The organism is Mucilaginibacter sp. A5337 (assembly GCF_059690695.1).
In genome coordinates this window covers 343,887-401,557 of sequence record NZ_JCAWEC010000004.1, presented here as the reverse complement: position 1 = coordinate 401,557, position 57,671 = coordinate 343,887, and the positions used below count along the sequence as shown (strand labels likewise).

General features: G+C 42.2%; 51 protein-coding genes (2 of these 51 cut by a window edge). 21 read left to right on the top strand and 30 right to left on the bottom strand.

Annotated elements, in window-relative coordinates; genetic code table 11:
• From AC59JO_RS15620 to AC59JO_RS15605, 4 genes are all read left to right on the top strand, one after another.
• On the top strand, positions 1-1,747 hold the 3' portion of the coding sequence (locus AC59JO_RS15620; RefSeq protein ID WP_497306355.1) for a TonB-dependent receptor. 383 nt of this gene lie to the left of the window's left edge; 1,747 of the gene's 2,130 nt are visible here — the last part of the coding sequence; its start codon lies off the left edge, out of view; its stop codon occupies positions 1,745-1,747.
• Between the two features lie 32 nt (positions 1,748-1,779).
• Positions 1,780-3,219: an SDR family oxidoreductase gene (locus AC59JO_RS15615; protein ID WP_497306353.1), complete on the top strand. Its 1,440-nt coding sequence runs from the start codon at positions 1,780-1,782 to the stop codon at positions 3,217-3,219.
• A 144-nt stretch (positions 3,220-3,363) separates the two neighbouring features.
• A complete protein-coding gene (locus AC59JO_RS15610) occupies positions 3,364-4,269 on the top strand; it encodes a TIGR01777 family oxidoreductase (protein ID WP_497306351.1) in 906 nt (301 codons plus the stop codon).
• Positions 4,259-5,572, top strand: coding sequence for a cryptochrome/photolyase family protein (locus AC59JO_RS15605; protein ID WP_497306349.1), 1,314 nt, complete (start codon positions 4,259-4,261; stop codon positions 5,570-5,572). The genes AC59JO_RS15610 and AC59JO_RS15605 overlap by 11 nt, the downstream gene beginning before the upstream one ends.
• A 4-nt stretch (positions 5,573-5,576) precedes the next feature.
• On the opposite strand, the gene AC59JO_RS15600 is transcribed toward AC59JO_RS15605, so the two are convergent.
• From AC59JO_RS15600 to ggt, 4 genes are all read right to left on the bottom strand, one after another.
• A complete protein-coding gene (locus AC59JO_RS15600) occupies positions 5,577-6,503 on the bottom strand; it encodes an FKBP-type peptidyl-prolyl cis-trans isomerase (RefSeq protein ID WP_497306347.1) in 927 nt (308 codons plus the stop codon).
• A gap of 77 nt (positions 6,504-6,580) precedes the next feature.
• Positions 6,581-7,081 (bottom strand): FKBP-type peptidyl-prolyl cis-trans isomerase, encoded by a 501-nt coding sequence (locus tag AC59JO_RS15595; protein WP_413669792.1) that lies wholly within the window; start codon positions 7,079-7,081, stop codon positions 6,581-6,583.
• Between the two features lie 309 nt (positions 7,082-7,390).
• A complete protein-coding gene (locus AC59JO_RS15590; protein WP_413669793.1) occupies positions 7,391-7,834 on the bottom strand; it encodes a MarR family winged helix-turn-helix transcriptional regulator in 444 nt (147 codons plus the stop codon).
• Between the two features lie 157 nt (positions 7,835-7,991).
• Positions 7,992-9,713 (bottom strand): gamma-glutamyltransferase, encoded by a 1,722-nt coding sequence (gene ggt / locus AC59JO_RS15585; RefSeq protein ID WP_497306344.1) that lies wholly within the window; start codon positions 9,711-9,713, stop codon positions 7,992-7,994.
• Positions 9,714-9,957: 244 nt separating this feature from the next.
• Between ggt and AC59JO_RS15580 the strand changes: the two genes are divergently transcribed.
• Positions 9,958-10,452, top strand: a complete 495-nt coding sequence (locus AC59JO_RS15580; RefSeq protein ID WP_413669795.1) for a hypothetical protein — start codon at positions 9,958-9,960, stop codon at positions 10,450-10,452.
• Between the two features lie 26 nt (positions 10,453-10,478).
• Here AC59JO_RS15580 and AC59JO_RS15575 read toward each other — a convergent pair whose 3' ends face one another.
• Entirely contained in the window at positions 10,479-14,219 is a 3,741-nt protein-coding gene (locus tag AC59JO_RS15575) for a S8 family serine peptidase (protein ID WP_497306342.1), read from the bottom strand.
• 110 nt (positions 14,220-14,329) lie between these two features.
• A complete protein-coding gene (locus tag AC59JO_RS15570) occupies positions 14,330-15,979 on the bottom strand; it encodes an NAD+ synthase (protein ID WP_497306340.1) in 1,650 nt (549 codons plus the stop codon).
• Positions 15,980-16,115: 136 nt separating this feature from the next.
• Here AC59JO_RS15570 and gldB point away from each other — a divergent pair, with 136 nt between their 5' ends.
• Complete coding sequence (gldB, locus tag AC59JO_RS15565) at positions 16,116-17,153, top strand: gliding motility lipoprotein GldB (RefSeq protein ID WP_497306732.1); 1,038 nt, start codon at positions 16,116-16,118, stop codon at positions 17,151-17,153.
• 59 nt (positions 17,154-17,212) lie between these two features.
• On the opposite strand, the gene AC59JO_RS15560 is transcribed toward gldB, so the two are convergent.
• From AC59JO_RS15560 to AC59JO_RS15500, 13 genes are all read right to left on the bottom strand, one after another.
• A complete protein-coding gene (locus AC59JO_RS15560; protein ID WP_413669799.1) occupies positions 17,213-17,410 on the bottom strand; it encodes a hypothetical protein in 198 nt (65 codons plus the stop codon).
• A 61-nt stretch (positions 17,411-17,471) separates the two neighbouring features.
• Positions 17,472-18,362, bottom strand: a complete 891-nt coding sequence (locus AC59JO_RS15555) for a hypothetical protein (RefSeq protein ID WP_497306338.1) — start codon at positions 18,360-18,362, stop codon at positions 17,472-17,474.
• A gap of 193 nt (positions 18,363-18,555) precedes the next feature.
• A complete protein-coding gene (locus tag AC59JO_RS15550; RefSeq protein ID WP_497306336.1) occupies positions 18,556-19,161 on the bottom strand; it encodes an REP-associated tyrosine transposase in 606 nt (201 codons plus the stop codon).
• A gap of 74 nt (positions 19,162-19,235) precedes the next feature.
• The gene (locus tag AC59JO_RS15545) at positions 19,236-19,736 is read right to left on the bottom strand and encodes a hypothetical protein (RefSeq protein ID WP_497306334.1); all 501 of its coding nucleotides are present in this window, start codon (positions 19,734-19,736) and stop codon (positions 19,236-19,238) included.
• Positions 19,737-20,083: 347 nt separating this feature from the next.
• Positions 20,084-20,506, bottom strand: a complete 423-nt coding sequence (locus AC59JO_RS15540; protein ID WP_497306332.1) for a hypothetical protein — start codon at positions 20,504-20,506, stop codon at positions 20,084-20,086.
• A 394-nt stretch (positions 20,507-20,900) separates the two neighbouring features.
• On the bottom strand, positions 20,901-21,788 hold the full coding sequence (atpG, locus tag AC59JO_RS15535) for an ATP synthase F1 subunit gamma (RefSeq protein ID WP_090530320.1): 888 nt from the start codon (positions 21,786-21,788) through the stop codon (positions 20,901-20,903).
• A 145-nt stretch (positions 21,789-21,933) separates the two neighbouring features.
• Positions 21,934-23,508 (bottom strand): F0F1 ATP synthase subunit alpha, encoded by a 1,575-nt coding sequence (gene atpA / locus AC59JO_RS15530; RefSeq protein WP_497306330.1) that lies wholly within the window; start codon positions 23,506-23,508, stop codon positions 21,934-21,936.
• A 42-nt stretch (positions 23,509-23,550) separates the two neighbouring features.
• Positions 23,551-24,093: an ATP synthase F1 subunit delta gene (atpH, locus tag AC59JO_RS15525; protein ID WP_497306328.1), complete on the bottom strand. Its 543-nt coding sequence runs from the start codon at positions 24,091-24,093 to the stop codon at positions 23,551-23,553.
• Between the two features lie 122 nt (positions 24,094-24,215).
• A complete protein-coding gene (gene atpF / locus AC59JO_RS15520; RefSeq protein WP_413669804.1) occupies positions 24,216-24,710 on the bottom strand; it encodes a F0F1 ATP synthase subunit B in 495 nt (164 codons plus the stop codon).
• 99 nt (positions 24,711-24,809) lie between these two features.
• Positions 24,810-25,019: an ATP synthase F0 subunit C gene (gene atpE, locus AC59JO_RS15515; RefSeq protein WP_091171878.1), complete on the bottom strand. Its 210-nt coding sequence runs from the start codon at positions 25,017-25,019 to the stop codon at positions 24,810-24,812.
• A 45-nt stretch (positions 25,020-25,064) separates the two neighbouring features.
• Entirely contained in the window at positions 25,065-26,147 is a 1,083-nt protein-coding gene (atpB, locus tag AC59JO_RS15510) for a F0F1 ATP synthase subunit A (protein ID WP_497306325.1), read from the bottom strand.
• Between the two features lie 14 nt (positions 26,148-26,161).
• Positions 26,162-26,542: a hypothetical protein gene (locus AC59JO_RS15505; RefSeq protein WP_497306323.1), complete on the bottom strand. Its 381-nt coding sequence runs from the start codon at positions 26,540-26,542 to the stop codon at positions 26,162-26,164.
• Positions 26,543-26,547: 5 nt separating this feature from the next.
• A complete protein-coding gene (locus AC59JO_RS15500) occupies positions 26,548-26,778 on the bottom strand; it encodes an AtpZ/AtpI family protein (RefSeq protein WP_497306321.1) in 231 nt (76 codons plus the stop codon).
• A gap of 69 nt (positions 26,779-26,847) precedes the next feature.
• On the opposite strand from AC59JO_RS15500, the gene porW reads away from it, so the two are divergent.
• The 4 genes from porW (at position 26,848) to uvrC (ending at position 34,416) form a co-directional block, all read left to right on the top strand.
• Positions 26,848-29,814: a type IX secretion system periplasmic lipoprotein PorW/SprE gene (gene porW, locus AC59JO_RS15495; protein WP_497306319.1), complete on the top strand. Its 2,967-nt coding sequence runs from the start codon at positions 26,848-26,850 to the stop codon at positions 29,812-29,814.
• Between the two features lie 3 nt (positions 29,815-29,817).
• Complete coding sequence (locus AC59JO_RS15490; RefSeq protein ID WP_497306318.1) at positions 29,818-32,082, top strand: transglycosylase domain-containing protein; 2,265 nt, start codon at positions 29,818-29,820, stop codon at positions 32,080-32,082.
• A 51-nt stretch (positions 32,083-32,133) separates the two neighbouring features.
• On the top strand, positions 32,134-32,517 hold the full coding sequence (locus tag AC59JO_RS15485; RefSeq protein WP_497306316.1) for a four helix bundle protein: 384 nt from the start codon (positions 32,134-32,136) through the stop codon (positions 32,515-32,517).
• A 78-nt stretch (positions 32,518-32,595) separates the two neighbouring features.
• Entirely contained in the window at positions 32,596-34,416 is a 1,821-nt protein-coding gene (gene uvrC / locus AC59JO_RS15480; protein WP_413669811.1) for an excinuclease ABC subunit UvrC, read from the top strand.
• A gap of 77 nt (positions 34,417-34,493) precedes the next feature.
• Here the strand turns inward: uvrC and AC59JO_RS15475 are convergent, their stop codons facing one another.
• From AC59JO_RS15475 to AC59JO_RS15445, 7 genes are all read right to left on the bottom strand, one after another.
• Positions 34,494-34,889, bottom strand: a complete 396-nt coding sequence (locus AC59JO_RS15475) for a hypothetical protein (RefSeq protein ID WP_413669812.1) — start codon at positions 34,887-34,889, stop codon at positions 34,494-34,496.
• A 477-nt stretch (positions 34,890-35,366) separates the two neighbouring features.
• On the bottom strand, positions 35,367-36,341 hold the full coding sequence (gene porN / locus AC59JO_RS15470; RefSeq protein ID WP_413669813.1) for a type IX secretion system ring subunit PorN/GldN: 975 nt from the start codon (positions 36,339-36,341) through the stop codon (positions 35,367-35,369).
• Positions 36,342-36,347: 6 nt separating this feature from the next.
• Positions 36,348-37,868 (bottom strand): type IX secretion system motor protein PorM/GldM, encoded by a 1,521-nt coding sequence (gene porM / locus AC59JO_RS15465; protein WP_497306313.1) that lies wholly within the window; start codon positions 37,866-37,868, stop codon positions 36,348-36,350.
• Between the two features lie 42 nt (positions 37,869-37,910).
• Positions 37,911-38,714 (bottom strand): type IX secretion system motor protein PorL/GldL, encoded by an 804-nt coding sequence (gene porL / locus AC59JO_RS15460; protein ID WP_413669815.1) that lies wholly within the window; start codon positions 38,712-38,714, stop codon positions 37,911-37,913.
• 68 nt (positions 38,715-38,782) lie between these two features.
• Positions 38,783-40,099 carry a T9SS ring complex lipoprotein PorK/GldK gene (porK, locus tag AC59JO_RS15455; RefSeq protein WP_497306311.1) on the bottom strand — a complete coding sequence of 439 codons (1,317 nt, stop codon included), beginning with the start codon at positions 40,097-40,099 and terminating at the stop codon, positions 38,783-38,785.
• 253 nt (positions 40,100-40,352) lie between these two features.
• Entirely contained in the window at positions 40,353-41,111 is a 759-nt protein-coding gene (locus AC59JO_RS15450) for a uroporphyrinogen-III synthase (protein WP_119407058.1), read from the bottom strand.
• Between the two features lie 18 nt (positions 41,112-41,129).
• Positions 41,130-42,035 carry a DUF4271 domain-containing protein gene (locus AC59JO_RS15445; protein WP_413669817.1) on the bottom strand — a complete coding sequence of 302 codons (906 nt, stop codon included), beginning with the start codon at positions 42,033-42,035 and terminating at the stop codon, positions 41,130-41,132.
• Between the two features lie 461 nt (positions 42,036-42,496).
• On the opposite strand from AC59JO_RS15445, the gene AC59JO_RS15440 reads away from it, so the two are divergent.
• On the top strand, positions 42,497-44,374 hold the full coding sequence (locus AC59JO_RS15440) for a glycoside hydrolase family 97 protein (protein ID WP_497306308.1): 1,878 nt from the start codon (positions 42,497-42,499) through the stop codon (positions 44,372-44,374).
• Positions 44,375-44,496: 122 nt separating this feature from the next.
• Here the strand turns inward: AC59JO_RS15440 and AC59JO_RS15435 are convergent, their stop codons facing one another.
• Entirely contained in the window at positions 44,497-45,201 is a 705-nt protein-coding gene (locus AC59JO_RS15435) for a hypothetical protein (protein WP_497306306.1), read from the bottom strand.
• A 98-nt stretch (positions 45,202-45,299) separates the two neighbouring features.
• On the opposite strand from AC59JO_RS15435, the gene hemW reads away from it, so the two are divergent.
• From hemW to AC59JO_RS15415, 4 genes are all read left to right on the top strand, one after another.
• Positions 45,300-46,421, top strand: a complete 1,122-nt coding sequence (gene hemW / locus AC59JO_RS15430; protein ID WP_497306304.1) for a radical SAM family heme chaperone HemW — start codon at positions 45,300-45,302, stop codon at positions 46,419-46,421.
• A 113-nt stretch (positions 46,422-46,534) separates the two neighbouring features.
• Positions 46,535-47,080 (top strand): fasciclin domain-containing protein, encoded by a 546-nt coding sequence (locus AC59JO_RS15425; protein ID WP_413669821.1) that lies wholly within the window; start codon positions 46,535-46,537, stop codon positions 47,078-47,080.
• A gap of 207 nt (positions 47,081-47,287) precedes the next feature.
• Positions 47,288-48,166, top strand: coding sequence for a cupin-like domain-containing protein (locus tag AC59JO_RS15420; RefSeq protein ID WP_497306302.1), 879 nt, complete (start codon positions 47,288-47,290; stop codon positions 48,164-48,166).
• Positions 48,167-48,293: 127 nt separating this feature from the next.
• Positions 48,294-49,175 (top strand): cupin-like domain-containing protein, encoded by an 882-nt coding sequence (locus AC59JO_RS15415; protein ID WP_413669823.1) that lies wholly within the window; start codon positions 48,294-48,296, stop codon positions 49,173-49,175.
• A gap of 337 nt (positions 49,176-49,512) precedes the next feature.
• Here the strand turns inward: AC59JO_RS15415 and AC59JO_RS15410 are convergent, their stop codons facing one another.
• Both AC59JO_RS15410 and AC59JO_RS15405 read right to left on the bottom strand, forming a co-directional pair.
• A complete protein-coding gene (locus AC59JO_RS15410; protein ID WP_497306300.1) occupies positions 49,513-49,995 on the bottom strand; it encodes an adenylyltransferase/cytidyltransferase family protein in 483 nt (160 codons plus the stop codon).
• Between the two features lie 62 nt (positions 49,996-50,057).
• On the bottom strand, positions 50,058-50,477 hold the full coding sequence (locus AC59JO_RS15405; RefSeq protein ID WP_413669825.1) for a YybH family protein: 420 nt from the start codon (positions 50,475-50,477) through the stop codon (positions 50,058-50,060).
• 156 nt (positions 50,478-50,633) lie between these two features.
• Between AC59JO_RS15405 and AC59JO_RS15400 the strand changes: the two genes are divergently transcribed.
• From AC59JO_RS15400 to AC59JO_RS15375, 6 genes are all read left to right on the top strand, one after another.
• On the top strand, positions 50,634-51,512 hold the full coding sequence (locus AC59JO_RS15400; protein WP_413669826.1) for a carbohydrate kinase family protein: 879 nt from the start codon (positions 50,634-50,636) through the stop codon (positions 51,510-51,512).
• A gap of 191 nt (positions 51,513-51,703) precedes the next feature.
• Positions 51,704-52,801: a vWA domain-containing protein gene (locus tag AC59JO_RS15395; RefSeq protein ID WP_110585920.1), complete on the top strand. Its 1,098-nt coding sequence runs from the start codon at positions 51,704-51,706 to the stop codon at positions 52,799-52,801.
• A gap of 82 nt (positions 52,802-52,883) precedes the next feature.
• Positions 52,884-54,389 carry a sigma 54-interacting transcriptional regulator gene (locus AC59JO_RS15390; protein WP_413669827.1) on the top strand — a complete coding sequence of 502 codons (1,506 nt, stop codon included), beginning with the start codon at positions 52,884-52,886 and terminating at the stop codon, positions 54,387-54,389.
• Between the two features lie 15 nt (positions 54,390-54,404).
• Positions 54,405-55,694, top strand: a complete 1,290-nt coding sequence (locus tag AC59JO_RS15385; protein WP_413669828.1) for a metallophosphoesterase — start codon at positions 54,405-54,407, stop codon at positions 55,692-55,694.
• A gap of 32 nt (positions 55,695-55,726) precedes the next feature.
• Positions 55,727-56,617 (top strand): UbiA prenyltransferase family protein, encoded by an 891-nt coding sequence (locus tag AC59JO_RS15380; RefSeq protein ID WP_413669829.1) that lies wholly within the window; start codon positions 55,727-55,729, stop codon positions 56,615-56,617.
• Between the two features lie 3 nt (positions 56,618-56,620).
• Positions 56,621-57,244, top strand: a complete 624-nt coding sequence (locus tag AC59JO_RS15375) for a class I SAM-dependent methyltransferase (protein ID WP_497306296.1) — start codon at positions 56,621-56,623, stop codon at positions 57,242-57,244.
• 140 nt (positions 57,245-57,384) lie between these two features.
• Here AC59JO_RS15375 and AC59JO_RS15370 read toward each other — a convergent pair whose 3' ends face one another.
• A protein-coding gene (locus AC59JO_RS15370) for a response regulator transcription factor (protein ID WP_413669831.1) crosses the window boundary here: on the bottom strand, positions 57,385-57,671 show its final stretch. It continues 406 nt past the right edge of the window; the window shows 287 of its 693 coding nt (coding positions 407-693); the start codon falls outside the window, past its right edge; the stop codon is at positions 57,385-57,387.

The window sequence follows — 57,671 nt, the reverse complement described above, 5'->3', positions numbered from 1 at the left end:
ACCAGGCAAATCGGGCATTGAAGCGGCCGGGCAAACCAATCTGGTTAGCGCAAGGAACACTTCAAGCATCAATGAGCTTAAAAGCCCAACCAATGTTTATCATCAGTATTACTTATCGGGCTATAAAAATACAGATGTTGTTAGTGCCGGGATCTCCGCTACGTATTTAAGGGATGTTTCGCCAACTTTAACAAATCAGCAAATCAACATTAAAACACCGCTAAATTTTGACCGTTTTAAGTTTAATGGCTACGCCGATATTAAGCTGAGCTCAAACAATACGCTTAGTGCTACAGCAACATACGTACCACAGGTTACACGCTTTAATTATGATAACGCCAACTTGTATGGTACCAGCGACCCTAACTACCAAATCCAGACAAGTACAGCTGAACACACCAAACAAAATCTCTTTAACGGCGGCCTCAGGTTAAACTCACAACTGGTAAAAGGCCTTAAAAACAGCTTATCAGCTTCGTATAGTCATTATAACTACGACGAGGATAATAATTTCGAGGCTGCAGGGGCAGCTGTTGGCCCTGGCAATTTTCAACGTACCAATAGCATTTCTAAAAATGTTGATCACAAAAATGTTTTACTGCTTCGGGATAACTTAAGCTACCAGAAAACTATCGGCAATTTCAGCATTGAACCTGCCGTTGATTTCACCTACCGCTATACACGCGATTCAATTGCCAGCATTACCACATCAACCATCTATAACGGCACCGATCCGCTAAATATTAACCAGTTCGTTAATAACTCAACTACTACCAATCGCAACTATTACAAGCGTAAAGACTACTTATTAACACCATCACTAAGCCTGGCGTTCAAAAACAGCATTAATCTTCAAGGCGGCTTTGTAACGGTATTAGATTCAAAAAAAGCCCTGTCTGTAGCAAACGATGCCGACTTTAAACGGATTTTCCCTTATGCATCAGCATCTGTAAATGTTTCTTCACTTACCGGTATCAGTGCTGTTGGTATAAAACTATATGGTTCTTATTCAAAACAAAACCAGCTTTTGCAGAGCGACGGCGAACACCTTAACGGCTTAACCTTTGGTAATGCATTTAACAGCCCGTTTAACACCGAGTATTCCTACCTTACCAACTATTATTATCCTTCGGTATATTACAATATGCTAAAGGCTTTTAATGTTTACGCAGCTGGTGCTGATATTAACCTTTCGGCCCTGGTATCCGTTAATTATAATTTTGAACGCGGAGGCCTTGCGGTTCCTGTACTATATGATGTACCTTATGGCCCTAACGGTAGCATAACTATTTTAGGGTATGCTGATTCAAAATATACACGCAATCGCATTGGCGTAAACTTCAATATTATTAACAAAGCATCAACCCGCTTCATTACAGGACTTAACGCCTCCAATATTAAACAACGCATAAGCCCCGGTATCGGGGACATTGCACTGGGTGATAAAATATGGACAGGGGGCTGGGTTAACCGCCTCGAGATTGAACGTTTTTTTGCAGGCCTGGATATATTATACAAAACAGGTGAAGGCAACTATGCCAATCCTTACGAGGCTAACTCAAATGTACCGGGCTCAAACAAACAATCGTTTTCGTTACAGAATATTTACTTTGGTTATAACCTGAAAACCAAACAGTTTAAAAATCTTGAGATATTTGCCAACGGTCAAAATATATGGCAAAACAAAACTTCTAATATTACCGACAACCGCAAATTTTACGGTCTTGGATTTAAATTAGGATTGTAAAACAGGCTACGTTTTTTGTTGTTTCACTAAGCATGAAGGTTTTGCTTGCTGGTGCTAACGGCTACATAGGTACGCGGCTTATCCCGGTTTTACTGGAGAAAGGCCATGATGTGATTTGCCTGGTGCGGGATAAGCGCCGGTTTCATGAGCACAGCGATTTTAGCAGGCAGGTTACCTTAATAACAGGTGACCTGCTCAAAGAGTCAAATATCGAATCATTTCCTGAAGAAGTTGACGCGGCCTATTACCTGGTGCATTCTATGGCGCAAACGCAGGATTTTACCGCGCTCGAAGCACTTTCGGCCCATAACTTTGTACAGGCGCTTGATAAAACTAACTGCAAACAAACCATATTTTTAAGTGGGATCACCAATGATAACAACCTCTCCCGCCACCTCGAATCAAGGCGGCATGTTGAAGATGTATTGAAAGAAGGCAAAGCTGCATTAACCGTTTTACGGGCAGCTATTATCATAGGCTCGGGCAGCGCTTCGTTCGAGATCATCCGCGACCTTACCGAAAAACTCCCCGTTATGACAGTTCCCCGCTGGGTAAACACCAAATGCCAGCCCATTGGCATCCGCGATGTACTGGGTTACCTGGAGGGGGTAATGTTAAATGAAAAGTCGTACAACCGCACGTTTGATATAGGTGGCCCGGATATTCTTTCGTTCAGGCAAATGATGCTTACTTATGCCGAAGTTCGTAAGCTAAAAAGGTATATCGTTACTATACCTTTCCTTTCACCTAAAATATCGTCATACTGGCTGTATTTTGTTACCTCAACAAGCTTTACACTTGCCCAAAGCCTGGTGAACAGCATGAAGAACGAAACCGTTATGCATGATCATAGTATTGATAACGTCGTGCCACGTAAATGCCTTCCTTATAAAGAATGCCTTGAGCTGGCTTTTGTCAAAATAGAGCAAAACTCTATCGTATCAAGCTGGAAGGACGCTTTTAACCAGGGCTACCTTAATCCCGGTTTTATGGACCAGATCAAGGTACCACAAAACGGTACGCAGGAATACAAAGTAAAAATGCCCTTTGAACGCCCTGCCAACGAAGTTTTTAGCAACGTACTTGCTATAGGCGGCGACCGCGGCTGGTATTATTGGGACTGGATCTGGAACATCCGCGGTTTCCTGGATAAGGTTTTCGGAGGCGTTGGCTCACGCAGAGGGCGTACAAGTAATATCAATATTAGTCCGGGGGATGTGATTGATTTTTGGCGGGTTTTATTAGCCGACCGCGAAAATAAGCGCCTGCTTTTATACGCCGAAATGAAACTGCCCGGCGAAGCATGGCTTGAATTTAAAATAATTGAACGCCACGGTAAACAAAGTTTAAGTCAGGTAGCTACCTTTAGGCCCAACGGCCTTTGGGGCCGGTTATATTGGTATGCTATGTGGCCGTTTCATCTGTTTATATTTAACGGAATGGCAAGGGAGATTGTTAATTACCGGGAATGATGTTCATTGGTTCATTAGTTCAATTGTTCATTGGTGTAAGGCGCAACCTCTTGTTGTGTGGCTATTAAAACTTGCTAATGACACTTGTATAACAAACGGGCAAACTAATAACTAATGAACCAGTGAACTAATGAACTAACAAAAATGAAAAGTATATTATTAACCGGAGGATCGGGATTATTGGGCCACCATCTTACCAAAGCATTATTGGCTAAGGGCTATACTGTGAGCCATTTAAGCCGCAAAACAGGTAACGATCCGCAGGTAAAGACATTTGTATGGGATATCAACAAAGGCACTATTGATGAGCATTGTATCGATGGGGTTGATACCATAGTGCACCTGGCCGGATCGGGCATTGCTGACAAGCGCTGGACTGGCGCCCGCAAAAAAGACCTGATAGATAGCCGTGTAAAATCAATTGAATTACTGTACGATTTGATGAAACGCAAACAACATCAGGTTACTTCAGTAATCTCGGCATCCGGTATAGGGTATTATAGCAACCGTGGCGATGAACTGATGCATGAAACAAGTGTTCCTACCAATGATTTTATATCGCAATGCTGTGTGCTATGGGAAGCTGCCGTTGATGAGGGAGAAGAATTTGGTGCCCGGGTGTTAAAGTTCCGTACCGGGGTAGTGCTTGATAAAGATGGTGGAGCATTACCAACGCTTGCAAAACCTATAAAACTATATGTGGGCTCACCCATTGGTAGCGGCAAACAATGGGTACCCTGGATCCACTGGCAGGATGTGGTAGATATGTACCTGTTGGGCATCGAAAACACGGCGCTCAGCGGCGTTTACAATATGGTTGCCCCTTGCCCTGTTACCAATAAGCAACTCACTCAAGCGGTAGCCAAACACTTACACAAACCTTTATGGGCTCCTAATGTGCCTGGCTTTATTCTCAAACTTTTATTGGACGAGATGAGCAGCATTGTATTGGGCAGTACCAAAGTATCGGCACAAAAAATTGAGGATGCCGGGTTCAAGTTTAAATTTGCTGATTTAGATACAGCGCTAAGTGAAATTTATGGATCATAAAACTCCGGTTAGCATATTCTGGTTCCGCCGCGATTTACGGCTCGATGATAATGCAGGCCTTTATCATGCCCTTAAAAGCGGCAACCCGGTTTTACCAATATTCATTTTTGATAAAGAGATCCTTGACAAACTGGAAGATAAAGACGATGCCCGTGTTACGTTTATCTATCAAACTATTGAAAGCTTAAGTGATGAATTGCATAAGCATGGTGGCAGTCTGTTAGTGCTTTATGATAAAGCTACACACGCCTGGGATAAGCTCATCAAAGAGTACAACGTTGCCGAAGTATATACCAACCATGATTACGAGCCATACGCAACTAAACGCGATGATGAGGTACGCACCAAACTTACAAAACACAACATCCCGTTTAAAACCTATAAAGACCAGGTAATTTTTGAAAAAAATGAGGTAGTAAAGGACGATGGCAAGCCTTACACTGTTTACACCCCTTATCAGCGCAAATGGTATAGCACCTTAAAACCATTTTATTTAAAAGCTTATCCAACAAAAAAACACCTTAAAAATCTTCATCAAACCAAAGCGTTGTCTATCCCTTCGTTAAAAGAAATGGGCTTCGAAAAAAGCAATATGCCCCTCCCCGATAAAGGATATGAAAGTGTGATCAAAGATTATAAGGATCAGCGCGATTTTCCGGCTATTAAAGGCACTTCACACATCGGCATGCATTTACGTTTTGGCACTGTAAGCATCCGCGAACTGGCGCACACTGCCCACAGCTACCATGATAAAACCTGGCTCAATGAACTCATCTGGCGCGAATTTTATATGATGATACTTCACCATTTTCCGCATACTATGGATCATGCTTTCAGGCCTGAATATGACCGCATCCATTGGGTAAATGATGAAAAACAATTTGAGGCCTGGTGTAACGGTGAAACAGGCTTCCCGATTGTTGATGCGGGAATGCGTGAGTTAAATACAACCGGTTTTATGCATAATCGCGTGCGCATGATTGTGGCCAGTTTTTTAAGCAAAGACCTGCTTATCGATTGGCGCTGGGGCGAGCGATATTTTGCCCGCAAATTACTGGATTATGAAATGGCAAGCAACGTAGGCGGCTGGCAATGGGCGGCCGGCTCGGGTACTGATGCTGCACCCTACTTCAGAATTTTTAACCCCGATGCGCAAACCAAAAAGTTTGACCCTGAACTTAAATATGTAAAAAAATGGGTTCCGGAATATGCCGACTTCAGCAAATATCCAAAACCCATTGTTGATCATGCTGCCGCGCGCGACAGGTGTTTAGCAGCTTTTAAAAAAGCACTGGCTAAGTAAGTTTTTAATTGCTAACGGTGGCTACTGTAAAATCAAAATAAAGCACAACGTTTGCAGCAATAGAGGTACCGCTACCAGTGGTACCGTATCCAAACCTTGATGGTATTATCATGGAAACGGCCGAACCCGCGGTTTGTCCCTTTAAACCCTCCTGTACGCCTAATGCCAGGGCATTTACCGTAAACGATGAAGAGGTTGCGCCCTGGTTTGAGGTGCTGTCAAACACGTTATCGTTTAAAAATTTGCCCGAGTAAGTACAAGTTATATAAGAGTCTGTATTGATCTGATCTAAGCCGGTACCGGGTGTAGCTACTTTTATATAAACTCCATCTGCCGTTTTAGTAAATCCGGTAAGGCTTTTCGCTTTTATATAATTATTGATGATAGCATCATCATAAACTTCCTGGTTTGAAACCACATTAATATAGTAATCCAAACTTTGGTTACCGGCAATATGTGTATTGGCATTACTTGAACTTCCGGAGCCATAGCCATTAACACCATAAGCTAAATGCGATGGTACGATGACCCTTGCAGCAGTGCCTTTATATTTTATAAGGTTGTGGATAGCTATTTGCAACCCTTTAGGCAATGAATTGCTCACATGGCCTAAATAACCGCAAAAATGGTTTGTGTTAATTGAATCAACAGATACAAACTTACCATCGAGCGAACGGATGGTAAATACAAATGAGATCTGGTCTGAATAATCCATTGGTGTACCACGCCCTTGCGAAAGGATCTTGTAGTAAATGCCGGTTGTGTCACCATCTGTAGTATCACGCAGCATACCGGTAATGCCGTTTGCTGATATATAATTCTGGATCTGGGTTTGGTCATATTGCTTAATATCCGGATCGTTCCTGTCTTTCCGGCATGACATAAAGCCTATAGAGATAAGTACTAAGAGCGTAAAAATTGTTTGTTTCATTTATTATAATTTGTCTTTTTTTAACCGCCTAAAGCTTTTGCTTTACTGGCTTATATTCTCCGTTTTATCAGGCTTTGTTAATTGGTTACGTTATACAGTTGAATTTGAAAATCAAGCACCGAATTTGCCGGCAAATGTATCGAATCCTGTGCATACGGCCCGTAAGCATAACGCGACGGAATCAGCAACCTCACTTTACCCCCCGGTTTGATTTGCGGGATCCCCAACTGCCAGCCTTTTATCACATTTCCTAATACATAGGTAGGATGAAACTGATCTGTTTGAGCAAACACAAAACCAGATGTTAATATTTTGCCGGTAAAACCAACCGTAACCTGGGTTGAATTGGTGTAAAGCACGTTGCCGGTTCCTTCTTCTCCATCGTTCACTATATAATAAACCCCTGTTGTGTCCACCCGCTTAGCTTTTAATGAAGTGTTGGCAGCCAGGTAATCTTTAATGATGTTATCATCAATCTCTTTTTGTTTATTATATTGTACCATCGGGTCAACAGACGATTTAACACAACCGCCTGCAATAACGCCTAAGAGCAATAAAACTATCAGTATCCTGTTCATCAATTCAAAAGGCAAATTTATTCTTTTAAAATAGAAAAACGGCAGCTTAACACTTTTTAACAATTAATAAAAAGCGGGCACCGTTTAAAACACCCAACAAGGGAGATTTTGAAGGTAAAACGCTCGATTTTAAGTAAAAGTGTATACGGGTCATTTGCTGTGCTGTCATTTTGTTTCATGTCATTGAGCCATTGTCTTGCAGGCTGCTAATGATTAATGACACAGGATAAATGGCCTACCCAAAGTAAATGACTTAATGACCACGCAGTGTAATGAGACAAAGTGAATGACGCGAAGCTTAATGACCTGTCAGGGTTTATAGTTAACAGTAAGCTTGTTGAGTTTCTTGAGGGTTTCAATGAGGTGTTGCTTATCGGCATCGCTGATGTTGGCATCCAGATAATTATTAAACTGCCTTACAATTACGCGGGCCTGATGGCGTTTTTCTTTACCGAGCGTGGTAAGATAAATTTTAACCGAACGTTTATCCCCTTCGTTGCTTTCGCGATAGATAAGCCCGGTGGTTTCCAGTTGGCTAAGCATACGCGACAAGCTGGTTGATTTAAGCCCCAACAGGGCAGCCGCCTGTGATACAGTAGTACCTTCCTTTTCGTCGATGTTAATGAGCAGGTAGCCAATTGACTGGGTAAAGCCAAACTCCGTAACCAACTGGTTGTACCTGTTGGCCATAGTTTGCCATACTATTTTTATAAAATAGTCAATAGTTTCCTGGTGTTTTACATTATTATGCATGCATACCAAACGTAAGAAATGCTTATTGATTACGCAAGCGCTTTGTTCATTTGTTCATTAGTTCACTGGTTCATTAGTGCCATAAGTCGAAATAAACGTCGTTATGCATCGCCTCAAATACCAATGAACTAATGAACCAGTGAACTGATGAACCGCTTTACCACCCCATCTTCGTATCATCCCCCCTTGGGTCGGCACCTCCTTCATAGTAGCCCCATTGGGTTTTTAGGATGGCATCAACCCGACCGATGGATTGCCTGGTTATGACCTTATATGCTTTGCTTTGTAGTTTGTTTATGGTTACACTATCAACACCATCTTTTTCAATTGTTACCTCATCGGGCAGCCATTGGCTATGGAAACGTTTTGACGCAACAGCCCGCTGCATACTCTGATTAAATTCAATTACATTAAGTATGGTTTGAAAAACCGAGGTAATAATAGTTGAACCACCGGGAGTTCCTACTACCATAAACAGCTTACCGTTCTTTTCAACAATGGTAGGTGTCATGGATGATAACATCCGCTTGCCCGGCTGGATGCTGTTGGCTTTACCGCCGATGAGCCCATACATATTTGGTACGCCGGGCTTTGAACTAAAATCGTCCATTTCATTATTTAGCAAAAAGCCGGCCCCGTTTACAAAGATCCTCGAACCAAAACTATCATTCAATGTTGTGGTAATAGAAACAGCGTTTCCGAACCTGTCGACAATTGAATAATGCGTGGTTTGATCACTTTCATGACCGATAAATGTGCCCGGCTGGATACTTGTGCTTGGCGTAGCGGCCTCCCAACTGAAGGTTTTCATACGCGATGTGATGTAAGCAGGCTTAAGCAGGCTATCAACCGGTACTTTATAAAAATCAGGGTCGCCAAGGTATTTGGAGCGATCTGCATAAACCCGGCGTTCGGCCTCAACAATCAGCCTGATGGTAGAGTCCTGATTGTAGCCCCATCGCTTCAGCGGATAAGGCTCAACCGATTTCAGCAACTGTAGCAAAGCAATTCCCCCGCTTGAAGGCGGCGGCATGGTGATGATCTTATAATCTTTATAGTTACCAATAAGCGCGTCGCGCCAAACAGCATGGTAATTTTTCAAATCGGCTTTTGTGATCAGGCCATTACCCTGTTTCATTTCATCAACAATCAAATCTGCAACCGGACCATCATAGAAACCATCACGGCCTCTATCGCGAATCTGTTCGAATGTTTTGGCAAGGTCTTCCTGTACCAGCAAATCGTCTTCCTTCCATTCTCCGTCCTTTACCAGATAGTTTTTTCCCGGATTTAGCTTTTTAAATTGTTCGGCAGTATGATTAAGGTCATTGGCCAAATGTTTGGTTATTTTAAAACCATTACGGGCAAGTTTAATGGCAGGTTCAACAAGGTCGGCCCATTTCAGTTTACCATATTTACGATGAGCTTCAACCATGCCATCAACCGAGCCGGGAACGCCTGAGGCTTTGTGTGTATACAAACTCATATCAGGTATTACATTACCGGCCGAATCAAGGTACATATTAACATTAGCTGCAGCAGGGCCTTTCTCCCTAAAATCAAGCGTACTTGTTTTGCCGTCGCCGGCGCGGTAAACCATAAAACCGCCACCACCTATGTTCCCGGCTTCGGGTAAAGTGACGGTCAAAGCAAACTGAACCGCGACTGCGGCATCAACTGCATTGCCTCCTTTTTTCAATATATCAAGCCCCACCTTTGCTGCGTCGGGATAGGCACAAACTACCATTCCGTTGCGGTATTGGCCGCTATTGTTGAGTCCGAGCTGACCCGGAACGCATCCCGCCAAAACAAAAAATATTGCGGATAAAAACAGGAGCAGGTATTTCGGAGTATTTATTTTAAGGCAGTTCAAAGTCATTACAACATTTTAAATTCCCCTAATTTAACTTATTCTGCTATTTGATTTAACAACCCAAAACCATTATTTCATACTGAAAATCAATTTAATACAAATTAAAATATCATCTTTTCGGCACACGCACAGCATAAAAAGGCAATTCTGCCGTTTATTTGCATAAATAAAAAAGCTTTAAATTAAGCTAAACAAGCTGGTCACTTTTTTTGTTACAGCTACATTATTGTCAATCATTAAATTCATCTGCATGAAAAAACTAACGTACCTTTTATTTCTTTCCGTCTCCTTTTTATTTATCAGCAAAAACTCACAGGCCCAGGACTATAAAACTGCAGTAGGTTTAAAATTTGGCGCATACGAGGTTGGCCCCTCTGTTAAGTATTTTATGGATAAAGGCACCGCGCTTGAAGGCATTTTAGGCATCCGCGATCATGGTGCAGTATTAACCGGTTTATATGAATTGAACCAGCAAGCCTTTAATGTTGATAAACTGAGCTTTTACTACGGCTTTGGCGGCCACCTTGGTTCGGTCGGCAGCGGTTATTACAAACGCTTTGGCGGCGACGACGAATACTATAATGGCAAACACATCCTTATAGGTGCCGACGCTGTTATCGGTTTGGAATATGTTATCCCATCGGCGCCAATTGCTATCAGCCTTGACCTTAATCCACGATTAGAACTGGCAAGAGGGCCATTTTTTGACATCGCACCTGGCCTGGGATTAAAATATACCTTTTAAAAAAGAAAAGAGTTATCATCACCGGCTTAGCGGGTGATGATAATTTTCTGCGAATAGATCTTCTGACCAAGCAATACCTTCAGCACATAAACACCCGGCGTTTGTCTGCTTACATTAAGTATCGTGCTATAATTACCCTGATCAATATTTTGTTGGCCCCCCTGGTAAACAGTTTCACCTAAAGCATTAACCAACGATAGTTTCAGTGTTGTTGCCTCCTTGGCTGCAAATACCACATTCAAATCGGTACTTACCGGTACAGGGAATGCACTTAAGCCAATTTCACTTTTACTTCCGGTTACGCCTTCCCTGGCATAAAAATAATTATCTGATTGAGCCACACAACCATTGGCCAATGTAACCTGCACCTGGTATTTGCCGCTTTGTACCGGGTCATAAGTTGCAGCAGTAGCTCCGCTTATTACATTGCCGTTTAACAACCATTGGTTACCATCGGTAAAGTTTGAGTTAAGGGTATTATTTGTTTGCGTAACTACAGGTTTACTTAAAGTAACCGCTTTACGCGTAGCAGATGCACAACCCAGGCTCTGCACCTTCATATCATAAAAATAGTAATAGTAACCTTTATAAGCAGTAGTATCGCCATTGGTTGCCGTAGCACCATTGCCGGTGATACTAAATATACTGCCAATTTTAAATGGATAACCCGTTACTCCGCCGTTACTGCGATATATAGTAGCCTGATCTGCAAAGTCAACAGAAATCTGGTAAACTCCGGCAGCCGGTAACGACAGGTTTAAATCATAAACCTGCCCCTGATCATTAGGATCGTCGGGTTGCGCACCGGCCAAAGGCGTTGTACGGGTTGCTACAGCATTTATAGAAGTGGTTGATACTATCTGACCATTGCTATTGGCTACGTTAAATGTTATTTTTCCCGAATTACCAATATAAAGGCGGGCACTCTTTATTAATAACGGCACCTTGGTGTTCACAGTTACGTAAGGCGTAAACTGGTTATAGCCACCGGCTGTGAATACGCTTTTGGTGGCAGGGCCAATTGTTCCTTCAAAATCATTAATGCCTGCATAATAGGTATTGTTAACCGGTGCCTGGGTTGTTATCGCTTCGCTCCCGGCAGCTATGGGTAAAACATCAGTTGCATTTTGATACCATAGCAAGGTACCATCACCAGTTCCAAATAATTCATACTGTTTGGTAGTAGCACAGTAGTAAGCACTCAGATCGCCAATAGTCGCCGGCGAATTGATCACCACATTGGCTGTTACCGAGTTGTTACTGCTAACCGGATCGCCGGCAAGTTTGCTGGTGGCCGTGATGGTGTATGATGCACCGGCAATTGCATTAAACTGCTGACTAAAGGTAAAGTTATCTTCGGCCAGCGCCGGCAATGAGGCCTTATAAGTTTCATTGTAAGTAGTGGTAACGTTATTGGCATCGGTAATGGTAACCGTTACCGGAATATTATTGATAGCCGCATTGCCAAAGTTTTTAAGCCTCACCGTAACCGGCGTACTTGCCGAGCAGGAACCGCTGCTACCCGGACTAACAATAGCAATAACACCCGCATCGATACTGGTTTGCAAAAATTGAACCCGGTAATCCTGGGTTTCACCTTTATCATAGTTGCCACAAGCTTTAATGGTTGATGCATCGCCGGTTTCAGTAAGCACCACCCGCATCAGGCTGTAAGCGCCGGCAACTACCGTTCCCGGCACGGTTATGTTGGTATTATAAGTACCTGTGCCATTAATAATACCTGTGGTTGCAGCCAGCTCGTTATCTTCAAAAACACCATTGGCATTCCAGTCAATAAACACCTTTGCAGCTTTATTAAGGTTGTTACCGCAAGTGCCAAGTGTAATACTCAGTGGATATGTTTTGGCCTGCTCCAGTTGCACGGTAAGATTGGTATAGTCCGAATAGCTTGTGCAGCCTGCAACCGGGGTATTGTTAATATTAGCCAGTTTAAAGTTATCAATCCGTGAATCGGCGCTTGACAGCGGGGCCGAAGCACAATAGGCAGTTCCTCCAACCCCGGTAACAATAAGTGAGTAGGCCTGCGAACCTGATGATAAAGTTCCTTTATGTGATACCGTGATAGTATAAGCCCTGCCGGGAACCGAATTAGGAATGTATACCTGCTCGATATTATCCCTGATATTATCGCCTTTAGTTGCAGCAAATCCCGGCTTATCCGGATCAAGCACCCAGGGCGTAAAAGTTGTTGTACCATCGCTTACCCTGATATCAAGGTCGTTCACTAATTTAGGGGTACGGCTATTAATCACGCCTTCGGCAGTTGCTGTGCCTTGCGGATCGGTCCACGATATGGTTGCTGACAGTAAGCGGTTGCCGGAAGCAATTACATTATAAGTTTGTGTTTGTCCCTGCGTTAGTGTTTTTTCGCTCACTATACTTTTGCCGCCATTATTGGTTATCGCTTGTGCAGCTTCGGTCATGTTAAGTAATCCCCAACCATAAATGTAATCGGGCCCAATATTACCCGCGTCAAAAGCGGTATGGCAAACCAGCCCCTTCAAGGTAGCCGATCTCATAAATGCTCCCCCGTTTTGTTTGGCATAATACTCCTGTAGCAAATAAAGGGAACCTGTAATATTAGGAGCAGCCATTGAGGTGCCCGACAAAGTAAGGTATGAAGTGGTATTGTCAACCCCTACTGAAAGCACATTTACACCATCACCTACAATATCGGGTTTAATACGGCCATCATCCGTTGGCCCCCAACTGCTAAAGGGCGCTATGGCTACATCACTCCGGTTTTTAGGCCCGTACAAAAGCGGATAAACCGCCCCTACCGTAATTATATTTTTGGCATTGCCACTTGTGCTGATAATATCATAGCCGTCGTTATTACTAATGCCAGCCGGGCGGGCGCCCTTGCTTACAAAAGTCTGATCAGTTTTACTTTTGTAGCCGTAGTAGGTTTCACCTACTGCCGGGCCGTTACTTGAACGTTCATTACCGGCCGACTCTACAATGAGATAATACGGGGCATTGTAAGCTATCTTATCCCAGTTGGCTGTTTTTGAATCGTAGAAACCGAAGTTATAATCCACCGTATCTCCGGGTAAACCATTCCATTCCCAGCGGCCGGCCGAATCATTATAGTCCCAGCCTGCTACAACACCGTACGAGTGATTTGAAAGCAACAGGTTAGCTGCCGCGGCACTCATTTCGGTTTCGTCGTCATTAAAATCGTAGGATTGTAATGTAGTTGCCCCAAAAGACATTCCTTTGGCAGGCGCATAAACACCTTTGGCAATCATGGTACCCGCCACATGCGATGAATGATCATTCACCGAAGCATTATTTTTAAGCGTGATGGTTTTTCCCGTAAACTCCTGATGGGCCTTATATACTGAGCCGCCGTCCCATATAGCCAGTTTATTAGCCAAAAAATCTGATGAGCCTGATAAATTTAGGCCAAGTGAACCGCCGGGTTGTAAGGTGTTTGTGCCGGTGGTAGCTGCTGCAGTTGTGTTATTATGAGTTATGAGGTATATGGGAAAGCCAAGTTTATTAACTCCCTGCAAGGCAACAAAGTTACCATTTCTTGATCTGCGTGTTAATGTCCAGCCATGGGTTTGCGCTAACGATACCGCTTTATCATATGATGCTTTAAATGCGATACCTGACTGGTTAGAGAGTTTGGTCAATTCGGCTTTCCCTTTTTCACTTATTAAAGGCTGCTGGGCCATAGCATCGCCAGCTGCAAAAAGCAGCAAAAAGCAAAAAGAAATAATTGTGTAAAGTTTAATCATTGGTTTGAAAGATAGGCAATTTTAAGAAAAATCAACCTTAACTAAAACAAAACAACCAATGCTTTACAACATTCGTGAACTTGACAATTAAAGAGTGAAAAAATCAGCTGTTACGACAGGTATTTACCTACAATCGGCATCCTGCGCCCCATGCCAAATGCTTTTGGCGATACCCTTAAAATCGGCGGAGTTTGGTAACGCTTATGCTCTGCCGAATTGGTGAGCTTGATTACCCGCCGAACAGTTGCCTCATCATACCCCATCCGGATGATCTCGGCCGATGAGCAGCGGTTTTCGATATACTCGGCCAGGATCTTGTCGAGCACATCATATTCGGGCAGCGAGTCGGTATCTTTTTGATCGGGCCTTAGCTCGGCCGATGGGGGTTTAACGATTGAGTTAATCGGGATGATTTCCTTGTCGCGATTAATATATCGCGCAAGCTCAAAAACCTGTGTTTTGTACACATCGCCAATAACCGAGATACCGCCGCACATATCACCGTATAAAGTGCCATATCCTACAGCGGCCTCACTCTTGTTGCTGGTATTAAGTAAAATGTAACCGAACTTATTGCACATTGCCATTAACAAAACAGCCCTGCTGCGCGACTGGATGTTCTCTTCGGCGATGTTGAACGGCAAGCCATCAAACTGCGGGTTTAATGCGGTTTCAAAGGCTTCGGTAATGCTTTTGATAGGTACAATCTCATGCTTACAACCAAGGTTATCAACCAAATCCTGCGCATCTTTTAATGAATGATCTGTTGAAAAACGTGATGGTAGCAATACAGCCATTACATTTTGAGGTCCAAGAGCCTCTGCTGCCAAAGCACATACTACAGCCGAATCAATGCCACCTGATAAACCTAAGATTGCCTGTTTAAAACCCGACTTATAAAAATAGTCGCGAATACCAAGAATAACAGCCTGATGAATTTGTTCTATATCGCCCGGACGCTCAACTTTTATCGTCGTTGGATGATCAAAGCTTAACGTATTATCTTCATTTAAGGTATAGTAAGCCATGCTTTCCTCAAAATAAGGCATCTCATCAATCAGCTTACCTGTATTATCAAACACCAGCGAACCGCCATCAAATATCAGCTCCGTTTGGGCACCAACATGGTTAACATACAATAAAGGCAGTTTATAACGGCTGGCATTATCGCTTAAAATCTCTATCCGCTCCTCATCGTGGTTGTAAGCAAATGGCGACGCCGCTATATTGATCATTACATGCGGGTTCTGATGGATAAGCGTATCCATCGGGCGGGTAACATACAGCGGGTTTTCAATGGTATTCCACAGATCCTCGCAAATAGTGAGCGCTATGCGTTTACCTTTAAACTCGATACAGTTAAACTCGGTTGAAGGCTCAAAGTATCGATACTCATCAAATACATCATAATTAGGCAACAGCGCTTTATTTACCACTGCTTTCACCTGGCCATTCTCAATAAAATAGGCAGAATTGCTGAGGTCTTTACCCTCTGTTTTATGATTAGGGGTTGGTAAGCCAATGATACAAGCTATGTCAATGCATACTTCCGCTATCTTTTTAGCGGCATCATCGCACAGTCCTATAAATTCATCAAACTCTAAAAAATCGCGCGAAGGATAGCCGCAAACACATAGCTCGGCAAATACAACAAGGTCGGCCCCGTTATTTTTTGCCTTAATGATATGATCGATGATTTTATTAGTGTTCGATTCAAAATTACCTACGTGATAGTTGAGCTGAGCTAACGCGATTTTCATAGTATACGTATATTTAGTCTTAAGTCGAAAGCCTTTAGGCTGAAGTCAAAAAATACGACTTGCAACTTAGGGATATTGACTTAACAATAGTAGCAACATTATGCAAATAAAATTACTTTTGCCTCAAAGGATAAAGATGAACCCTACCCGGTATATAGCAAAGCAAATTTACTTAATTTTTTCCATCGGCCTGATATTAAGCGCCTGTACGCGCAACAAAAAAATTGATGTGAGCAATATCAATGTTGATGTTAAAATTGAGCGGTTTGATCATGATTTTGACGCCATGCGCAATAAGCCAATGGCGCTGCAGGCTGCATACCTGCAAAAACAATATGGCAGCTTTTATTCCGATTTTATTGAACGCATTTTACAGGTTGGCAGTACAAAGGATACAGCTTATTTTAAAGCCTTGCACGAGGTGTTTGCAGGCAAAGCCTATAATGACCTGAAGCACGATGCGGACGCCGCCTTCCCCAATATGGATCAGCAGAATGCCAGCCTTACTGAAGCTTTTAAATACATTAAATATTACTACCCTCAAAAACGCCTGCCACAGGTATATGCCTACATTTCGGGCTTCCAGGCGCAAACCACCGTTGGCGATGGCTATTTCGGCGTGGGTATCGATCTTTTCCTGGGTGCCGATTCGCGCTTTTACCCTTCGCTTACCAATGCCTTTCCGCATTATTTATCCAAATGGTTCACGCCGGATAATATTACGCCGCGCGTGATTGAAGGCATTGCACGTGAGGACATGTTCCCGGAAAATGACAATGATAAAGCCCTGCTTAATAAAATGATCTATAACGGCAAAATCATGTACTTTATGGACAGGGTATTGCCCGACGTGGCCGATAGCACAAAGATCCGATATACTACCGAACAGTTAAAATGGTGCAATGAATTTGAAGGTAAGATCTGGGGATACTTTTTAGAACAAAACCTGCTGTACGAAACCGATTACCAGAAAATTCAGAAATACCTTACCGAAGCCCCTTTCACCCCCGGTCTTGGCGAAAAGAATGAATCGGCACCAAAGCTTGCTGTTTGGACAGGCTGGCAAATAGTAAGAAAATATATGGATAAGCACCCTGATGTTACGCTACCTCAACTGATGGCCGATAAGGATGCCCAAAAGCTCCTGAACGAATCGGGATATCACCCCAAATAGCACAAAAAAAGCGCCTTCAAAATGAAAGCGCTTTTTATATCATTTCCCTGTTAGGGGAGTTACTTCATGATGGAAAAAACGCATTTCAAAGCAATCAGGACACCTATGATCAGGATAATGTTTGAAATAGAAGTATACATGAAGCCCGAATTGGCATCGCCGGCAAAACGCAGGTAAACACCTACTATACCGATAATAATAGCTACAGTTAATAATTTGTAGTGACCTTCTGCGTTAGCATTTTCCATTGATTCCATGGTACCGATTTTTAATGTTTGCGCAAAAATAGAAATGTTTACCGAAAAAGCGACAAAGTTTTTATGATTTTATGCCGCCGGCAAACCATGCCGGGTGTTCGCGTTTGTAATACCGATACATCGCCCACAAACTTATGCCTAAAATTATAAATACCCACAGATTAGCCAGGCCCAGGATCAGTTCAACAAAAAGTTGCCAGCCATTATTGAATGCTATAGCCAGGCGGTTAACAAAAGGCAACTGATAGGCAGAAGGGTCATCATTAGCTATCATTTCCTGGTTGATAAAATTGCTTTGGTAAAAGCTAAGGGTAACAATGCTGTATTTTACGGCTTCATCTGTGCGCATATTGCCAATTTCCTGATCAACCATATCATCTTTTAGCAACATCACATTCACCGGATTTTTGATAACCACTTTACCTTTCTTTTGCTGATCTACCAGGTCCTGGCGGTTTCTTAATTTCAGTTTTTCTGACAGGTAGTCAAGCGTTCTGTCTTCAATATCCATTTTCCGGAGCGTAACATACATCCCCATGTGGGCAACTTCGGTCATAAAGCTTTCAAGCTTCTCTGAAGGAAGTTTAACCGCCATGTCGGCGTTAGTTCTAAGGGCCGACACTCGTTTAACCGAGTCATTACTCACGCGAATATCTTCCGATCGTTCTACATCGGCCTGCATTTGATGATGCATCACCATGCCGCCATCACGAACGGTGAGTACCGCTATAGCATCGCCTGTTTGTTGAACATTTTTTACCTTGAAACGCATGTCGGCAGTTTTTACCAGTTTGGTGGGCGTTATTTCAATCTTGGTACTATCTGCGCTAACCGCCGCAGTATCGGCCGCCGAAGTTCTGTCTTCTCTTAAGGGTTCGTACTTTGAACTACGTCCACAAGCGCCCAGCAGCAACACGCCCGCCAGCAACGCCAGGAATAATTTTTTTTTCATAACTATTTAATTTTCTTTGGTATACATTGATACAAAAGAGTGGCAGGAGGTAACCCTGACCGCTGATTTTTGTTATGATTGCGTTGATTTCGCTGACTGGTCTTAACAGGGATTTGGGGGGAATTAATAGAATAGGCGTTCACTGGTCGAAGTTTAGCGATAGCGTAACTTCGTCCTAAAATGTGTTAAGCTTTCAGCTTAACTTAATAACCGGCAATAACCCATCCCTATCTAAATAATAGTCCTTGGCACTGCTATACAAATACTCAGGAGGATATTCTACAGCTCCAGATTCAACCGGGTTATTGTGTAAATAATCTAATCGTTGTATCAACATTTGATGGGTTGATAATTCTATTGGATGATTATTTTGCTGCCAAAACTGGTATTGTTCATTGTTTATGTTACGTTTCCCGGCCCGCTCGAACATCCACAATAACCATTCGCGCCTGCTTTCTTCTACATTTTCAGATATCGCTTTCAGAATTGTTTTAGATGTATGCCTTTTCAAATCACGCAAAATATCAGATAAATTCCCTTTCTCCGTACTAATGATCAAATGTACGTGGCTAGACATAATGCACCAAGCATACAACTCGAGCCCCTTGTTTTCGATGCAATATTTAAGACTATCAACTACGATATCACAATAAATTCGCCGAACAAAAACGTCTATCCAATTTACCGTGGCAAAGCTTACAAAATAAAGTTGATCGTGTTCGTGAAAAGTATATTTGCGGCCCATCGATACGAATATAGATTTAGGGTTTTGGTTTCGCACGCAGAATGCTTGCTTCATTTTAGGACGAAGTTACGCTATCGCTAAACTTCGACCAGCTATTAAATTTCAAGTTTCTATATGGTTGCCTTGAATTAATTATCTTCAAAAACTTCACAATGCATGTAAGCTATTGAATAGTATTTGACTCGCTTTTGTTGAAGCATTTTCCTAATCACATATTTTCTATTAATCTGGTTAATCCTTCGATTAATAAATTCTGAATTACTCTTTTCACCTTTATCGGAAAACGGCTTCCTATTATATATCACTGTTAAGAAGGCAGTTATCCTATCAATACACTTGTTAGATAGCAAAAAGTCAAAATTAGCATAATCATTTTTTGAAAAGCAAACAGGTATATAGCGAATCTTTACTTTCGTTTGATTATCTATACCTTCGATTACTTTGGCAAAAGTATCTTTTTTAAAAAACCAAGTCATCAATTCTTGTAGACTTTCAAAAACATAAATCTTCCAGCCAAAAAATCCATCTATTAATGAAGCATTCTTAAAAAAGGTATACCCATCTAACTCTTCCTTTTTTGATGCTTCTTTATAAAGTTTAATTCGCTTTTTCCTTAATTCTTCATTCATGTATATTATAAATTACAGGTTTGTTATAAACGAAGTTTAATAAATATAAAACAAAAAAACTTTACTGGTTGAAGTTTAGCGCAGCATAACTCCGGCCTAAACTGTATTAAGCTTTTAAATGATCCCTTCACTGATCGCAGTTCAGCGTAGCGTAACTTCGACCTAAAATGGTTTAAGCTTTCAGCTTAACTTTGGAAACAAACAAGTCTAAATTAGCTTAGATGGAAGTTCAATAATATAATACAAATATTCGCAAGCATCCTGCTTGCTTCATTTTAGGACGAAGTTACGCTATCGCTAAACTTCGACCAGCTATTTTTATTACTAAATTTAGATCGTTAGATATGCTATCGTTTATTCCCCATTGGTGTATATAGAACTCTAACTGATTTTGAAGCGTTTAATTTTTGCTTTTGAGAATATGATTTCGCTTTCGGTACGAAATTTCGTTTAGCTTTTTTTACGCTTCCGTATCCCATAATGTTTTTTAACTCCACCGGTAATTTTTCAATCAATTTAAAGAATTCCTTCTGCAATTTGCTACTTAAAACATCTTGTATCAGAATATCACATTTGCTTGTATAAGACAAATCTTCAACTTTATCCAACTTTGATTTAAAAATCTCTTTTGATAGATGTAATTGAATCTTCTCACTTATTTTTTTCAGCTTATTCTCATTCCACGTATCAAGTTCGTTATTGTTAATTCCCGGAACATTATACTTCTCAATTTGAGATAAAAGATATTTTTTCTTTTGTCTCAGTTGCATAACGTGCTTCTTTATTATGAGATTTGACATCTATAATTTAATTCTCCTATTAATTTATCTCTTCAGCATCACAAGCATTTTTAATAAATATAAAAAAAGACCATCATCTTTACTGAGTGAAATCTATAGTGTAGTATACTTCTTTCACTGGACAAAGTTATGCTATAGTTATACTTTGTCTTAAACCGTGTTAAGCTTCCAGCTTAACTTTATAGGCTACAACAACTGCAAGACCAATAGTCCTTAACCTAACTACAATAAATACTTTGCAAGCAGAATGCTTGCTATAGTTTAGGTCGAAGTTACGCTATCGCTAAACTTCAACCAGTCTCTTTTAAAACAAAAAAAGGCTCTCCTCCCGGAAAGCCTTTTCTTATATAAAAGTATTTTAAACTTAGTTGCCGCCTGAAAGGGCTGCCGCACCACTCACGATCTCGGTAAGCTCGGTAGTAATGGCTGCCTGACGCGCCTGGTTGTATGAAAGCTTTAATGATTTCAAAAGTTCGCCGGCATTTTCGGTTGCTTTATCCATCGCTGTCATACGTGCACCGTGTTCAGATGCGTTTGAATCCAATACAGCGCGGTAAAGTTGGATCTTGATATTTTTAGGGATCAATTGCTCAACAATTTCCTGTTGTGATGGTTCAAGGATGTAATCAACGTTAGCTGCCTTTACTTCCTCTTTCTTCTCGGCCTTTGGCACCGGTAATAACTGTTCAGTGATCAGGTATTGTACTGCAGCGTTACGGAAGTGGTTATACACCAGCTCCACACGGTCGTAATCGCCGTTAACAAAACCCTGCATGATAGCTTCGGTAATTTTTGAAGCATTCTCGAAGTTAAGGTCCGAGTACAGGTCATTGTTGTTACCAATTACGTTGTACTTACGCCTTTGATAAAACTCCTGTGCTTTTTTTCCGATAGCAACGATAGATACGTTACCGGCAGCAAGCTGCTTAGGATATTTTTCGGCAATAAGGTTATTGGCAGTTTTAATAACATTAGTGTTGAAAGCACCGGCCAAACCACGGTTTGATGATACCACAACTACCAATACACGTACCGGCTCACGCTCCTGAAGGTACGGAGAAGTGTTATCCTCCAAACTTGCAGATAAGTTAGCCAGCAGGTCTTTCAACTTACTTGCGTAAGGACGTAGCTGAATAATAGCGTTGGTAGCACGTTTCAACTTAGCAGCCGAAACCATTTTCATAGCCTTGGTGATCTGCTGGGTTGATGATACAGATTTGATCCTGTTTCTTACTTCTTTTAAATTAGCCATTCGTTATTGAGATGTGAGATTTGAGATATGAGATTTGAGATAAGCTCACATCTGCACCTTCAATCTGTTTATCTAATTTATAATGACGTCAGATGTGGGAAAGAGAAAAGTCTCAAATCTCACATCTAACATCTCATATCTAAAATTAATACCTTGCTGACAGTTCTTTAGCTACTGTTTCCAGTACGCCGGTAAGCTGATCATCAAATTTACCTGCTTTAAGGGCAGCTAAAACTTCAGGGTGACGAGCTTCTAACTGATCGGTAAATTCGGTTTCGAATTCCCTTACCTTGTTTACCGGTACGTTACGCATTAAGTTTTTAGTACCCAGGTAAATGATAGCAACTTGCTTTTCAACAGTTACCGGTGAGTATTGACCTTGTTTAAGGATCTCTACGTTACGGATACCTTTGTCCAACACGTTTTTGGTTGAAGCGTCAAGGTCAGAACCGAATTTTGAGAAAGCCTCAAGCTCACGGAACTGAGCCTGGTCAAGTTTCAAAGTACCGGCAACTTTCTTCATTGATTTGATCTGCGCGTTACCACCTACACGTGATACAGAGATACCTACGTTGATAGCCGGACGAACACCTGCGTTGAACAAGTTCGACTCCAGGAAGATCTGACCGTCAGTGATCGAAATTACGTTGGTTGGGATGTATGCAGATACGTCACCAGCCTGCGTTTCAATGATAGGTAATGCAGTTAATGAACCACCTCCTTTAACAATGCCTCTGATTGATTCAGGCAGGTCATTCATTTGCTGAGCGATAGAATCATTTGCGTTGATTTTAGCGGCACGCTCTAATAAACGGCTGTGCAGGTAAAACACGTCACCTGGGTAAGCCTCACGGCCCGGTGGACGACGTAACAACAATGAAACCTCACGGTAAGCAACAGCTTGTTTTGACAAGTCATCATAGATGATCAATGCAGGGCGACCAGTGTCACGGAAGTACTCCCCGATAGCGGCACCTGCAAATGGAGCAAAGAACTGCATGGTAGCAGAGTCTGATGCGTTAGCAGCAACTACGATAGAGTAAGGCATAGCGCCGTTCTCTTCAAGCGTACGAACGATGTTAGCAACAGTTGATGCTTTTTGTCCGCAAGCTACATATATACAGATTACAGGTTTACCTGCATCATAAAATTCTTTTTGGTTGATGATGGTATCGATACAAACCGCAGTTTTACCGGTTTGACGGTCACCGATAACCAACTCACGCTGGCCACGGCCGATAGGGATCATCGCGTCGATAGCTTTGATACCGGTTTGTAATGGCTCAGTTACCGGCTGACGATAGATTACACCCGGAGCTTTACGCTCAAGTGGCATCTCGTAAGTTTGACCTGTGATTGGGCCTTTACCATCAATAGGTGCACCCAAAGTATCAACAACACGGCCAAGCATGCCTTCGCCTACGTTGATTGATGCAATCCTGTTGGTACGTTTAACGGTATCACCTTCTTTAATATCGTCAGATTTACCTAACAATACCACACCCACGTTATCTTCTTCAAGGTTAAGTACGATGCCTTGCAATCCAGTGCCAAATTCAACCAACTCGCCCGACTGTACTTTAGTTAATCCATAAACGCGTGCGATACCGTCACCCACCTGGAGTACAGTACCCACTTCTTCTAATTCAGATTCTGACTTGAAGCCGGCCAACTGCTGACGCAAAATTGCTGATACTTCGTCTGGTCTTACCTCTACCATTGTTTAAAATTTATTTAGAGTTTTACTTTTAATACTTATTAATTATGCTTGAACAGCAAATTCCTTTTTCAATTTCTTCAGGCTTGCAGCAATGCTGGTATCAACCTGCCTGTCGCCAACGGTTAAAACAAAACCGCCTATCAATGACGGGTCAACCTTAGCATCTAATACAACGGTACCGCCAATGCTCTGCTGTAACTCTGCAATCAGGATTGCTTTATTAGCTACAGAAAGTTCCGTAGCCGATGTAACATTGGCTTTGGTGATGTGGTTTTTAACGTTGTACTGGTTAATGTACTCGCCGGCAGTAAAGTATAATACCTCGCCACGGCCTTTGTTAACCATCAGCTTAAAGAAAGCGAGTGTAGTTTTGTTAACCTTATTTAAAAATATCTCGTCAAGGATCTTAACCTTTTTTGAGTGAGATATAATAGGATTAGCCAATACTGCTACCAGTTCGGGGCTGCCCTTCAGGGTTTTTAAGAAAAGGTCCATATCGGCTTTGATCTCAGGGACAATTCCTTGTTCCTGTGCAAGATCAATGATCGATTTGGCGTACCTGGTTGCTACCGTTATTTCTGACATTTCTTTTTTATTTCGGATTTCGAATTTTCGATTTCGGAATTTTTATTTTGAATTTCGGCTTTATAAACTGATCAGCGAATACCCGGACTAAATCCAAGATTCCACATCCCAAATCCGAAATCTTATAACTTCACTTCTTTTAATAACTGGCTTACCAGTTCGTCTTGCTGCTGCTGATCTTCAAACTGCTTGCGAAGGATTTTCTCAGCAATCTCTAAAGATAAAGTAGCTACCTGGTTCTTAACATCGGCCAAAGCAATAGCTTTCTGGTTGTTAATTTCAACACGGGCAAGCTCAATCATACGTGCGCCTTCTTTGTGAGCAAGTTCTTTAGCATCAGATACGATTTGATCTTTGGCTTTACGGGCTTCAGATAATATCAGGTCGCGCTCGGCACGGGCTTGTTTAATCAATGATTCGTTTTCATTGGTTAAACGGCTCATTTCTTCTTTAGCGGCTTCAGCTTTCAATAAAGCATCTTCAATTGAACGTTCACGCTCGCCAATGGCGGCCATGATAGGTTTCCAGGCAAACTTAGCTAATATAAAAAACAGAAATGCGAAAGCTACTGTAGTCCAAACAACTAAGCCTAATTCCGGGGTAACTAATGGATTCATTTTATATTGATCTCTTTTTCTACTTTAATAAAACATTTTAATAAGAACCGCCCCGGCGCCAACCGCTCCGGCGGCGGTTCTTAATTTTCTTTGAGCTGATTAACGTAAGCCCAGGAATGATACTACCACACCGAACAGAGCAGCACCTTCGATAAGAGCTGCAGCAATGATCATGGCAGTTTGGATTTTTGAAGCAGCTTCTGGCTGACGTGATATACCTTCCATGGCTTTACCACCAACCTGACCGATACCGATACCAGCACCGATTACCGCTAAACCTGCACCTAATGCAGCAATACTTCCAATCATGATTTTAAATTTAAAATGTTAATATATGTTATAGTTATTTACTAATTAATGATGGTGCTCCTCAATGGCAGTACCAATAAACAGGGCGGTAAGCAGTGTAAAAATGAAAGCTTGCAGGCCTGCTACCAACAACTCAAGCACATCCATAAACACTACAAAAGGCACCGAAACCAGCGAAACGTAAGCGCTTTTGAAAACGAAGATCAGCGATATCAGGGCAAGCACAATGATGTGGCCTGCTGTAATGTTTGCGAACAAACGGATCATTAACGCGAATGGCTTTGAAAAGATACCCAGTAACTCCACAACCCACCATAACGGCCACAACCAAACCGGCACAGAGCTCGGCACAAAAATGTGCGCCCAATAGTGTTTGTTACCGTTAAGGTTAACTACCAATAAGGTAATTACTGATAACACCATGGTTACCGCGATATTACCGGTAAGGTTTGATCCACCAGGGAAGAACGGCACCAAGCCAATCAGGTTATTGATCAGGATGAAGAAGAACACGGTCAACAATAACGGCATAAAGCGCGCGTACTTGTAACCTATGTTTGGCAACGCGATGTCATCGCGAACAAACAAAATAACGGGCTCAAGGAACGATTGTAAACCTTTCGGCGCTTTGCCTACACGTTTTTTATAAGTTGATGCGATGCTCAGGAAAATCAACAGTAAAATAATCATTGACAATAACATCGAAGCTACGTTTTTAGTAATTGACAGATCAAAAACTGTAGCAGTAGTGTCAATTGTTTTATCTTCACCGGTTACTGCCTTTATTTTGTCATGAATAAGAGCATATTTATGGTATTTACCTTCATGGATTTTTTCGCCTTCTTCAAATACCGACGACATGAAAACTTCCAGGCCTTTATCAGTGTAAAGTATTACCGGAAGTGGCATAGCAAGTTTTCCACCCATGTGGAAATAATGTGAATCCGAAATGTGCTCCATGATGGTTTCAGTCGGATCAAATTTGGCTTCTTCCTTTGTTTCGGTGGCGGGCTCGGCAGGATTTTTTTCTTGTAAAGCGAGTGCTCTTACGGATACAAACAGCGAAAAAACGCTTAAAACGATACCTAAGGTGATTTTTTTTGAGTTCAAAACAGGCCTAAAATCCATTAGCAGAGAGTTTTTTACTTTAATTTTTGGTTGCGCAAGGTACACAACAAACCGTAAATTTCAAAGGCTATGTTTAAGAAATAAACGTAAAAAAAATTGGCCAGGAAAATCCCGTTGTTTGGTTTCACCTTCATCAGGAAAAACAGGGCGAAAAACATTGCTGCTAAAATCTTAACTGTGGTAGCAGCAAGGAAGGTTTGGGTGTACAGCGAGTAGTTGATCTTACCCACAAAATTCACCAGAAAAACGGTGATAAATGTAAGCATCGATATAAAAAAAAAGATGAGCCAAAAGCGCGGTACAAGCCAGTTGGCATGGCCGGTATAACTAAGCAAAACCGGAGGGATTGCTGTGATAATTACAAACAGGATAAAGGAAAAGATAACTCGCAGCAATGTTTTTATTTTTTTACAGATCGTATAACAAGGAATAATGCAATAAATACCCCGGCAAGCGAAAGCATGGCGGTAACCCACTGTACTTTATGCCCGGCACTTTCGTCAATTTTATAACCTGCGAAAGCACAAATACCGATGATCGCGATCATCTGGAACGCGACGCCGGTAAATTTAGCATAGTCACTAACTTGCTTACCTGCATCCTCCTCGTTATTTTGTTCATTTTTTGGCATGCGCAAATTTATTAAACCTATTGCATAATCTTTAGTATTTTAGCGAGGCTTTTAAACTATCATATTGCATTGAGGCTATTATCATCATCCTATAAACCAAACACCAGCATTTCTTTTCTGTTTGCAGTTATACTGATTACGGCCGGTTGCTCGCTTGAAAAACAAAGCGGCTTTAACCGTACTATGCAGAACCTGACTGCCCACTACAACATATTATTTAATGCTAATGAAATTTTAAGGCTCAAGCAGGAAAGCTATGCCTCCTCTTTCCCGGATGCTTACAGCGAAATTTTAAATGTATATCCTGATACCACGGTACAAACCGGTACGCCCGACAAGGACCTGGAGGAAGCCATTGTAAAAGCCAACAAGATTATCAGCATCAAAGAGCAAAGCCACTATTTGGGAGATGCCTATCTGGTGTTGGGAAAAGCACGGTATTTAGAAGCTAATTATTTTGATGCTGTTGAGTATTTTAATTATGTAACCCGCTCATTTGGCAAACAAGCCAATCTGAAACAGGAAGCTTTGGTATGGAAAACCCGCGGGCTCATGTACTTGAACCAGCTACCTTTGGCAAAACTGGTAATTGATTCGGCTGTGCAGGATATCAACCCCAAAAAAAATGTCACGGCCGATGTTTATGCTACCAAGCTTCAATATGATATCATAACCCAAAACTATGCCGAAGCAGAAGAGATGGCGAAGCTGGCTGTTAAATATAGCTATATCAGCAATCTCAAACTCCGCTGGACATTTATTCTGGGTCAACTTCAGGAGCTTAACTTAAAACCGGCCGATGCCTATGAAAGTTATACCCGGATAGTTAAAAGCAATGCCAGTTTTGAAATGGCCTTTAACGCCAACCTTAACCGGATCCGCATCCGCGACAATCAAAACGGTGTTAAGGCTAATAAGATCGATCTGTTGCGTGCCCTGCTTAAAAACAGCGATAATATTGATTTTTTCGACCAGATCTATTACCAGATAGGTGAACAGCAATTTAAAGCCGGCGAAATTGATAATGCCCTCAAGAGCTACAAAAAATCAGTACGGGTGAGCACCAAAAATCAAAATCAAAAAGGACTCTCGTACCTGCGCATTGCCGATATCAACTTTAAAAACAAAGCAGACTATGTAAGCGCCAGGCTTTATTACGATAGCACGCTCAATAATCTCTCGGTAAACTATCCGGGATATCAGCTCATCCGCAAAAAGGCTGATAACCTGCAGATCCTTACGCGGCTGCTTGAAACCATATCGCGCGAGGATACCCTGCAAATGCTTGCCGCTTTGGATGAAAAAGCGCGCGACGCCAAAATAGATGAAATGGTAGCCCGCAAAACACGTCAGCAGCAACAGGCTGCCCTGGAAGCAAGTGCCGGCGCAGCAGCCAATGCCAACAACGGTGCTATGTCAAATACTTTCGACAGGAATAATTCATCTTCTTCCAACAAAAACAGCGGCAGTACATTTTACTTTTACAACAACGGCGCCGTGAGCCAGGGCTATAACGACTTTAAGAGGTTATGGGGCAATCGTAAACTTGAGGACAACTGGCGCCGCAGCCGGCGTTCAAATACCGGCATACCAACTGCTGCAACGGGAATTGGTTCGCAGGTTAATGATCCGGACGCCCCTGTCGGCAGTGTCGCTTATAATAGCACCAATGTGTCTGCGGGTACTTTCAGGCAGGACCTGGTTAAAAACCTGCCCCTTACCCCTGCTCTCCTGCAGCAATCAAATTTCAGGATCTATAATGCCTATTTTGAAATGGCCAATTTTTATAGGGATGTATTGGAAGATAAGAAAGAAGCCATTGCCACTTATGAAACTTTGCTTTCCCGTTTCCCTCAAAGCAGCGATAAGCCTTCAATTTATTATAACCTGTACAGGCTTTATGCTGATATCGACGCGGCAAAATCAAATGACTATAAAAACAGATTGCTAAAAGAATATCCCGAAAGTATATTCGCAAAGGTTATTATCGATCCTGACTATGCCCGTAAAATGGCCGATGTTGATGCCGAATTTAACGGATTTTACAACCAGGTATACGATCTGTACTCGCAAAAGCAATATACGCAGGTGATTGAAAAGGCAAACGACCTGCTTAACAAATACCCCGACAACAGGTACGCAGCCCAACTATATTACCTCAAGACCATTGCCGCCGGGCATATGGAAAAACTGCTGCCATTTCAGGCCGATCTGCAACTGATCGCCGCAAAATATCCGCAGGATAAACTTATTGCTCCACTGGTTAACCAGCACCTGGCCTATATCGATTCAAACAAAACCGAAATAGCTGCCCGCCCGGTGGTATTATTTAATGACGACCCTAATGAAATTCCTTTTACCCCGCCGGTAGCCTACCAAAAGCAAACAGAGTATCGCCCGCCATATACGCCATCGGCTCAAAACGTGACTCCCCAGGAGCGGTTGCCCGAGCGGGATACCCGCGTAATTGCAGGAGCCAAAACATCGGCACCACAAATTCAGAAGGCTGCAATTCAACAGCCAAAACAACTTGCAGTAGGGCAGATCCCGTTGCCGCAGCATCAAATGCCGGATACTTCACGCGATATAGCTGCACAGCCTGTACCCAAACAAGTAGATACAGTGGCCGCGGTTCACCCGGCCGCCATTAATAATGCGCCAGCTGTTAACTATATATTCAGCAAGCGCGATAGCAGCAATTATTACTTTGTGATAAATGTTGCCAGTGGTACAACTAATCTGGCCTCAACGCGTTTTGGTGTAGGGCAGTTTAACCGTACACGATATACACGCAGCGAAGTTATCCACCACGTAAAAACCGTTGGCGATAATAACCAGCTGATATATGTTGGCCGCTTTTACAGCCTTGCCGATGCCAAGGATTATGCCCGCACCATTGTACCCCTGCTACCCGATATTATGAAGGTACCGAGGGATAAATACAGCTTTTTTATCATTACCAAAGAAAATCTGGATAAATTAGCAACCCAAAGTATATTGGATAGTTATTTTGACTACTACCAGAAATTTTATTAAAAAATGAGAACCACTAATACAAGGTTTAACTCGAAAAATCAACTTCAGCCTGCCGATATAAGAAGATACAACTGGTACATATGGCGTACAGTGATAGCCCTTTTTGCTTTTGTGATTATCATGATAACGCTTACCATTTTTGATGTATTTGGGCAGCTGCCTTCGTTCCGCGATTTGGAAAACCCCAAAAGCAACCAGGCTACAGAGATCATCTCATCTGATAAGCAGGTTTTAGGTACTTACTATATTCAAAACAGGTCAAACGTTACTTACCGCGAATTGTCGCCCAACGTGATTAATGCTTTGGTTGCTACTGAAGATAAACGCTTTTATGACCACTCGGGCATCGACTTTGGCCGGAGTTTTACCATTTTCGCGCATTTGCTCATCGGGCAAAAACAGGGCGGCAGTACTATAACCCAGCAATTGGCACTTAACCTTTTCTCCGAACGATCGGCCAATCCGTTTAAACGGATCATTCAAAAACTACAGGAATGGGTTACGGCTGTTAAGCTTGAACGTCATTATACCAAGGAAGAGATCCTGACCATGTACCTCAACACGGTTGATTTTGGCGCTTACAATACTTATGGCATTAAATCGGCAGCGCGTACCTATTTTAATACCACGCCCGATAAATTAACACCCGATCAGGCCGCTTTGTTAATAGGCATGGTTAATGGGCCGGGCATTTATTCCCCTATCCGCCACCCGGATAATGCACTTAAAAGACGTAACCTGGTATTAAACCGTATGGTTGAGCAAAGTTTTCTGAGCGAAGGCCAGGCCGAAGAATATAAACGCAAACCCCTTGGCCTTGATTTTCACCAGAATAATCACTTTGACGGCCTTGCCCCTTACTTCCGTTCGGTACTGAAGAAAGAAGTTCAAAAGATCTTCAAAGAGCAGAGCATTAACCACCCGGATGGCACTCCTTATGATCTTGACCGCGACGGTTTAAAAATATATACCACTATTGATGCCACCATGCAACAATATGCGGAGGATGCGCAGCGCGATTACATGAAGGACCTGCAGGCTCAATTCAATGATCACTGGCGCGGCCGTAACCTGTACAAAAGCATCCACAACTTTAAGTTTTTGCTTGATCAGGGTATGCAAAAATCCGACAGGTACAAGCAACTGAAACAACAGGAAAAATCTGACGAAGAAATTCAGGAAAACTTCCAGACCAAAACCATGCTTAACCTGTTTACCTGGCATGGCAATATCGATACCATGATGCGTCCTATCGACAGTATCATTTATAGTAAGATGTTATTGCGTAATGCGCTCATGAGTATGGACCCAACAACCGGCTATGTTAAAGCCTGGGTGGGCGGTACCAACTTTGAACACTTTAAGTATGACCAGGTGAAGAACGGCACACGCCAGGTAGGGTCAACAGCCAAACCGTTTACTTACGCCGTGGCTATTGATAATGGTTACTCTCCATGTATGAAAATCAATAACGTGCCTGATACCATCCGCGGTTATGGTGCGCCGTGGTGCCCGCGCTCCTCACCATCCGAAACATTACAGGGTTTCATTACTTTAAGGCAGGCTTTAGCACATTCGCAAAACTGGGTTACCGCCCACGTTATGGGCGAAGTTAAACCGGAGCCTGTTGTTGAGCTGATCAAAAAAATGGGCATCACAACTAATGTTCCGCCTTATCCTTCAATATGTTTGGGCACGTTTGATGCCTCAGTTTTTGAGATGACGGCTGCTTACTCAGCCTTCGCTAACCACGGTTTGTGGACAGAACCTACTTATATCTTACGCATCGAGGATAAAAATGGCAACGTATTGTATACGCATACTCCACGTGTGGTGCAAGCCATGAACCCGCAAACAGCTTATGTAATGACCTACATGCTTAAAGGTGTTATTGAAGATGGTACCGGCTCAAGGTTAGCCTACAAATACGGCTTGCGCAACCCGATCGGCGGCAAAACAGGAACAACCCAAAATAACTCCGACGGTTGGTTCATCGGCATAACCCCACAACTGGTTACCGGCTTGTGGACAGGTTGTGAAGATCGTGATATCGCCTTCCAGAGCACCCGCCTTGGGGAAGGAGCTAACAGCGCCCTGCCAATATTTGCCATGTACATGAAAAAGGTGTACGCTAACCAGGCATTGGGTATTAAAAAGAATGTTGATTTTGACGCCCCTGCAAACGGGGTTAGCATCATATTGGATTGCGGAGCCTATAACCAGCAGCAACAGGGAACTACTGATGTAGATAAGAAATTGGGATTTTGATAGTTCATTGGTTCACTTGTTCATTAGTTCATTGGTAAATAGTTCAATAGTATGAGTCATCACTCGCTCGAAGATTTAGAGGTATACAGATTGGCTGATAGTTTTAGTGATGAGATTTGGTTTATTGTAAGCTCATGGGACTATTTTACTAAGGACACTGTTGGAAAACAAATAGTCCGTTCAGCTGATTCTATCAGTGCAAATATCGCGGAAGGCTATGGAAGGTACCACTATAAAGAAAACCGCAATTTCTGTTACTTTAGCCGTGGTTCAATTTTGGAAACAAAAGGCTGGCTACAAAAGTCAAAGAAAAGAAATCTGATAACGGAGGAGCAATTCAACGATCTGTTTGAAAAGCTCCAGGTCATTCATCTCAAATTAAATGCGTACCTTAAATTCATTGGCAAGCGGAACGGAAATGACAAGGGAGAGTAATAAACGATAAACTGCATTTATTGGTAAAGCAGGGGACAATCACCAAGCAGACCAATGAACCAGTGAACTAATGAACTAATGAACCAATTCGATTATAGGGCAGCACTAAAAAATATCCCCCACAAACCCGGGGTATATCAATACTGGGATAGTGAGCAGGAGTTAATATATATTGGCAAGGCTAAAGACCTGCGCAACCGTGTTGGCTCATACTTTAACCAGGATATCCATATTAATGCCAAAACAAGGGTACTGGTATCCAAAATCCGTGCTATTACTTTTACCATAGTTGATACCGAGGTTGATGCCTGGCTGCTGGAAAACAGCATGATCAAAAAGCATCAGCCGCGTTACAACGTAATGCTTAAGGATGATAAAACCTACCCATGGATCATCATTAAGAACGAAAACTACCCACGCATTTTCTGGACCCGCCGTATCATAAAAGATGGCTCCAAATACCTTGGCCCCTATGCATCGGTTAGTATGATGCATAATATTTTAGGGCTTATTAAAGAAACTTATCCATTACGTACCTGCAACCTGCAGCTCACCCGCGAAAACATAGACAAAGGTAAGTTTAAGGTTTGTTTGGAATACCAGTTGGGTAACTGCAAAGGCCCCTGCCAAAACTATCAAACCGAAGAAGACTATGATAATAGCATCGAGGAAATTAAAGATATCCTTAATGGCAAAATAGGTGCGGTTCTTCGTCGTTTAAAAAATGAAATGGAAGCTGCTGCCATGGAGATGAACTTTGAACTGGCCCACCGGCTTAAACGCAAGTTTGAACTGCTTGAAAATTATCAGAGCAAATCAACCGTTGTTAACTCATCTATTACCGATGTGGATGTGTTCAGCATTGCATCTGAAGAGAAACTCGCTTTTGTAAACTTCCTCAAGGTGATGAATGGCACTATCATCCAAACGCAAACCATCGAGCTAAAAAAACGGCTTGATGAAAGCGATGAGGAATTGCTCACGCTGGCCATATCCGAGTTCAGGAGCCGTTACAGTAGCGACAGCAAGGAAATCATTGTTCCGTTTGATATCGACCTTGAAGACCATCCTAACATCAAATTCACGGTACCTAAACTCGGCGAAAAACGTAAGCTGCTTGATCTTTCGCAAAAGAATGTACAGTTCTTCAAAAAAGAAAAGATTGACCAATACGAAAAGCTGAACCCAGAGATTCGTACCGAGCGCTTACTTACGCAGATGATGAAAGACCTGCGCATGAACCAACTGCCACGCCATATTGAATGTTTTGATAACTCTAACTTCCAGGGCAAATACCCGGTATCGGCCATTGTGGTATTTAAAGATGGAAAACCATCTAAAAAGGATTACCGCCACTTCAATGTTAAAACCGTTGAAGGCCCTAACGATTTTGCCACTATGGAAGAAGCCGTACATCGTCGTTACCGCCGCATGCTGGATGAAGGGACGGAGTTACCACAGCTTATCGTAATTGACGGCGGCAAGGGGCAGTTATCATCGGCTATGCACAGTCTCAAATTATTGGGTATAGATAAAAAAGTAACTGTAATAGGCATCGCCAAACGTTTGGAAGAACTTTACTATCCTAATGACCAATATCCGTTATATCTCGACAAAAAATCAGAAACGCTTAAAGTGATCCAGCACCTGCGCGATGAGGCACACCGTTTTGGGATCACCTTCCATCGCAAAAAGCGGGACAAGGGCACACTGGTAACCGAGCTTGAACTGATAGAAGGCATAGGCAAAACTACCGCCGAAAAGCTGCTTAAGTACTTTAAATCGGTAAAGAAGATCAGGGAAGCTAATGAAGAAACATTGCTTGAAGTAGTGAATCTTAAACAGGCTAAAGCAATATTAATGTATTTTGGTGGCGGAGCAGAGATTGAACAAGGCTAATATCTGAGATTTTCTAAAAAACAAAGGCCCGGTTCAATCAACCGGGCCTTCTTTATATATTGAGGTAGTAATTTTTATTACTGAGCTATATAAAATGATTTTTGATCGCCATCCTGGTAAACATGGATTGATTTTTTAACCACCTGGTTATTAGTGTAGATTTCCATAGTGTATTCACCATCTGCTAAACCGTTTAACACATAGCCTTTGCTCACATCAGTTTTGCTGGGCACAATGTCTTTCAATAAAAGCTCATTATCTTTATTGTAAACCTTTACAACTGACTTTCCGCTTTCAGTTTTGGCGAAGTTCACTTTCAAGCCGCGATCGTGGTCAAGGGCTTTAAAGCTTACAACTTCTTTGGCTTTGGGAGTAATGTCGGCATTACCTTCGTCGGCTTTGGCTACTGTGGTAGCAAATACACCTGCAGTTAATAATACAAATAAGGCTGATAATTTTATTGAGGTTTTCATGGCTTTAAGGTTTTAATGTTTTAAAATATGTTGTGTTGTTGTTTTCAATGATCAAATGAACAACATATATTTTGACTGCTAAAAAGAGTTATACCAGCTGTTGATATAAATAGACAAAGCCCCGAAAGGGCTCGGCAAACGCTAAAAAGGCACTATTTACCCCACTTTCGGGAGTTGGTCGGATTTTTTGGGGAGTTGGTCGAAAGCTTTAAGTTATTGGTCAGGCGGGAGGTGAGAATGGCCTATTAAATCCATCGCAACGTCGTGCCGAACTTGTTTCGGCAACCCACCCCACAAGTAGCAGATTTGCTTAGCATAGTTGATTAGCGAGAGTCATGTTGAAACAAGTTCAACATGACTCTATATTTTTACTTTTAAGCCCCATGATAAACTCCAAAAGCAAAAGGCTCATAAAACAAAAACAGGCGATGAAAATTCATCGCCTGTTTTGTAAAATCTTGTTTAATCTTTACCCTGTTAGTACTGCCAAAGGTTAAGCTCCCAATCTAAAAGGGATTTTTTAATCCTTTCCGATTCGTAAAGCTTATCAATGCCCTGGGCATAATCTTTTATACGCTCATCCTTGTCGTTACTTTCTTTTACGATATAGCTGGTAAAGATGCGTTTGATAAATACGTCGTCGAAGCTTAAACCTGTGGCATCACTGCTGCGGCTAACTACCTCTTTAGTTGCAAGTACCGGGCGTGCTTCAGGGAAATATATCCAAAAAGCTGGTTGATAGTCTACATCAAGTGTACCGGTTCCTTTGGGTTTGATCATTGGAGCAATACCGATAATGCGGGGCTCAAACACCGAGCGCTGCTTGTCAAAGATCCAATCTTCCTTGATACGGAACTTAAGTATGCTATCCGGATTAAATTCGCCAGCAACAAGTGTTGATGATATAACGTTATTGTCCTTATCGCGTTTTTCAACTACACTGCTGTCAGATGCTAAACGGCCGCGGGCCTGGGCACCTGTTAAAGGAGTAGTAAAACCGTCGCCTCCCGGATCATCTTTTTTACCCGGAGTTGGATCGTAAGCTGTAAGCTCGCCCCTGGTGATAGCATCCAGCAACACGTCAATTAAACGACCTTTAGGTGAAGCCAGGTACTGGTTCATTTTTTCGCGTACATCAATTTCACGCCAAACACGTTTTGCAAACGCAACATCATTTTCGCGCAGGTTAGGGTAAGGTGTAACCTTGGCATTAATGATATTATTTTTCTTATAGTAACCATCAAGTGGCCTGTCAAAAGGTTTTGCGGCGATTTTACGTGCTGTATCAAGCGGCTGCTGGCTGGTTACGTTATCCGGTTGAACCTGTACAGGTTTCTGCGTTACTTGTCTGGCTGTGGTTGTTTTTTTTGCAGGCCTTTTTGTACGCTTTTTTTGCGCGTAGGCGCTTACGCATGCAAGGCACAGGATAACAACTAAAATTCTCTTTTTCATACGCGCTTAATTTGCGGATAATACAATCGGGTCAAGTGACCGTGGTGAATGGTCAGGGCCTACTGCAATGATATCTTTAAATATCACAGTAGTTCCTGGTGTAACCGTATTTAAAGCACTGTGCATAGCGCTGGTTAACTCACCGCCCGAGCCTGATAAAATAATGGCATCCTGGCGTGGTTTTACAACCAGCATAGTAAAGTGCGTTACGTTAAATTTAGCATCAAAGTCAAAGTTATCAAGCTGGGCAAAAAGCCTGTCCTGCGCTTTGATATTGGCCGAGCTGGTGTTACCACCGCTTTTACCGGCAAATTGTGGCTTAGGGTCAGGGATCCTTTTAATCCGGAACTCTGTTGAACCTAATACTGCTCCTTTTGCACCACTAACAGAAATAGTAGCCCTGCCTATGCTGCTTACTGTAGCCGTATAATGTCCAGCTGAACCGCTCAAAGAGCCGGCTCCGCTAAAATGCACGTTTAAGTCGCTTGCAGATACTCCCGGTGCAGATACAGAGATAGGGTTAGGGACACCTATATAAAGCACATTCATTTTATCAGGAGAAATAACCGCCGAGGGCCTTGCAACCGTATATTCCTGCTTAAAGGGATATGAATCATTTTTGCCGGTTGTATTATTTTTTACCGTGATAAAACCTTCCACGCTATGTTTTCCTTCACCGCTTGCGGTAATGGTATAATTACCTTTACCATCTGTTACAGAAACCCTGCTACCATTAACAGTAATATCAGGGTTTGATTTTGAATCGTAAGCAGTTAAAAAGATCTGGGCAGTATAAGGTTGTCCGGCTATAACATAGCTGCTTGGGGCTACCACTACAGCACTAAATTTATCAAGTGTAACCTGTGCCTGATCAATTTTTCCTAATAACTTCTTAACTACTTCGTTTTCGGCATTCTTATTATCAGCTTCTATTTTGGCTAAAGTAGTAAGCGCTGCACCTAACGGTATACCATCGCCAAAGTTAGCTTCCTGCCATGATTTTTTAACATCACCATGTGGCTTGGGCGCTATGGTATTCAGTGAAAACTGTACACCCGCGCTGTCTTTACCCAGGGCTTGAAGCAGTCTTTGACGGGTTTCGTCAATTTTAGCTTTCAGCTTTTCCCCATTTCTTTGGTTGATCATGATACGGGGCGAAATATCCAGATTATCCCGGGCGTTAACATCGTCAATCTCCGGGTTAATGCCGCCACCTTCTGCAATCAATTTGGCTTTTAACTGCTCAACGTAAGTATTTAGTTCTGCAGCTATAGCACTTGCCTGTTTAGCCTTATCATAAATAGGCTTAGCCCTTTCAGCTTGTTCTTTCAGTTTGGTAGCCTCAAAAGCGCTATATGTGGCCTGTAAACCAGTGTTAACGTTTTTGGTTGATGCATCCAAACTATTTGTAATATTCTTAAACGCGTCTAACAGGCTATCCGGTACGTTAAGGGCAATAAGGCCCAATAGTACCAGGTATAGTATACCTATCATTCGCTGTCTTGGGGTTTCCTTACCTCCGGCCATCTATTCTAATTCTTTTCTTGGTAATCAATCAATTAATTATAATTAAACACGTGGCTGGTTCATGGCAGTAAGCATGTTACCATAAATAGCGTTTAATGATGCCAGGTTTTTAGCCAAACGACCAACCTCTTCCTTAAACTGCCTTGAATCGTCCATTGATTCATTAAAGTTGTTCATGGTAAGCGCAAGGTTCTGATAAAATTTATTCATTGATTTTAAATGCGCGCTTGAATCTTGTAATTCCAGCTCGTACACAGCATTAAGTGCCGATAAGTTTTTAGCTAATTGGTTAACCTGATCATGATAAGCCTTTGAGTCGACATTTGAGTTAGCCATCTCATTTAAATTAGCCGATGCTTTTTCAAAAGAAACACTTAACTTTTCATAGCTTGCAGTTGCATCTTTAACCTTGCTTGTAAACGCAATAGTAGCTTCACCGGCATCGGTAACACGTGATATAGCTGCTACTTTATCACCAAATGAACGTAAACCATCGCCAAGGCTGCGCACCAGCTCGGGGCCGATTTTGGCATCTTCCATCATTTTATCCAAAGCAGCCGTTGTTGAAGGACCAGCATTAACGCCAGCGTTTCTAACAGTTGCTTTTGGAAGCTCGCCCTGAAAATCTTCGCTCAGCTCGGGGTATACGCGTACCCAATCAATTTCTTTGTCTTCTCTCTGAAAACCCAGTATAAAAAACAGTATAGCTTCAGTAATAAGCCCTCCTGCTATCCAGTAGGTGGCACCAGGCCAGTGCAAAATTTTAAACATTAACCCTATAATCACCACTGTAGCACCCCATGATACGATGTTACCTATTCCGTAAGGTTTTTTCTTTCCAGCCATAATAATAATTCAGAAGTAAACTTTGTTATTTTTTGATTTGATTGTTTGCTTGCTTTAACTAATTTGAATTAGCGTTTGTCTGTGATGTCGCGCCCTAAATAATGGGTTACACAACGGAAACCGATATATGATTTAGCGGTGTCCTGGTATTCGTAGGTCCGGGTTGAATTTTGAAGAAAATATCCTATATCTTTCCATGAACCACCGCGTACAACTTTACGTTTCAATATTTCGGGGTCGGTAGATTTAGCTTCGTAATTAAAGGTTGGTGCAAGGTCGTGCACAAATGTCGATGCCGATTCGTCAAAAGCAGATAATGTCCATTCGGCCACGTTACCTGCCATATTATATAAGCCGTAATCATTAGGGAAATATGAACGAACAGGAACCGTATATGCCCCGCCATCATCTGTATAATTACCACGGCCGGGTTTAAAGTTTGCCAGTAAGCAACCTTTAGCATTTTTAATATAAGGGCCACCCCATGGATAATCGGTACCAATCCTGCCGCCACGTGCTGCATACTCAAACTCAGCTTCTGTTGGCAAGCTATAAGGAGCGCGGTGAGGTAAACGGCGTTTATCTTTATAAGCATCATTATAACGTGTACGCCATACTGCGTAAGCACGTGCCTGCCTCCAGGTTACGCCTACAACAGGATAATTGCGGAAAGCCGGGTGTGAAAAATAGCTTTCAACCATTGGCTCGTTTGCAGCGTATGAAAAATCGCTTAACCAAACTAAGGTGTCAGGATATACAGGCACGGTATCGCGTACAATGAAATCAGAACGATGTTTTGATTTATCATTATGGTGATCTGCTGCATCGCGCAGGGTAAACAACGCATAGTTATATTTCAACAAACGTACGTCAACCTCATTACGGTCAAATACACGATCATCGCCCTGGTAATACATACCCTGCAATTTTTGGGCATTGCTTGCCTGGCCGTTCTTGCTGCTCCAGATAGGATTTTTCTTTACGTAATCCCAGTTAATGAACTTTTTGCCGCCATTGTTATTACCGGCTCCGGCTTTAGGCTGAATGAAATATTTATTATCGTTGATATAACTGCTAATTGCTATTGAATCGCGAACCCAGTTAACAAACATTTTATACTGACTGTTGCTGGTTTCGGTTTGATCCATAAAAAATGGTGAAACAGTAACCTGCTTGGTTTGCGCTATCTGGGCAAAAGTTACGTCCTGATCAGTTTGCCCCATAAGGAAGCTTCCACCCGGAATATAAACCATGCCGTAAGGAACTTCGGCCCTAAACGACCTTGCAGGAACCCCCACAACTTCACCCCGGTCGCCACCGCCGCGGCCACAACCACTTAATACACTACCTGCTAAAACTACTACTAAAAAGTATATCTGCTTCATTTTACAATTCAAAATCAGTTATATAACTATAACACAATGCGACGCCCGAATATATTACATTTTACTCAATGTAAGCTATAAAAAACGATATTTTGGCTTTATGAACCGATAAACTGTATACTTATCTTATCAATACAGCACAAAACGCCATATAATTAACAAACCGCTAACCAATTGTTAATATGACAATTAGTTAGCGGTTATACGGGTAAATACTATAAAAAGTTGCAGCCGGGTTAAATAAATTTATAATCTACTTATTCACAAGCTTTACATATTGCTCAATAGCCATGGTCATTGATGGCGCAACAGGGGTTGGAGCAGGTATATCCAAAATTAAACCAGCCTCAAGCACAGCCTTATGGGTAGTTGCCCCAAAGGCGGCAATGCGTGTATTATTTTGTTTAAAATCGGGAAAGTTTTTATACAGCGATTGTATACTTGACGGGCTAAAAAATGCTATAACATCGTAAAACACATCAGCCAAATCTGAAAGATCACTGCAAACAGTGCGGAAAAGCACAGCCGGGGTAAAGTTATACCCGTTCTCCAGCAAAAAGCGCTGGGTTTCTTCGGCAGCAACATCTGAGCACGGGTAAAGGAACTTTTCGGATGAGTGTTTCTTCAATACCTCTGCCAGGTCGGCAGCTGTTTGCTTGCCAAAAAAGATCTTGCGTTTGCGGTATTGAATATACTTTTGAAGATAAAGCGCGATGGTTTCTGAAAGACAAAAGTATTTCATTTCAACCGGCACCTCAAAACGCATCTCCTCGCATATGCGAAAAAAATGATCGGCCGAGTTACGACTGGTAAAGATCACCGCGCTAAAATCAGCCAGATTGATCTTCTCTTTTCTGAAATCCTTTGCAGGCACACCCTCAACATGAATAAATGATCTGAAATCAATTTTCAGGTTAAGCTTTTTAGCCAGCTCGGCGTAAGGATTTTTATCATTTTCGGGCTTAGGCAAAGTAACCAGTATGCTTTTAACCTTTTTCTTTCTATCTTCCAATTCAGTGCTTTTAATAACCTAAATTTTAATATTCAATGCCTTTATTAAAATCAAAACAGGGCAAATTTCGAGGGCACAAAGATACGTAAATAAATAAAACTTATGAAATCGAAAGGTAGAAATTATATTTACGCTGCTCCTGATATATTGCCATATAAAAATTACGATGATTATAACGAGTGTGGCTGTTAGTAATACCGGGATATATTGCGCCCCGAGCAGGCTGAAACAGATAACTACCGGTAAAAAAACAAACGATATGTTAAAATAGGTAAGATGCAGAATATTAAGATATTCGCTCACAAGCTTATTAATATCAAACACAAACCCTAAAAACCTGAGTATTAAAAACTTAAACGAGAACAATATAATAATCACAATGGTAAGGAAGGTAAACAGGCCGCTGCCTGCTATTTTATAATAAACGCCTTTGTACGCCGCCAGTTGATATAAAAACAAACCAAACGTAGCGCAAAACAGTAAAAATAAACCCAGGAAAGCCCAGGAGCTAACCGGACTCTCTTCTTTACCGGCTATTGAAAGCACGCGCTTGCTATAAAAAGAGGTAAATACATTACTTACATCTTTACTGAGGGCAAGATTAAGGATAGCTGTATATAGCAGCATGGCAATAATAATCACAATAACCCAGGGATCACGCGAGGGACGGTAGTGCCCTTCCATTACCCTGCTTTTTGACCTTGAATGAAGATCAAGAAAGCCATATCCATGATATAATTCGCGGGCAAAAACACTATCGGCGTATTCGGCGCGCATGGCAGCGTCGGGCACCCTGAGGTAACGCATAGCAACGGAATCGGCAATAAATTTATCCCTGTTTTGCATGGCGTTGGCCACCGAATCAAGTACCGAATTGCCGGGGCGAAAAGCACGTACAGGTGATTTTAAAGGTGTATCAGCCACCGTTGAATCCTGTTGCGCAAAAGCGGCAACGCCATTCAACAAAAAAAGCAGGCAACACCAAATAACCAAACGGATTCTCAAAGCTTAAAACAGGGCTTATTATTTTTTGCAAAAGTAGGGTAATTATCTGAACCAGAATTTTATCAATTAATATTTTTTTTGAATTTTATTTGAACGCTTAGTCCCTGCCCTCTATTAAAAAGTCGGATTCTTATAAAGAAAAGTCTAATTAATACAATCGGAGGAGAAATCGGCAAAATATATTTGTTGTTACATTAGCTGCGATAACTAACCTCCTAACGGATTAATGAGAAATTTAGGCTAAACCTAAAGATTATTAACAGCCTGATGGTCAAATAATCAGCGTGAGATCAAAACCAATAATTAAACAGTTAACCTAAATGCCGATCCGGAACATTTAAATTTTGCATATAATAATTTAAATGCCAAAAGTGTAAATTATGAAAATAAATATCCGATTATTATTATTAATCCTGTGTTTATCCTACAAAGGATATGCCCTGCAAAACACCGTTATAGTTAGCAGCCCCAATCGGCAAATTAATGTCAGCATATTCATTTCAAAAGGCAAATTGTTATATAAAGCAGCAGTTAATAATGCAATGCTGATAGCCCCGTCTCGCCTGGGTTTAACTGTTGATGGTACCGACCTGGGTGTTGAAACCAAATTTGCCGGTGCCCCTTCAAATAAAAAGATAAAAGAAACTTATATCATTAATGGGGCTCACAAATTGGCACATAATGAAGCCAACGAGATGATGATTCCGTTAATAACAGCCGGGAAGAAATTCAACTTGATAGTGCGCGCTTATAATGATGGTATAGCTGTACGCTACACATTACCTTATAATACCCAAAAAATCAATGCCGACTCAACCTCGTGGGCGTTTTCGGGAAAAGTAGAGCAGGTTGCCTGGTCGGATTATAGCGAAAGTTATGAAGGCTTAAGCCATGTAACCTCGTTGCCGTCTGTTCCTCAAAATACACCAATAATGGGTCCCTTAACTTTTAATGTAAACGGGCTTTTTGCATCTGTTTCCGAAGCAGATTGCGAAGACTTTTCAGACATGTCTTTTATACGCCATGAAAATTCCTTTAAAGCAAACTTCCCTTTTGCACCTAAGGGATGGGAAGTAAAACCGGACAGTAGTGCCGGACATGCTGTACTTAAAGGTATTTATGAAAAGCAAAAAGTGTCTCCATGGAGAGCAACCATCATAGCCCAAAATTTAACTGAACTTGTAAACTCAGACCTGCTCATGAATCTGTGCCCGGCACCGCAAAAAGGCAGCGACTTTAGTTGGGTAATGCCAGGCCGTTGTTTATGGCAATGGTGGAGCGTTGGTGCCCCCAGGTTCGCCGACCAAAAAAGTTGGTATGATGCGGCGGCTAAATTAAAATGGGAATATTATTTAGTGGATGACGGGTGGAGAAATTGGAGTGAGCCAGGTAAAGATCAATGGCAGCTTTTGGGAGATGTAATATCATACGGAAAAAGTGTTGGTGTAAAATCAATTGTTTGGGTTGATTCTAAAGAAATGCGATCGGCGGCGGCGCGCTATGCGTATCTAAAGCGAATCAAAGATTTGGGTGCGACAGGTATTAAAATCGATTTTATCCCTTACCCAACGTCCTCCATTATGCAATGGTACATGGGTACCATGCAAGATTGCGCAGACCTTAAACTGATGCTCAATTTTCATGGAAGTGTAAAACCAACAGGATTAACAAGAACCTATCCCATGGATATTACAAGGGAAGCCGTTAGGGGTAACGAATATCACATGACCCGGTATAAAAGAGTAGCGCCGTTTGAACATGAGGTATCTTTACCATTTACACGTTTTACTGCCGGTGCTGCAGATTTTACCCCGGTGATACTAAATCCGGAGCAACTTACATCGCAAAAATTCACCTGGGCCCATGAATTTGCTCAATCCATTGTATATCTTTCTCCTATCACGCATTTCGCAGACGAATATAAATTTTACCTGGAGAGCCCAATGTTTGATTTATTTCAGAAGATACCTACAACCTGGGATGAGACAAAAGTTTTAAGCTGTACCCAAATGGGGGAAGTTGTTGCTTATGCACGCAGAAAAGGAAACACCTGGTGGGTTGGCGTAATGAATGGTGCCGATGCACGCGAAATAAAGGTTCCGTTAAACTTTCTGCAACACTCAACGAAAGGCACATTGATATATGATGGGGCAGATACCAACGCATCTGTCCATCGCGAAGAAAGATTACTCAATCCAACAGATACGATTACTCTGAAGCTATCGCCGGGAGGCGGCTTTGTAGCTATGTTGCAATAAACAAGGCGTTATATGGCATGTGGCGTGTGTAGAGCATAGCCGCATGCCAGGCCATGCTCTATGCACTTCCTTTGCACAAGAATACGGTATTGGCACAAAAGACATCATCAATTAAAAGTACATTACTCCGTAATACCCGCAGCAGCCCAGAACACAAGGTATCCGGCTTTATCTTTACTTACAGCAACTTTTTTAAGAACCCGCCCGGGATCAGGATGAATATTCAATACATCAATATTATGATGATCATTTTCTGTCATCTTATTTCCCGGCCCCCATTTGGCCAGGTTATGTACAGCATAGCTTAAATTGGGGTCACTTTCTGGGAGATCATTATAATAGTCGGGAAGGAGAAAATCCGTGATTTCGCTGCCGTCGGTATAAGTTAACCTGATATGCAGCTGCGAAGAACCTTCAGAACTGGTAAGGCTTAGATATAAACCCGAATATTTTTTATGAGGTACATCAAAACTAAAACTATCCGCCCCAGCTATATTGCGGGTTTGATTGCCTTCCTTTCCGTTTTTATAGTGAAGTAATATTGCGGGATGAGATGAATTAGCCGGGATCAATGGATTATCCGGCAAAGCATGCGCGTTTTTATCGCCATTGAGTTTTGCTGCAGCCGCCGTAAGGTAACCATCTCCTTTACCGCCACCATCAATACCGGTTACCCAGGTTTGCAACTTACCACCAGTAATTGTTGTTACAGGGCGGGCATTTAACAGTTTACTGATATTAATTTGGATAGCTTTGTTACCTACCTGACTACTGGCCACAGTGCTGGATAACAGGACGATAAAAAATACAGCGTGTTTAAAGTTCATTTTTCAGGATAATTGGTAACTAAAGATAGCAGAAAGCGTAAACCCTTATTGCACAAATACCGGCTTTAGCCAAAAAATAATTGCATTACCTTTGCCGCATGGCAGGCATCTACATACACATTCCCTTTTGCAAGCAGGCTTGCCATTATTGCGATTTTCATTTCAGCACATCATTAAAGTACAAGGATGAAATGCTGCATGCTTTGATTAAAGAGATCAAACTGCAAAAAAGCTACCTGAACGGCGAAACTATCGAAACCATTTACTTTGGCGGGGGTACTCCTTCTGTTTTAAACGGCGATGAAATCAGCATCATCATCAATACCATTACCGAACTGCACACCGTATCATCTACAGCCGAAATAACTTTGGAGGCCAATCCCGATGATCTAAAACCGGACAAACTCAAAGCACTAAGACAAACACCGGTAAATCGCTTCAGTATAGGGATCCAGTCGTTTTTTGATGAGGATTTGGTTTGGATGAACCGCGTACACCGCGGGCAGGAAGCAGAATCATCTGTAAAGCGTGCCCAGGACGCCGGTTTTGAAAACATTACTGTCGACCTAATTTATGGCTACCCCATGCTCAGCGATAGCAAATGGAAACAAAACCTGGATAAGGTGTTTGAACTTAGCGTTCCGCATGTATCTACCTATTCCATGACCGTTGAACCGCAAACCGCGCTGGCGGCTTTCATCAACAAAAAAAAGCAGCCCCCCATGAATGAGCTCCAAAGTGCCGAACAATTTATGGTGCTAATGGATGCTATGCTGGCCCACGAGTTTGAACATTATGAGATATCCAATTTTTGCAAACCCGGTCAATACTCCCGTCACAACTCCAATTACTGGAAAGGTGTAAAATATTTAGGCATCGGCCCATCTGCGCATTCTTATAATGGCGATACCCGGCAGTGGAACATTGCCAATAACGCAAAATACATGCAGGCGCTTGAAACCGGGAAACTACCGGCCGAAACCGAGGAGCTCACTGAAGCTAACCGTCTGAATGAATATATCATGACTTCGCTACGCACTATCTGGGGACTTGAGTTAATCAAACTGAACCAGATAGCCAAAGGCGCGTCCGATGAATTGCTCAAAGCTGCAGCCGAGTTTCTCGACAGGGAATGGATTATACAAAAAGATAATGTTATTTATCTTAGTGCAACAGGTAAGTTATACGCTGATCATATTGCGGCGGGCTTATTCTTTTAAACCAATTTGCCTGGTAACAGTCAATACATTGTTACAAAGCAAAATGATGTTTAAATCTGTTTAGCTTTACTAATCGTATCTTTAAATGATACTTATCCTGACTATTATAAATTATGAAAAAACTAATCATCGCTACTTTTGCATTATTGGCTTTTGCCATTGCTCCAAAAGCTTACGCTCAGAAAACAGTTGGCGGCGCAGTTATGTCTCCGGCTAAAAACATTGTGCAAAACGCATCGGGTTCAAAAGATCATACTACACTTGTAAATGCAGTGAAAGCAGCGGGGCTTGCACCAACGCTATCAGCAGCAGGACCTTATACAGTATTTGCACCAACTAATGAAGCTTTTGCCAAATTACCGGCAGGCGCAGTTGATAACCTGATGAAACCAGCTAACAAAGCAGGCCTCATAAAAACTTTAACTTACCATGTAATACCCGGCAAGCTAAGTACTGCCGACTTGCTGACCAAAGTAAAAGAAGGTAAAGGCAGAACCGAATTAGGTACACTAAGCGGCGGCACCATAACGGTAATGTCGCAAGGGGCCAAATTATACCTTGTTGACGAAAAAGGAGGTAAATCATGGATCACCATTGCCGATGTTGCTCAAAGTAACGGCGTTATCCATGTGGTGAATGCGGTGCTGATGCCAAATTAAGTTTGGCAGTTGTAGTTGCAGTTAGCAAAAGAATTTTTGAAAAGAGTTGGCAGTTAATAACTATCAGCTCTTTTTGTTTTACTATACTACTTATAAAAACAGCTACTCGCTACTGAAAACCACTGTCATTAAAACTTCAAAATTGCCTCAAATTGTTTACATATTTTTTACAAAGAATTAATTTTGCTCGTTAATTAATTTGTAAAAATGAGTATAAAGCTTACACCTATTGACAGTGTAGACAATATAAGCAAAGAGGATTTTGTTAACAATTACTTAAATCCGCGCAAACCGCTTATAATCCGTAAAGCGACTGAAAGCTGGCCAGCCCTTCAAAAATGGACTTTCGAATATATTAAAGAAACCGTTGGCGATCAAATAGTTCCGCTGTATGATAGTTCAAAGGCCGATCCATCCAAAGCTATCAATGCATCTGCAACCGAAATGAAGTTTGGCGACTATATCGATCTCATTCAAAAACAACCTACCGACTTAAGGATCTTCCTTTTCGACCCCATAAAGCATGCTCCAAAACTGCTGGACGATTACCGTTCACCGTCAGATTTAATGGGCGGTTTCCTGGATAAATATCCCAACATGTTTTTCGGCGGTGCAGGCTCAGTAACATTTTTACACTACGATATCGACCTTGCCCATATATTCCACACGCATTTTAATGGCCGCAAACATGTAATGTTGTTTGACCAAAAATGGACAGAACGCCTGTATTGTATCCCGTTTGCAACCTACGCTCTTGAAGATTATGATATCGAAAACCCGGATTTTACCAAATTCCCTGCGCTTGATGGTGTTGAAGGGCAGGAGGCTATTTTAGAGCACGGCGACACCTTATTTATGCCTACCGGTTACTGGCACTGGATGAAATACCTTACGGGTTCATTCTCGATATCGCTTCGTGCCTGGGATAAATCATGGGCTATTAAAGCTAAAAGCCTGTATAACTTAACCATACAGCGCAAGTTTGACAACATAATGAAAGCCCGTTTCAAAAAGGAGTATATGGACTGGAAGGAGAACCTCGCTATAAAACGAGCTCATGATGCCCTTGCTACCGGCAGACCATAATATTGAGAATATGTTTATACTACTTTGGGGTTTATTTCGTTATTTTGAATGCTTATAAATAACTAAGGAACAATATTGTAACTTTAACTTAAAATTAGCATAACCCCCTAAAGTAATAAAACTATATATGTGCTTCATCCTTAACCCGATCGATACGGTTGAAAATATTTCTCCCGAAGACTTTAAGAAGAATTATTTAGACCCTCGTCGCCCGCTGGTTATCAAAGGGCTTACCAAAAGCTGGCCTGCCCGCGAAAAATGGACGCCCGAATATTTAAAACAGGTTGTTGGCAACAAAATAGTGCCGCTGTATGACAACTCAAAGGCCGATCCGTCGAAACCCATCAATTCATCGGCAACTGAAATGCCTTTTGATGAGTACATAGATCTCATTCGCAGCAAACCAACCGAATTAAGGATTTTTTTCTTCAACATCTTCAAACAGGCTCCGCAGCTTTTAGATGACATTGTATTACCTAAAGATTTGATGGGCGGTTTTTTAGAGAGTATGCCTGCCATGTTCTTCGGCGGTTCAAACTCGGTTACGTTTTTACATTATGATATTGATCTTCCGCATATTTTCCATACTCACTTTGGCGGTCGCAAACATGTGATCCTGTTTGAAAACAAATGGAAACGCCGCCTGTACTGTATCCCTAATGCTACCTATGCTTTGGAGGATTATGATGTGCTAAACCCCGATGTTAAAAAATTCCCGGCGCTTGACGGCGTGGAAGGCATTGAGGTATTTCTTGAACATGGCGATACCCTGTTTATGCCTACAGGCTACTGGCACTGGATGAAATATGTTGATGGTTCATACTCGCTAAGTCTTCGTGCCTGGGATGCAAGCATAAGCCGTAAAGCAGCAAGCTTGTATAACCTAGCCGTTAAAGGAGGTGTAGACAGCGCCCTGAAAATGGTATTCAAAGGTAAGTATGCTAAATACCGTGAAGGCCTGGCTGTTAAATGGGCTAATAGGGAGCTGGCAGCAGGAAAGCCTTTTTAAAGTCGGAAGTATTAAGTTTTTAGCATTAAGCCAATCATAAACAAAAAAAGGCTGTATCATAAATCAAATTGCCCACCCTTACTGTTGCGTTACCTATGAATTGAAGGTTAGCCGATAATATTTATTACAAAATGGGGGGTTTACACTTTTTTTGGCAAAAAAACACTCAATTAACTGATTGTTAGCTACATAAGTAAATGTTAACCCTAAATTGTGTTAACCCTGTTAACCCCCCTTTGTTAGTAGAGTCAATCCAACCCCAAATGATATTGCTTGAGCATCCGAATAAGAACAAAACAGGCTGATCATGATGTATGATACAGCCTGTTTTTGTTTATTAAGCCTGTTTTTTATAATATTCCTTAACAGCCTCAGGTAAAAGATGCAGGTATAAATTAGGCTCTTCCCTGATCCTTGCAGCCGCGACGGGCACAACTTTGCAGGGCTCTTCGTAAATAACACTTTCGCAATCCAGAAAGCGGCCCATATAAGCGCCGTAAGCCTCGGATGCAAATATCACATCAATATACGGTAAGTTCTTTTTTAGATAGCTGGCCCAAAGCCTCGACATGTTTTCTATCGAATCGCCGGCACCCGGTAACATCGCCTCATCATAGCTTAATAACACAGGTTTAACCTTATCATTATCCGCGTATGTTTTTTTGAGCCAGTCAAGCCGCACATCGCCTGCAATAGGCTCATCATCACTGGCACCAATGACTATTATAAGCTCATCACAGTGTTCAAGGGCATAACTTATCAAAGTCATGTGCCCAATATGGAGCGGCAAAAACTTTCCAATGATCAAACCTCTTTTCATGCAGCAGTATTAAATCAGCACCTCGTTTTTATTTAATCTCTTATCTCCAACCACTAATCTCATCACGAAGTATGGTCGCAAACTATCTTCCACTCGCCCTTAATCTTCCTGAACCACAACGTAAAATACCCTCCGGGAGCATCCTTTTCCCGGGTTAGCTTCCATCCGCCTAAAACAAAGGCGTTGGTTTTATCAAGTACCTTTATTTGTATAATATCAAAAGTGAGCTGCCCCATAGCAGCTTTATCAGGATATGTTTGCTTATAGTGTTCAAGTGTTGTTTGCCAGCCGTATGTAGGAGCTGTTTTCCCTACAAAAACCAGCGAATCTGATTTCCAGTAGGTTGTCATAAACTCCTCAATATTGCCCCGGTTCCAGGCCTCTTCCTGTGTGTGCATTACTTTCAGGATGGCTTGCCTGTCCTGCGCAAAACAATACACAGCTACGAGCATAAACACAAAACTCAGTAATAATTTTCTCATATAATAAAGATAGCCTTTTGTCTGAACCTGAATTTTAAGAATTGCCCGAATTAACAGAATTAAAAAGAAAAAATTCAATTAATTCTTCAATTCAATTAATTCCGGTTAAGACAATACAGTATATTTGGATTTCATCGACACTAAAAACAAATAACTATGGGAAATCAGGTATTGAGTTTTGGCGAAGTTTTATGGGATGCTTTTGGCGATGGAAAAAAAGCCGGCGGTGCGCCTATGAATGTGGCCAGGCATTTGGTACAACAAGGCGTAAAAACAACTTTTGCAAGCTCAGTTGGTATGGACAACTCCGGCGACGCATTAATAGGCTTTTTAAAAAGCAACGACCTGTATTCAGACCTGATCCAGCAGGACGATGAATTTCCAACCTGCGAGGTTACTGTACAACTTGATGAAACCAACACCGCCACTTATATTATTCCACAACCTGTTTCATGGGATAACATACAACCATCGACCGCACTCACCAAGGCGGCCCAGGCGGCCCGGGCCATTGTGTTTGGCAGTTTGGCTTGCCGTACTGTTACCACCCGCGAAACATTGTTAAACCTGCTTGATGAAACCCCGGCATTAAAGGTATTTGATGTAAACCTTCGTCCGCCGCATTATACATTATCAACTATTGAAACCCTGGTTGCCCGTGCCGATGTTGTGAAAATGAACGAGGAAGAGGCTAATTTGCTCATCGGTGGTAGCAGTGCTTCTCTGCGTGATCAAATTGGCGAGTTTCGTTCAAAATACCATAGTCAAACCATTTGCGTAACCCGCGGCGAGCATGGTGCACTGGTATGGCACGATCATGAATTTTATGACAGCCCCGGCTGCCCCGTAAAAGTAGCTGACACTGTAGGTGCCGGCGATGCCTTCCTGGCAACTTTTGTATCCGGTCTTCTTTCAGGCAAACCTATGCAGCAGGTGGTTGATAAAGCCTGTTCAGTAGGCTCATACGTAGCCAGCCAGCGCGGCGCAAACCCGGTTTATCCGCCTGAATTGCTGAATAGCTTGGCATATCTTTAATTTCGGATTTGGGAATTGGGATTTCGGATTTGGTTTAATACGCTGCTGCTGTTATTAAAAATAAATCCGAAATCGAACATCCGAAATCAAAAATCTAATTGTCATACTTACCTAACAATTTACTTTATCACTCTCATAGCAAAACTTTTCATAAAAATATTCCGTTCCTTTATGTACAGAAAGGACAAAATATGCGCGGTTTTGGATTTTCCAAATTTAAGCCCAACCAAATCCCTAAAGGCGGATTTGACGAATTATTGAAATTATTCCTCGAGTTGCTCAACTATACATCGGGCGATGCCGGCGAAGCTTTAGCCTGGCTTAACGAACTCGATAAACAATACAACCTCACCAACGATGATTATGGCATGGGCGATTTCATCGATGAGCTGAAGCAAAAAGGCTATCTTGATGAGGACAATCAGAACGGCGAGTTTAAGATCACCGCAAAAACGGAGCAAAGCATCAGGCAATCAGCCCTGGAAGAGATTTTTGGCAAACTAAAAAAATCAGGCAAAGGCAATCACCGCTCGCCGCAATCAGGCCAGGGTGATGAAAAAAATGCCGAACGCCGTGAATTCGAATTTGGTGACAGCCTGGACCAGATAGATATGACCCAGTCTATCCATAACGCACAGGTTAATCATGGCATAGGCGATTTTATGATGACCGAGCGCGACCTTGAAGTAGAGGAAATGGACTACAAAACCCTTACTTCAACCGTGCTCATGATCGATATTTCGCATTCCATGATCCTTTATGGCGAAGACAGGATAACCCCCGCCAAAAAAGTGGCCATGGCCCTCGCCGAGCTCATCCGTACAAAATACCCTAAGGATACATTGGATATAGTTGTTTTTGGTAACGATGCATGGCCTATCACCTTGCAGGACCTGCCTTATTTACAGGTAGGCCCGTACCATACCAATACCTACGCGGGTCTGGAACTGGCTACCGATCTGCTCCGCCGCCGTAAAACCCACAACAAACAAATTTTTATGATCACCGATGGCAAGCCAACCTGCTTAAAGGAAGGTACCAGGTATTATAAAAACAGTATTGGGTTGGACAGGAAAGTGGTTAACAAAACCCTTAACATGGCTGCTCAATGTAAACGGTTAAAAATACCTATCACCACATTTATGATAGCCAAAGACCCTTATTTGCAGCAGTTTGTTCGTAAATTCACAGAAACCAATGGAGGCAAAGCATTTTACAGCTCCCTGAACGGCCTTGGTGAATATATTTTTGAGGATTACATCAGGAACAGACGAAAGACTGTTCGTTAGCCCCCCAGCCCCCTAAAGGGGGAGTATTAAAACAAAATCAATCGGTGGAATCATAAAACATCGGTGAAATCATAACAAACGAATGAGTAAATTATTAGATATTAAAACCCTCGGCCAGTTAAAGCAAACGGGCTACAAGAGCCGTTCGGTTAAAGATGAATTACGTGCTAACCTTATTGAACAGCTTAAAAAACGCGAAGGTGGTTTTGAAGGCATCATAGGTTTTGAAGATACTGTTATTCCCGACCTGCAAACTGCTATCCTGTCGCGCCATAACATTTTGTTGTTAGGCTTGCGTGGCCAGGCTAAAACCCGTATTGCCCGCCTGTTGGTTAACCTGCTTGACGAGTATATTCCATATATTGAAGGATCAGAATTGTTTGATGACCCTTACAACCCTATTTCGTGGTTTGGGCACAGTATCATTACTGAAAAAGGTGATGATACCCCTATCGGCTGGATCCACCGCTCTGAGCGTTATACCGAAAAACTGGCTACGCCTGATGTTACTGTTGCCGATTTAATAGGCGATGTTGACCCCATCAAGGCTGCCACCTTAAAATTAACCTACTCAGACGAGCGAGTGATCCACTTTGGCTTAATTCCACGTGCGCACCGCGGTATATTTGTTATCAACGAGCTGCCTGATTTGCAGGCACGCATCCAGGTATCACTGTTCAACATCCTGCAGGAAAAAGATATCCAGATCCGTGGTTTTAAATTGCGTTTGCCGCTGGATATACAGTTTGTATTTACCGCCAACCCTGAAGATTATACCAACCGTGGTTCGATTGTTACACCGCTTAAAGACCGTATCGAAAGCCAGATCCTGACGCATTATCCGCGCTCTGTTGAAATTTCACGTAAGATCACCCAGCAGGAAGCTTCGCTCACCGATGATCAGCGTATAGCTATTGAGGCTGATGGATTGGTAAAAAACCTGGTTGAACAAATTGCTTTTGAAGCCCGCAATTCAGAATACATCGACAAAAAATCGGGCGTATCGGCACGTTTAACTATTTCGGCTTATGAAAATCTGATCAGCAATGCCGAGCGCAGGATGATCATCAACCACGAAAAAACAACCTTTGTACGTATCACCGACTTTTTAGGCGTAATCCCGGCCATTACCGGTAAAATTGAGCTGGTTTACGAGGGTGAGCTGGAAGGGCCGGGTAAAGTGGCCAACATCCTGATAGGCAAAGCGATCAAAAGCTTATTACTCTCATTTTTCCCTGACCCTGAAAAGGCCAAGAAAGCTAAAGCCCCTAATCCATATGCAGCCATCATTAACTGGTTTGGCGATGGCAACAATGTAGCTTTGGTTGATGATATGCCAATGCAGGAGTACAAAAAAGCCCTGGAAGAGGTTGCCGGTTTGAAAGACCTGGTTAAAAAGATCCACCCGCGTTTAAGCGAAAGTCAGCAATTGCTGCTGATGGAATTTGTACTTCACGGCCTGTCGGAGTTTTCACAACTGAACAAAGGTTTCCTTGATAATGGCTTCGCGTTTTCGGATATGTTTAATAGTTTATTTAACTTGCAGCCCGATGATGACGACCTGGATATTGACGACGACAGATACTAAATATACGGCGCTGGTATGATTTTTAAAGCGCTGAGTATTTTATTCTGGATCATAATTGAGCTGCTGACGGACCGGTATGTTTTACACGGAATCCGCGGCGCATTCCAAAAATGGCGACTGCTTCAATCAAAAGCATTCGCCATTTTTTATTGGACAACATCGGCCCTTACTGTAGCTGCGCTCTTAACAGGCGGCTATATTACCATAGCCGGTACTGGCGTACGTGCAGCCTGTTTATTGATTACGTTTATCCTGCTCATTTGCAAATTCACTTTTATACTGTTCATTTTTGCCGATGATATCAGACGAAAAATTACTTTAAAACGAAAGAAAACTGCAACTGCTCCTGCCACCGCCACCAATAAAGAAACTGCTGCTACCACCGATACCATCCCCCGTTCGGAGTTTCTGTTAAAGGCCGGATTACTTGCTGCTGCTGTTCCATTAGCCGCCATTAAAAGTGCCATGCCAAGAGCATCGTACGACTATCATGTACTTTATCAAACCATGTACCTGCCCAACCTGCCAAAGGCTTTTGATGGGTTAAGGATAGGGCAGATCTCAGATATTCATTCAGGTAGTTTCTATAACAAAAAAGCAGTGCTTGGCGGCGTTGAAATGCTGTTGAAGGAAAAAACTGATCTCATTTTTTTCACCGGCGATTTGGTTAACGGTGAGGCAAGCGAAATGAGCGATTACCAGGATATTTTCAGCAAGGTAAAAGCACCTCTTGGTGTTTTTTCTACGCTTGGTAACCATGATTATGGCGACTATGGCGATTGGGATTCTCCTGCAGCTAAAAAGAAAAACCATGACGATTTGATAGCCACTCACAAAAACATGGGCTGGGACCTGCTCAGGAACGAAAACCGCCGACTCAAAGTAAATGGAGAGGAAATAGGCATCTTAGGTATTGAAAACTGGAGCGAATACAGCCGCTTCCCTAAATATGGACGTATGGACCTGGCCGTTAAAAATACAGATGACCTACCGGTAAAGCTTCTGCTTTCGCATGATCCATCTCACTGGCGGGCCGAGGTATTACCTAAGTATCCGCAGATTGATGCCATGTTTGCGGGCCATACCCACGGCATGCAGTTTGGTGTACGTACCGAACATTTTCAGTATAGCCCTATTAGCTATGTTTATAAGGAGTGGGCAGGCCATTATCAGGAAAATATGCAACAATTATATGTTAATGTTGGCTTTGGCTTTGTTGGCTTAACCGGCAGGGTTGGAATATTGCCGGAGATTACGATATTTACATTAAAAGCAGGCCACGATCCGTCGCTACCGATTTCTTAAAAGATCCAGGCATATACTGCGCCCCATTACCGATGAAGAAATTACTACAGTCTGTATTAGATTTTCTGCTCTTCAGTAATATTTTCATGTCGCTTTGTGCTGTAGCACAAGCCTTGCTAACATTTCATTTAATAGGGTCAAAACCAGTATTCCCTGTATTGGGCTTGTTATTTACATCAACCCTGGGCATTTACAATTTCTGTATCCTCATCACCCGGCCGGCCAAGCCTCAAAGGTCACCCTATAAAAGGGTACGATGGTTTTTTGCACACTACAGGCTCATGGTAACGTTTACCATTGTCTCGCTGCTGTCGCTAATCCCACTATTCTTTATAATCACAACTGAATCAAAGATCCTTCTTATATTCCTTAGCATCCTTTCGTTTGGTTATGGTTTGCCCCTGTTTACCGTTGGCGATCATAAATTTGGCCTGCGAAATATCCCCGGTCTGAAGCCTTTTTTAATAACGCTGGTGTGGACAATGAGCTGCGTGTTGTTCCCGGTATTGGAGTCGATGCATAACCATCTCACCGATATCAGTATGCGCGATACTACCATTCTCATAGCCAAGCGCTTTTTATTTATAGGTGCACTAACAATACCCTTTGATATCCGCGATCTTTTTGATGACCGTAAAGTGGGCTTAAAAACCATCCCGGTAGTTTGGGGCGAAAAAAATGCTTATTTGTTTTGCCAGGTGCTGCTTGCCGGATATATTGTGCTGATGTTCCTGTTCAGGCAAAACGGCTTTAGTCTTGATTTTTTTGCACTCACACTTACCATGTTCCTTACGGGTTGGCTCATTTTTAAATCGGCCTGGGAAAAGAATGAGTATTACTACTTTTTTTATATGGATGGCGTGCTGATTTTACAGTATGTTATTGTAGTTACCTTCAATGCTCTTAAATACTTCCTTCATTAAAACATGGCTGCCAATTATAACAACTCGGCATGGTTTTATGATCGGCTTTCAAGATTGGTATATGGCCGGGCGTTAATAAACGCGCAGGTGTATTTATTGGGCTTTATCCCGCCAAAAAGTAAAATACTCATAGCAGGCGGCGGCACCGGCTGGATACTGGAAGAACTCACCAAAATACATCCATCAGGCTTAGATATTACCTATGTGGAAATTTCGGCTAACATGACCACCCTCTCGCAGAAAAGGCATACCGGTGAAAACATAGTTGCCTTCATTAACGATCCTGTTGAAAACGTTAAACTTCCTGCCGGCTTTGACGTGGTTATAACGCCTTTCCTGTTCGATAACTTTGTGGATGAAACGGTAGACAACGTCTTTAATCATTTGCATAACCTGCTCAAACCGGACGGGCTGTGGCTTAACGCCGATTTTCAGCTAACCGGTCGCTGGTGGCAAAATGTAATGCTCCAAAGCATGTTTGTTTTTTTCAGGCTGCTTTGCGGTATAGAAGCCAGCAGGTTACCAGCCATTGAAAAGCGTTTTAGTACCGCCGGGTATAGCGTAATTGAGGATAAAACCTTTTTCGGAGATTTTATTGTGGCGAGGGTGTACAGGCGAATATCTTGAAAATGTCATTGCGAGGAGGAACGACAAAGCAATCGCATGCTATACAAGGCGGTTGTACCTACGTGCGGTTGCCACGCTGCGCTCGCAATGACATGGTTTTAAAGGCCTGCAAACTGCCCGCTTAGAACTGCAAACTGAAACTACTGATTATAAACAAACTTATATCCTATCCCTCTTACGGTTTGTAAGTACTGCGGCGAATCGGCATTGGTTTCGATTTTTTTACGCAGACGTACTATGTGCATATCCAGGGTGCGGGTGTTTACATCGGCATTGTAACCCCAAACTTCCATCATCAGTTCTTCGCGGTTTATGACCTTGTTTTTGTTTTTGAGGAAGTAAAGGAGAATCCTGTTTTCGAGGATGGTCAACTCTATCTTACGACCATCGCGGATAAGCAGGTGCGTGTTAGGTAGATGCTCCATGT

What these genes read in the sequence shown, in the direction of transcription:
- AC59JO_RS15615 (WP_497306353.1), top strand. Translation starts at nt 1,780, where the DNA reads ATGAAGGTTTTGCTTGCTGGTGCTAACGGCTACATAGGTACGCGGCTT.
- AC59JO_RS15610 (WP_497306351.1), top strand. Translation starts at nt 3,364, where the DNA reads ATGAAAAGTATATTATTAACCGGAGGATCGGGATTATTGGGCCACCAT.
- AC59JO_RS15605 (WP_497306349.1), top strand. Translation starts at nt 4,259, where the DNA reads ATGGATCATAAAACTCCGGTTAGCATATTCTGGTTCCGCCGCGATTTA.
- AC59JO_RS15600 (WP_497306347.1), bottom strand. Translation starts at nt 6,503, where the DNA reads ATGAAACAAACAATTTTTACGCTCTTAGTACTTATCTCTATAGGCTTT.
- AC59JO_RS15595 (WP_413669792.1), bottom strand. Translation starts at nt 7,081, where the DNA reads ATGAACAGGATACTGATAGTTTTATTGCTCTTAGGCGTTATTGCAGGC.
- AC59JO_RS15590 (WP_413669793.1), bottom strand. Translation starts at nt 7,834, where the DNA reads ATGCATAATAATGTAAAACACCAGGAAACTATTGACTATTTTATAAAA.
- ggt (WP_497306344.1), bottom strand. Translation starts at nt 9,713, where the DNA reads ATGACTTTGAACTGCCTTAAAATAAATACTCCGAAATACCTGCTCCTG.
- AC59JO_RS15580 (WP_413669795.1), top strand. Translation starts at nt 9,958, where the DNA reads ATGAAAAAACTAACGTACCTTTTATTTCTTTCCGTCTCCTTTTTATTT.
- AC59JO_RS15575 (WP_497306342.1), bottom strand. Translation starts at nt 14,219, where the DNA reads ATGATTAAACTTTACACAATTATTTCTTTTTGCTTTTTGCTGCTTTTT.
- AC59JO_RS15570 (WP_497306340.1), bottom strand. Translation starts at nt 15,979, where the DNA reads ATGAAAATCGCGTTAGCTCAGCTCAACTATCACGTAGGTAATTTTGAA.
- gldB (WP_497306732.1), top strand. Translation starts at nt 16,116, where the DNA reads ATGAACCCTACCCGGTATATAGCAAAGCAAATTTACTTAATTTTTTCC.
- AC59JO_RS15560 (WP_413669799.1), bottom strand. Translation starts at nt 17,410, where the DNA reads ATGGAATCAATGGAAAATGCTAACGCAGAAGGTCACTACAAATTATTA.
- AC59JO_RS15555 (WP_497306338.1), bottom strand. Translation starts at nt 18,362, where the DNA reads ATGAAAAAAAAATTATTCCTGGCGTTGCTGGCGGGCGTGTTGCTGCTG.
- AC59JO_RS15550 (WP_497306336.1), bottom strand. Translation starts at nt 19,161, where the DNA reads ATGAAGCAAGCATTCTGCGTGCGAAACCAAAACCCTAAATCTATATTC.
- AC59JO_RS15545 (WP_497306334.1), bottom strand. Translation starts at nt 19,736, where the DNA reads ATGAATGAAGAATTAAGGAAAAAGCGAATTAAACTTTATAAAGAAGCA.
- AC59JO_RS15540 (WP_497306332.1), bottom strand. Translation starts at nt 20,506, where the DNA reads ATGCAACTGAGACAAAAGAAAAAATATCTTTTATCTCAAATTGAGAAG.
- atpG (WP_090530320.1), bottom strand. Translation starts at nt 21,788, where the DNA reads ATGGCTAATTTAAAAGAAGTAAGAAACAGGATCAAATCTGTATCATCA.
- atpA (WP_497306330.1), bottom strand. Translation starts at nt 23,508, where the DNA reads ATGGTAGAGGTAAGACCAGACGAAGTATCAGCAATTTTGCGTCAGCAG.
- atpH (WP_497306328.1), bottom strand. Translation starts at nt 24,093, where the DNA reads ATGTCAGAAATAACGGTAGCAACCAGGTACGCCAAATCGATCATTGAT.
- atpF (WP_413669804.1), bottom strand. Translation starts at nt 24,710, where the DNA reads ATGAATCCATTAGTTACCCCGGAATTAGGCTTAGTTGTTTGGACTACA.
- atpE (WP_091171878.1), bottom strand. Translation starts at nt 25,019, where the DNA reads ATGATTGGAAGTATTGCTGCATTAGGTGCAGGTTTAGCGGTAATCGGT.
- atpB (WP_497306325.1), bottom strand. Translation starts at nt 26,147, where the DNA reads ATGGATTTTAGGCCTGTTTTGAACTCAAAAAAAATCACCTTAGGTATC.
- AC59JO_RS15500 (WP_497306321.1), bottom strand. Translation starts at nt 26,778, where the DNA reads ATGCCAAAAAATGAACAAAATAACGAGGAGGATGCAGGTAAGCAAGTT.
- AC59JO_RS15490 (WP_497306318.1), top strand. Translation starts at nt 29,818, where the DNA reads ATGAGAACCACTAATACAAGGTTTAACTCGAAAAATCAACTTCAGCCT.
- AC59JO_RS15485 (WP_497306316.1), top strand. Translation starts at nt 32,134, where the DNA reads ATGAGTCATCACTCGCTCGAAGATTTAGAGGTATACAGATTGGCTGAT.
- uvrC (WP_413669811.1), top strand. Translation starts at nt 32,596, where the DNA reads ATGAACCAATTCGATTATAGGGCAGCACTAAAAAATATCCCCCACAAA.
- AC59JO_RS15475 (WP_413669812.1), bottom strand. Translation starts at nt 34,889, where the DNA reads ATGAAAACCTCAATAAAATTATCAGCCTTATTTGTATTATTAACTGCA.
- porN (WP_413669813.1), bottom strand. Translation starts at nt 36,341, where the DNA reads ATGAAAAAGAGAATTTTAGTTGTTATCCTGTGCCTTGCATGCGTAAGC.
- porM (WP_497306313.1), bottom strand. Translation starts at nt 37,868, where the DNA reads ATGGCCGGAGGTAAGGAAACCCCAAGACAGCGAATGATAGGTATACTA.
- porL (WP_413669815.1), bottom strand. Translation starts at nt 38,714, where the DNA reads ATGGCTGGAAAGAAAAAACCTTACGGAATAGGTAACATCGTATCATGG.
- porK (WP_497306311.1), bottom strand. Translation starts at nt 40,099, where the DNA reads ATGAAGCAGATATACTTTTTAGTAGTAGTTTTAGCAGGTAGTGTATTA.
- AC59JO_RS15440 (WP_497306308.1), top strand. Translation starts at nt 42,497, where the DNA reads ATGAAAATAAATATCCGATTATTATTATTAATCCTGTGTTTATCCTAC.
- AC59JO_RS15435 (WP_497306306.1), bottom strand. Translation starts at nt 45,201, where the DNA reads ATGAACTTTAAACACGCTGTATTTTTTATCGTCCTGTTATCCAGCACT.
- hemW (WP_497306304.1), top strand. Translation starts at nt 45,300, where the DNA reads ATGGCAGGCATCTACATACACATTCCCTTTTGCAAGCAGGCTTGCCAT.
- AC59JO_RS15425 (WP_413669821.1), top strand. Translation starts at nt 46,535, where the DNA reads ATGAAAAAACTAATCATCGCTACTTTTGCATTATTGGCTTTTGCCATT.
- AC59JO_RS15420 (WP_497306302.1), top strand. Translation starts at nt 47,288, where the DNA reads ATGAGTATAAAGCTTACACCTATTGACAGTGTAGACAATATAAGCAAA.
- AC59JO_RS15415 (WP_413669823.1), top strand. Translation starts at nt 48,294, where the DNA reads ATGTGCTTCATCCTTAACCCGATCGATACGGTTGAAAATATTTCTCCC.
- AC59JO_RS15410 (WP_497306300.1), bottom strand. Translation starts at nt 49,995, where the DNA reads ATGAAAAGAGGTTTGATCATTGGAAAGTTTTTGCCGCTCCATATTGGG.
- AC59JO_RS15405 (WP_413669825.1), bottom strand. Translation starts at nt 50,477, where the DNA reads ATGAGAAAATTATTACTGAGTTTTGTGTTTATGCTCGTAGCTGTGTAT.
- AC59JO_RS15400 (WP_413669826.1), top strand. Translation starts at nt 50,634, where the DNA reads ATGGGAAATCAGGTATTGAGTTTTGGCGAAGTTTTATGGGATGCTTTT.
- AC59JO_RS15395 (WP_110585920.1), top strand. Translation starts at nt 51,704, where the DNA reads ATGCGCGGTTTTGGATTTTCCAAATTTAAGCCCAACCAAATCCCTAAA.
- AC59JO_RS15390 (WP_413669827.1), top strand. Translation starts at nt 52,884, where the DNA reads ATGAGTAAATTATTAGATATTAAAACCCTCGGCCAGTTAAAGCAAACG.
- AC59JO_RS15385 (WP_413669828.1), top strand. Translation starts at nt 54,405, where the DNA reads ATGATTTTTAAAGCGCTGAGTATTTTATTCTGGATCATAATTGAGCTG.
- AC59JO_RS15380 (WP_413669829.1), top strand. Translation starts at nt 55,727, where the DNA reads ATGAAGAAATTACTACAGTCTGTATTAGATTTTCTGCTCTTCAGTAAT.
- AC59JO_RS15375 (WP_497306296.1), top strand. Translation starts at nt 56,621, where the DNA reads ATGGCTGCCAATTATAACAACTCGGCATGGTTTTATGATCGGCTTTCA.